The sequence below is a fragment of the Myxococcaceae bacterium JPH2 genome, from assembly GCA_016458225.1.
Taxonomy (GTDB): Bacteria; Myxococcota; Myxococcia; order Myxococcales; family Myxococcaceae; genus Citreicoccus.
On record JAEMGR010000026.1, the window covers coordinates 57672 to 114022 of the forward strand.

The following is a 56351-nucleotide window of genomic DNA, read 5'->3' on the forward strand; positions in this document are numbered from 1 at the left end:
GGGCCTCGTGGACCTGGGCGAGCGCCTGGGTGCAGTCGGCGCACTGCGCCACGTGCGCCTGCACCCGCGCGCGCTCGTCCGGAGGCAGCTCATCCGCGGCGAGCGCCCACAGCGCCTGCGTCTCATGGCGTCCCATGCGAGCCTCCGACGCGGCGGTTGTCGAGCTGGTGCTGCATGGCCTGGGTGAACTCCTGTCGGGCGTGGTGCAGGCGGCTGCGCACGGTGTTGACCGAGCTTCCCACGGCCAGGGCAATCTCATCCGGGCTCATGCCGCACAGCTCGTGGTAGACGAAGACGATGCGCTTCTTGGGCTTGAGGCGCTCCAGCGCGGCCTCCACCAATCGCTGGGCCTGATGGCGCTCCGCGGCGCGCTCGGGGCTCTCGCCGGGGGAGATGGACTCGGGAGGCTCGGCGAACGGGTCCTCGGGACGTCGCCGTTTCCAGCGCAGGTGGCTGAGCGCCACGTTGGCGCATACCCGATAGAAGAACGTCCGGAAGCGCGCCTCACCTCGGAAGCCCTTCACCGCCGTGAGCAGCCGCAGGTAGGCCTCCTGCAGCAGGTCCTCCACATCCACGCGATTGCCCACCAGGTGGCGCAGGGTGCGCGCCGCGTCCACCCGGGTGTGGGCGTAGAGCAGCTCGAACGCGGACGAGTCCCCCTCTTGAAGGCGGCGCACCCAGAGCTGGAGCTGGGCCTCGTCCGCGCTGGGCGGCGAGGTGGGGTCGTTTGGACCAGGGCGTGCCTCGGGCGCGCGGGTCGACAGCCGGGCGCGGGCTCCACGCAAGAACACCGGGGTTCCCCCCTCGGGGACGCGCCAGGTTGTGCTCCCGCTCAGAAGCACCCCGCCGTCCGTGTGAATGGTCCAGGTGGGCACACTACCTCCGAGTCCCTGGGTCTCCGGAGCGTGGAAAAGAGATCAAAAATAATTTTGATCAATTCAGGGACATCCCGCGTCGAAGTAGGGCGAAACCGGAGAACCTGCCCGGTGGCCGGACCGGACCCCTTCTTGCTCCCGGAGTCCCCCTTGATGCGGAACCCTTCCGCGCGCGGACCGTGGCTTGTGCCACTGCTCGCGCTGCTCTTTGCCCTTCCTGGCTGCATCGTCGATACCCGAGGCACCGACGATGAGTGGTGCCCGGACGACGGCTCGTCTTCCTCCACGTGCTTCGACTCTTCGGACTGTCGCGCCGGGCAGTACTGTCGCGCCGGCACGTGTCGCGAAATTCCGCCCAATGGGCAGACGTGCACGTTCTCCAAGGATTGTGGCTCGGGCAAGACGTGCATCAACGGCTACTGCAACCAGCCCTGCACCCGCAGCTCGGACTGCGGCGCCAACAGCTACTGCAAGGACAACTATTGCGAGTCGCTCCCCGTCATCTATGACGCGGGCACGCCCTCGCGCCCCGACGCGGGCACCAAGCCCGATGCCGGCACCAAGCCGGATGCGGGCACGTCGACGGACGCTGGCACTCCTCCCACGGATGCGGGCACTCCCACGTGTCGCCTGAACACGGATTGTGGCGCGGGCAACTACTGCATCAACAACCAGTGCTTCCAGGGCTGTGAGAAGGATTCGCAGTGCGCCGCCGCGGACATGTGTGTCTATGGCGTGTGCCGCCCGCGCCCGCCGGATCCGAACGCGTGCACGACCGGAGCGCAGTGCCCCGGAGGCAAGGACTGCGTCAACGGCCAGTGCCGCGCGCCGTGCGCCTCCACCACCGAGTGCCCGTCCGACTCGAAGTGCGAAATCGGATACTGCATGCCCATCCCGGCCAGCGGCACCTGCAAGGCCAACTGCGAGTGCCCCGCCGGCAATGTCTGCACCAACGGCATCTGCAAGTCGCCGACGCCTCAGCCCGAGGAGGGCACGAAGTGCGCGGCCAACTGCGATTGCCCCTCGGGGGCGGTGTGCACCAACGGCTACTGCCGCATGCCCCCGGCGCCGGATGCGGGCACGGGCGGAGGCACCAGCTGCGAGGCCAACTGCGATTGTCCGTCGGGACAGGTGTGCGCCAAGGGCTATTGCAAGCCCGCGTCGCAGCCCGTGCCGGATGCGGGCACCGGCACCGTGTGCCGCGTGAACTGCGAGTGCCCCGCTGGCAACGTCTGCTCCAACGGCTTCTGCGCCCCGGTCAACCAGGGCAGCGGCAAGGCGTGCGTGGCCAACTGCGAGTGCCCGGCGGGCGAGCACTGCCAGGACAAGGTCTGCTGGCTGTAGTGCTTCAGCGCGAGGGGGCCACCATGCGCCAGCAGCGGTGGATCTCCTTGCGCTGGAAGTCCTCGGGGATGGAGCCGGGCGTGAGTTCCTCCACGTGCTGCATGTCGCGCGTGGCGGACTCCTTCAGCTCGAAGCCGAGGTAGTTGGTGGAGAAGTAGAGGACACCTCCGGGAGCCAGCACGGCCCGGAGGTGTTCCAGCATCCGCACGTGGTCGCGCTGCACGTCGAACGAGCCCGCCATCCGCTTGGACGTGGAGAACGACGGCGGATCGCACACCACCAAATCGAACTGCTCCGAGCCCTCGCGCGCCTGGGCCTCCAGCCACGCCTTCGCGTCGGCGCGGATGAGCACGTGTCGCGCGTCCGCCAGCTTGTTGAGCGCGAGGTTCTCCTCCGCCCAGTCGAGGTACGTGTTGGACAGGTCCACCGTCACCGTGCTCCGCGCGCCACCCGCCGCGGCGTAGACAGTGAAGGCGCCCGTGTACGCGAACAGGTTCAGGACGCGCAGCCCCCGTGCCTCCGAGCGCACCCGCGCGCGCGTGTTGCGGTGGTCCATGAAGAGGCCGGTGTCCAGGTAGTCGCCCAGGTTCACCCAGAACTTCAGGCCCTGCTCCTCCACCGTGAAGCGCTCGCTGCCCTGGCCCACCCGGCCGTACTGCGAGCGGCCCCACGGCTGCGGCGTATGCGTCTTCACGCGGATCCGCTCGGCCGGAATGGCGAGCACCGCGGTGACGGCGGCGAGCACCTCCTCGCGCTGCGTCTCGGTGGTGCCGTCGCGCAGGGCCCGGCGGCGCGGGTACTCCACGACGTGCGCGTGGTCACCGTAGAGGTCCACCGCGTAGGGGTACTCGGGGACGTCGCGGTCGTAGACGCGGAAGGCGGTGAGGCCCTGGGCCTGGGCCCACTTGCGCAGCCGCTTGGCGTTCTTGCGCAGGCGGTTCTCGAACATCCCTCCCGATGAGGTTCCGGGGGTGGGCTCGCGGGGGTCGGTGGGCTGCGTCATGTCCTCGTGTCCTTCCTGTCCGGCCCCTCATTCCCGACTCGAAGACATCCGGCAAGCGCCGTGATGCTCCGCGCGCGACTTCCCATGGACGCCCAGGGGGCGAGCGAGGGAGAAATGTGGCCCATGAGCGTGCGCGTCGAGAAGCAGGGCCCCGTCACCACGGTCATCCTGGAGCGACCCGAGGTCCGCAACGCGGTGGACCGCGACACCGCGCACGCGCTGGCGGAGGCCTTCCGCGCGTTCGACGCGGACCCCGACGCGCGCGTGGGCGTGCTGCACGGCGAGGCGGGGACGTTCTGCGCGGGCGCGGACCTCAAGGCCGTGGCCGAGGGACGCCTGCTCCGCCTGGAGCCCGAGGGCGATGGCCCCATGGGTCCCTCGCGCATGCTCCTGGGCAAGCCCGTGGTGGCGTCCATCGCGGGGCACGCTGTCGCGGGGGGCCTGGAGCTGGCGCTCTGGTGCGACCTGCGCGTGGCGGAGGAGGACGCGGTGTTGGGCGTCTTCTGTCGGCGCTGGGGCGTGCCCCTCATCGACGGCGGCACGGTGCGGCTGCCCCGGCTCATCGGGCTGTCGCGTGCGCTGGACCTCATCCTCACGGGCCGGCCGGTGTCCGCCCAGGAGGCGCTCGGCATGGGCCTGGTCAACCGCGTGGTGCCGAAGGGGCAGGGGCGCGAGGCCGCCGAGGCTCTGGCGCAGCAGCTCGCGGGCTTCCCTCAGGCGTGCATGAACGCGGACCGCCGCTCGGCCTACACCCAGGCGGACCTGTCCCTGGAGGACGCGCTGCGGCACGAGTTCCAGGAGGGAGTGAAGGTCCTGGAGTCCGAGTCGCTGGCGGGCGCGACGCGCTTCGCCCGAGGGGCAGGGCGGCACGGCCGCTTCGAGTAGACACCCCTCGGGCGCGAGCGATGCGCGCGGACGACGAGTGTGTTAGTTCGCGACCCATGCGCTTCGACACGCTCGCGATTCATGCCGGCCAGGAGCCGGACCCCACCACTGGCGCCATCATGACGCCGGTCTACCTGACCTCCACCTACGTCCAGGACGGCCCCGGGGAGCACAAGGGCTACGAGTACAGCCGGACGCAGAACCCCACGCGCAAGGCGCTGCAGGACTGCCTGGCCGCGCTGGAGGGGGCGAAGTACGGCGCCGCGTTCGCCTCGGGGCTCGCGGGCACCGACATGATGATGCACATGCTGGAGGCGGGTGACCACGTCATCGTCTCCGACGATGTGTACGGCGGCACGTTCCGCATCTTCGACAAGGTCTTCAAGCGCTCGGGCCTGCAGTTCTCCTTCGTGGACCTGTCCAAGCCGGAGAACTTCGAGGCGGCCATCACCCCGAAGACGAAGATGGTCTGGGTGGAGTCGCCGACGAACCCGATGCTCAAGCTCATCGACCTGGGCCGCATCGCGGAGGTGGCGAAGAAGCGGGGCATCCTCGCCGTCGCGGACAACACGTTCATGACGCCCTACTTCCAGCGCCCGCTGGACCTGGGCTTCGACGTGGTCGTGCACTCGACCACCAAGTACCTCAACGGCCACAGCGACGTGGTGGGCGGCTTCGTCTGCACCAACCGCGATGACATCGCCGAGCGGATGTACTTCCTGCAGAACGCGGTGGGCGGCGTGTCCGGCGCGTTCGACAGCTTCCTCGTGCTGCGCGGCGTGAAGACGCTGCACGTGCGCATGGATCGCCACGCGCAGAACGCGATGAAGATTTCGCAGTTCCTCACCACGCACCCGAAGGTGAAGAAGGTCACCTACCCGGGCCTGGAGACGCACCCGCAGCACGCGCTCGCGCGCCAGCAGATGAAGGGCTTCGGCGGCATGCTGACGTTCGACATCCACGGCGGGCTGGAGGCCGCGCGCACCTTCCTGAAGACGGTGAAGGTGTTCGCGTGCGCCGAGTCGCTCGGTGGCGTGGAGTCGCTCATCGAGCACCCGGCCATCATGACGCACGCCTCGGTGCCCCGGGAGACGCGCGAGAAGCTGGGCATCGCGGATGGCTTCATCCGCCTGTCCGTCGGCATCGAGGACGCGCAGGACCTCATCGACGACCTGTCCCAGGCGCTCGCCGCGGTGAAGTAGTCCATGCGCTACTTCGAGGACTTCGAGGTCGGCGAGGTGAGCGAGTGCGGACCGCACGTCGTGACGCGCGAGGAGATCCTCGCGTTCGCGAAGCAGTTCGATCCGCAGCCGTTCCACGTGGATGACGAGGCGGCGCGCCAGAGCATCTTCGGTGGCATCATCGCCAGCGGCTGGCACACCGCCGCCATCTGCCACCGCCTGGTGGTGGAGGGGCTGTTGGGCAAGGCCGCCAGCATGGGCTCGCCGGGCGTGGACGAGCTGCGCTGGCTCAAGCCCGTGCGCCCGGGCGATGCGCTGTCGGTGCGCGTGGAGCTGCTCGAGGCGATTCCCTCGCGCAGCAAGCCGGACCGCGGCTCGTTCAAGTTCCGCTTCACGGTGAGCAACCAGAAGGGCGAGGTGGTGATGACGGAGATCGCCAACGCCCTGTTCGCGCGCCGCCCACCGGCCTGAAACACCGCGGGCCTCCAACTCCCAAGATGGGGAGCTTGGAGGCCCGGGGAACCGCTGGCGCAGCGAGCGTGACTACGCCGCCGTGCGGTGCAGGAAGTCGATGAGGTCGATCTTCGTCACGATGGCGATGGCCTTCTCGCCCTGCTTCACCACGGCCACGTTGTCCTTGGCGAAAATCTCGCGCAGGCGGGTGATGCTCGTCTCGGGGGCCACGGCGCCCTGGAGCGGCGCGACGATGGGCTCGATGGAGTCGGTGAACTTCACCTTGCCGGCCACCAGCGCGTTGAGCAGGTCCACCTCGTGCACCATGCCGGACACGCGACCGTCGTCCGACACCACGGGCATCTGGCTGATGCCGTGGCCGCGCATGGTCTCCACCACGTGGTCCACGCGCTCACCGCGGCGCGCCGTCTTCAGCTCGCGCGGCTTGTCCCCGATGATGTCGCGCACCGTGCCCGCGCCCTTCTCCTCGGCGAAGCCGTTGTCGCGCATCCACTCGTCCGAGTGGAACTTGCTGATGTAGCTGCTGCCCGCGTCCGGGAGGATGACGACGATGGTCTTCCCCTTGCCGACTTCCTTGGCCAGCTGCACCGCCACGTGCACCGCGGCGCCGGAGGAGCCACCCGCGAAGATGCCCTCCTCGCGCGCGAGCCGCCGGGCGGCGATGAAGCACTGGCGGTCATCCACCTGCCGCACGTCGTCCACGACCTTGAAGTCCATGGCGCCGCACAGCATGTCCTCGCCAATGCCCTCGACCTTGTAGACGTGCGGCTCGGTGAGCTTGCCCGTCTTGAAGTAGCCCTCGTAGACGGAGCCCTCGGGGTCCACGCCCACGTTCTTCAGGCCGGGGATCTTCTCCTTGAGGAACTTGCCCGCGCCGCTCATCGTGCCGCCGGTGCCCAGGCCCGACACGAAGTAGTCGAACTTGCCCTCGGTCTGCTCGTAAATCTCGCGGCCCGTCGTGTGGTAGTGGGCCTCGATGTTGTCCGGGTTGTGGTACTGGTTCAGCATGAACGCGCCCGGCGTCTCGCGGTGCAGCCGCTTGGCCGTCTCGTAGTAGCTGCGCGGATCCTCGGCCGGCACGTTCGTCGGCGTCACCACCACCTGCGCGCCGAGCGCCTTCAGGCGGTTGATCTTCTCCAGGGACATCTTGTCCGGCATGGTGAAGATGCACTTGTAGCCCTTGACCGCCGCGGCCAGCGCCACGCCCATGCCGGTGTTGCCGGACGTGTTCTCCACGATGGTGCCACCCGGCTTGAGCTTCCCCTCTTTCTCGGCCTTCTCGATGATGTAGAGCGCCATGCGGTCCTTGATGGACGCGCCCGGGTTCATGAACTCGCACTTGACGAGCACGGTCGCGTCGTTGGGTCCGACGAGCTTGTTGAGCTTGACCAGCGGCGTGTGGCCAATGGCGGAGAGAATGGTGTCGTGGATGTCCATCAGGGCTTCCGAAAAAGGGGGTTCGCGAGGGCTTATATGCTCCGGGCCTTCCAGGGGAAACATGCCCGTGGGGCTTGCCCTTCCTGACGCGTCCGGCCGCGCACGTCCGAGGGCGAGGGGAGGGCCTGTCCGCCCGGCCCTCGCCGGATGGCCCGTCGCGTAGGAGACAGCCGGCCAGGCCCATGGGGGCCGCGGAAACGGGGACTTTGACCCGGATCGCCCTGGCTCCCATACTCGGCGCCAACCTGCATTTCCTCCGTTTGGAGAACCTTCCCGTGATGGACATCGAGGCCGCCCTGCGCGACCAGGTGGGATTGGCCATGGGCCGTCCCGTGCCGCACGCCCCCGTCAAGAAGCTCAAGGGCGATGCGAGCAACCGCTCCTACTACCGCGTCGGACAGCCCCCGGAGAGCTGGGTGGTGATGGTGATGCCACTCGACGCGACGAAGAAGAGCGAGGAGGCCACCAAGGGTGAGCCGCCCAAGGAGCTGCCCTTCGTCAACGTGCACCGCTACTTGAAGGCGCTGGGCGTGCGCGTGCCGGAGATTGTCCGCTACGACGAGCCCGCCGGGATGATGGTGCTGGAGGACCTGAGCGACATCACCTTCGAGTCCGCGCTGGAGGGCGGCAAGCACCAGGAGGCGCTCTACACCCGCGCGGTGGACCTGCTGGCGCACCTGCGCTTCCAGGCCGAGCAGAAGCCCGACGCGGACTGCCTCGCCTTCACGCGCTCCTTCGACGAGGACCTGTACGACTGGGAGCTGCACCACTTCCGCGAGTGGGGCCTGGAGGCCTGGAGCGGCAAGAAGCCCACGGACGCGGAGCGCGCGCAGCTCGATGCGACGTTCCGGGACATCGCGCGGCAGCTCGCGGCGGCGCCCAAGGGCTTCACGCATCGCGACTACCAGAGCCGCAACATCATGGTGAAGGAGCGCGAGCTGGTCGTCATCGACTTCCAGGACGCGCTCCAGGGCCCGCGCCAGTACGACCTCGTGGCGCTGTTGCGCGACAGCTACGTGGAGCTGGACCGCGACTTCGTGGACGCGATGTTGGACCGCTACATCGCCACGTTCAGCGCGCTGAGCGGCGAGCGCATCGACGCGACATCGTTCAAGGCGTTCTTCGACCTGCTCACCATCCAGCGCAAGCTGAAGGACGCGGGCCGCTTCGAGTTCATTAACCGCGTGAAGGGCAACCCAGGCTTCCTGGTGTCCATCCCCGCGAGCCTGCGCTACGTGCGCGCCGCCTTCGCGCGGCGGCCCGAGTTGGCGGGACTCCAGGCGCTGATCGCGAAGTACGTTCCCGAACTGGCGCCCTGAGCGCACGCGTCCCCAGGGAGACTCGATGAAGGCGATGGTCCTCTGCGCGGGCCTGGGCACGCGCCTGCGCCCGCTCACTGAGCGTTGGCCCAAGCCGGCGCTGCCCTTCCTGGGGCAGCCGCTGTTGCGCTACCACCTGTCGGTGCTGAAGGCCGCGGGCGTGACGGCGGTGGGCATCAACACGCACCACCTGCCGGACACCATGGCGGCGGTGGCGCGTGCCGAGTGCGAGCGCGCGGGCCTTCCGCTGCACGTCGTCCACGAGCCCGTCATCCAGGGGACGGGCGGTGGCATTCGAGGCCTGCGGGACTTCCTCCGCGACGATGACTTCCTCGTCTTCAACGGGGACATCCTCTTCCCGGTGGACCTGCGGCCGGTGGTGGCCGCGCATCGCGCGTCGGGCGCGGTGGCGACCATGGTGCTCTTGCCCATGCCGGAAGGAGAGTCCTACGCGGCGGTGGAGCTGGACTCAGGAGGGCAGGTGCGCCGCATCGCGGGCTTCGGCCCTGGTGGCGAGGGCCTGTCTCCCTGGCACTTCACCGGCGTGCACGTGATGTCGCCGCGCGTCTTCGACTTCATGTCGGCTGCCGGTGCCGAGGACATCAACCGCGATGTGTACGTGCGGGTGATGCAGGCCGGGCTGCCCGTGCGAGGGGCCCAGGTGGAGGCGTACTGGTCCGACCTGGGCACGCCCTCGCGCTATCTGGCCACGGTGCGCGATGCGCTCTCGGGGCGTGTGCCGCTGGGCTCGCTGGGCGCGGACTCGCCGCTCGCGGGACTGAGGCCCACGGCGGGACAGGTCTGGGTGCATCCCGAGGCGCGTGTGGCCTCGTCCGCTGAACTCCAGGGCCCGGCCTTTATCGGCGCACGCGCGGTGGTGGATGCGGGCGCGCAGGTGGGCGCTTGCGTGGCGGTGGGCGAGGGCGCGCGAGTGGGGCAGGGCGCTCGGCTCACGCGGTGCGCGGTGTTCGAGGATACTGAGGTGGCTTCCGCGGAGGCGCTGACCGAGGTGCTTGCCTGGGGACCGCACCGCGTGCCCGCGCCATTGTCGGGCCCCTAGCCGTCGTCAGTGCTTCTTCTGCGGCTTCGGTGGCGACACGACCTGGGCATCGATGCCCGTGCCATCTGGCTTCCATCGCACGTCCACCGCCACGCCCGCGCCGAATGACACGCGCACGCGGTCGTTGGGGCTTGCCCAGGTCAGCGACACTTCCGCGGACTCACTGGGGTCGCCTGGGCGCTCGATGAGGCTGTTCTGGCCGAACATGATGAGGTTGCCGTAGGTTCCCCACGTGAGCACAGGGGTGCGCTTGGGGTGAGACGCCTCCAGCCGGACGAGGCTCAATGTCGTCGAGTCCGTGGCTCCGTTCAGGCCGCTGGTGTACTCGCCCATGGTGGGCTCTGTTTCCACGAGCACCACGCCCGGGGTGCCATCCTTGAATCGGAAGGGCAGGGACGTCCCCCCTGTGCTCCACAGGGCACGCGGCCCCGTGCCCGTGCTCGCGATGAGCAATGTTCCGGGCGGGTTCCCGCCACGCACGCTCACCCGAGTGAAGTCCGTGTCGCTCACGGGCTCGGCCTTGCCGAACTCCCAAAGGCCGTAAAGGTGCTGGTTGACGCGTGACAGTTCCACTCGGCACGCGCGGCGCTCGTAGTTCCGGGGAGCAACCTGCTGGGACTGGACGCCTCGCCACACGTCGCCCATGCGCATGAAGAACTTGGGCAGCGGCTCGAAGGCGTCGCGAATGCCCACGGGCAGGGCTCCGGGTGCGTCCAACTCGGGAATGGCCTCGATGCGTTTGGCCGCGAGCGGGTGCGCCAGCTTCACCACTTGAAACGTGGAGGGCTCGCCCCATTTGGGCGCGGGGTGTGTCGACCGCAGCACTTCTTTCGCGCTGGGACCGCCCGCGTCAATGGCATCCACGCGCACACGCAGGGCCTGAATCTCACCCCGAGGGATGAACACCAGCGCCCCCGGCTGGAGCCAGGCCTTCAGGTGATAGCCGCGCTCGGTCTTCGAGGCTTCATAGCGGATGTCCTGGGCGCCGAGCGCGGGGGCGAGTCGGGCGGCCGCGTAGGCCTCCGCGTCGTAGAGCACGGGCGCGCGCCCGTCGGGGAACAGCCCCAGGTGGGCCAGCCCGAAGAAGGCGCGGACCCGCCGGGAGGGCGTCTGTCCCAGCTCCGCGCTCGCGGCCTTCAGCTCTGGCTCACAGTCTCCTTCGGCGCCCTCGTTATTGACCCCCGGGTCCACCACCGTGCCCTGGATGAGCGCGTCGAGTGCGGCCGCGTCATCCTTGCCGTCCACGGTGACGAGCTCCCTGCCCCCGATGGGTAGCAGGAAGCGGGTCGGGCCGATGTCACTCAGGCGCTCCAGCGCGAACCAGACCTCCACATGGTCCGAATGCACCGGATCCGCGGAGACCGAGGGCGTGGTGTCCACCACCTCCACGTCGAGCAGCAACTGCTGCCCATCCGAGGAGAGGGTCGCCACGGAGGGCGAGCCCTTTTCTCCGCGCACGTTGAGGGGCGCGGAGAAGTCCGGCGCCGCCGCCAGCGTGCTCACCACCACGAGAGCCCACGACACCATGAGGTGCTCCAGGTCGACGGCGGTTAGGCGTACGGCTCAGGAAGCGTGGTAGCGGGCGAGCACGCAGGTGACGTTGTCGTTGCCGCCCGCGGCGTTGGCCAGGTCGATGAGCTGACCGCAGGCCTTCTCCAACTCGGGCGTGCGCGCGAGGATGTCCTGCATCTGCGCGTCCGTCACCATGCCGCTCAGGCCGTCCGAGCAGAGCAGGAAGACGTCGCCCTGCTGGGGCTCCACGCGCGACACGTCCACCTGCACCTGCTCCTTCATCCCCAGCGCCCGGACGATGACGTTCTTGTGGGGGAAGTTCTCGATCTCCTCCGGCGTGAGCTTCTTGGCCTTGAGGTAGTCGTTGAGGAGCGAGTGGTCCTCCGTCACCTGCTTGAGCGTGCCGGCGCGGAAGAAGTACACGCGGCTGTCGCCGACATGGCCCACGTAGGCCACGTCGCTGGCGAAGTGCAGGGACACGATGGTGGTGCCCATGCCCTTGTACTTCGAGTCCGCGCTGGCTCGCTCGAAGATGCGCGCGTTGGCGAGCTTGATGCCCGTGGACAGGCGATTCTCGTCGTAGCTGCGCGCCTTGTCCATCTTGAAGGGCCAGGTCGCGTCCTGGTCCTTGGACGTCATCCGGTAGAACTCACCCAGCTCGTCCACGGCGATGCGGCTGGCAATCTCTCCGGACGAGTGACCGCCCATGCCATCGGCCACACAGCAGAGGTTCTCCTCCGCGAGCACGAGGTAGTTGTCCTCGTTGTGGTTCCGCTTCATCCCGACGTGGGTGCTGCCAGCTACCTCGATGCGCATGCGCGGGGACTCTTCAAGGGGAGGGGCGTGAAGTGGCCGCGGAGGTTAACAAAGCGCTCCGAACAGGGTCAAAACCCAAGCGCGGCCAGGATGGGGTCAGCCAGCCCCCCCGCCCTCGGTCGAGGGGCGGACGGGCTCGAAACTCAACAAATCGCCTTCCTGGGTGCCGCTGGCGGTGAGGACACCCGCCGGAAGCTCCAGCACCGAGTGGGCCCGGAAGTACACCGAAGTGGCCCGCCAGGGAGGCAATGCCGCCATCTGCTTGACGACGCGCCCTTCCTTGTCCAGGAAGGCCACGTCGATGGCGATGCGCATGAAGAACGTATGGATGGAGTTGCAGGGGACGATGTGGAGCCCTTGGCCCACCGGGAGCTCCGTGCGCCCCATCAGTCCCTGGAAGCGCTGCACGAAGGACTCGGCCCGGTCGGCCTGGTCCGCGAGCAGTCGCTGCCGCGTCTCGTTGTTCACCCTCCAGCGCATGCAGCGCCTTCTACTCCATGATTGAGCCCCTGGCGCGTCCGCTTCACCTCGTTCTTGTCTCGCCCCAGATTCCCCCCAACACCGGCAACGTGGCCCGGCTGTGCGCGGTGACGGGCTGCCGCCTCATCCTGGTGGAGCCGCTGGGGTTCTCTATTGACGACCGGCACTTGAAGCGCGCCGGGCTTGACTACTGGGACAAGGTCTTCCTGCGGCTGTATCCCACCTATGACGCCTACGTGGCGGACTACCCGGAGGCTCGGCGCTGGCTGTTCTCGGCGCGGGCGGAGCGGACCCTGTACTCGGCGCGGTTCGAGCCGGGGGATCATCTGGTGTTCGGCTCGGAGGTCTCGGGGCTGCCCCCCGAGGTGGTGGAGGGCGTCACGGGGACCCCCCTGACGATTCCCATGCTGCCCGAGCGCCGGAGCCTGAACCTGTCCACCTCGGTGGGGATTGGGACGTACGAGGCCCTGCGGCAGATCCAACTCGGGGCAGCGGCCGGGCAGGCCTGACCGTCAAGTTGAGCGGCGGTCGGGAGGGACTACACTCCGGAAACGAATGCCCTCCTCGCAGGTCGCCGATGCGCTGTATGCCGCTCACAAGTCCCGCGCCACCGGGCTGCTGAAGCTGCATTCGGGCGGGCTGCACTCCTCGCTGCTCTTGCGCGAGGGGGACCTGGTGGGGGCGCGGCTCGGGTTTGGGTATCAGAGTCCGACGCAGGCGCTGCTCCAGCGCGGGATGCTCGGGGCCGAGGCCCTGGATGCGCTCTGGGCGCGAGGGGGCGCGGCGGCCCCGGACGAGGAGCTGCTGGAGGAGTACGGGCTCGAGCCCGACGTGGTGGTGGAGCAGCAGGTGTTGGCGCAGGTCCGTCGGCTGAGCGAGCTGGCGGAGGGCGCCGAGTTCGAGCCCCGCGCGGTGGAAGGCGAGTTTCGGCCCATCGCGGGGACGCGGGTGGTGCGCGCGGCGCTGGAGCCGATCCACGCGGAGTCGCCGAGGGCCCGCGTGTACCGCTGCGTGGACGTGGCGGCGTGCGAGCCTTGGACGGCGGATGCGTCTGAGCTGGAGTTGCTCGGGACGCTGGAGACGTTCCGGCGGCCGGAGGCGCTGACCGCGGCGCAGGAGGCCCTGCTCCACGTCCTGGAGCGAGAGGGGCGGCTCGAAGCGCTCTCCGTGGAGGAGTGGGACGCGCGCGAGCGGGCCCGGTTGGCGGAAGAGGCGCGGATCGCGGAGGCTCTGCGGCTGGCGGAGGAGGCGCGGATCGCGGAGGAGCGCCGGTTGGCCGAGGAGGCTCGGCTGGCCGAAGAGGCACGCGTCGCCGAAGCGCTTCGATTGGCTGAGGAGGCTCGGCTGGCCGAAGAGGCGCGGATTGCTGAAGAGCTTCGGTTGGCTGAAGAGGCTCGGCTGGCGGAAGAGGCGCGAATCGCTGAAGAGCTTCGGTTGGCTGAGGAGGCACGTCTCGCGGAAGAGGCGCGCATCGCCGAAGCGCTTCGGTTGGCTGAGGAGGCGCGAGTCGCCGAAGAGCTTCGGTTGGCCGAAGAGGCACGCCTCGCTGAAGAGGCTCGTCTCGCCGAAGAGCTTCGGTTGGCTGAAGAGGCTCGTCTCGCCGAAGAGGCGCGTCTCGCGGAAGAGGCTCGGCTCGCCGAAGAGGCGCGCATCGCCGAAGCGCTTCGGTTGGCTGAGGAGGCGCGAGTCGCCGAAGAGCTTCGGTTGGCCGAAGAGGCACGCATCGCTGAAGAGGCTCGTCTCGCCGAAGAGCTTCGGTTGGCTGAAGAGGCTCGTCTCGCCGAAGAGGCGCGTCTCGCGGAAGAGGCTCGGCTCGCCGAAGAGGCGCGCATCGCCGAAGCGCTTCGGTTGGCTGAGGAGCTTCGGTTGGCTGAGGCGGCTCGCCTCGCAGAAGAGGCGCGCGTCGCCGAAGAGCTTCGATTGGCCGAAGAGGCGCGTCGTGCAGAAGAGGCACGTGTCGCTGAAGCGCTTCGGTTGGCTGAGGAGGCTCGGCTGGCGGAAGAGGCGCAAATCGCTGAAGAGCTTCGGTTGGCTGAAGAGGCACGTATCGCCGAAGAGCTTCGGTTGGCTGAAGAGGCTCGGCTGGCGGAAGAGGCGCGACTCGCCGAAGAGCTTCGGTTGGCTGAAGAGGCTCGGCTGGCGGAAGAGGCGCGACTCGCCGAAGAGCTTCGGTTGGCTGAAGAGGCTCGTCTCGCCGAAGAGGCGCGTCTCGCGGAAGAGGCTCGGCTCGCCGAAGAGGCGCGCATCGCCGAAGCGCTTCGGTTGGCTGAGGAGCTTCGGTTGGCTGAGGCGGCTCGCCTCGCAGAAGAGGCGCGCGTCGCCGAAGAGCTTCGATTGGCCGAAGAGGCGCGTCGTGCAGAAGAGGCACGTGTCGCTGAAGCGCTTCGGTTGGCTGAGGAGGCTCGGCTGGCGGAAGAGGCGCAACTCGCTGAAGAGCTTCGGTTGGCTGAAGAGGCACGTCTCGCGGAAGAGGCTCGGCTCGCGCAAGAGGCACGCATCGCTGACGCGCTTCGGTTGGCTGAAGAGGCACGTCTCGCGGAAGAGGCTCGGCTCGCGCAAGAGGCACGCATCGCTGACGCGCTTCGGTTGGCTGAAGAGGCACGTCTCGCGGAAGAGGCTCGGCTCGCGCAAGAGGCACGCATCGCTGACGCGCTTCGGTTGGCTGAAGAGGCACGTCTCGCGGAAGAGGCTCGGCTCGCGCAAGAGGCACGCATCGCTGACGCGCTTCGGTTGGCTGAAGAGGCACGTCTCGCGGAAGAGGCTCGGCTCGCGCAAGAGGCACGCATCGCTGACGCGCTTCGGTTGGCTGAAGAGGCACGTCTCGCGGAAGAGGCTCGGCTCGCGCAAGAGGCACGCATCGCTGAAGCGCTTCGGTTGGCTGAAGAGGCTCGGCTCGCGGAAGAGGCACGCATCGCTGAAGCGCTTCGGTTGGCTGAGGACCGTCGGTTGGCTGAAGAGGCTCGGCTCGGCGAAGAGGCGCGCATCGCTGAAGCGGTTCGGTTGGCTGAGGACCGTCGGTTGGCTGAAGAGGCTCGGCTCGGCGAAGAGGCGCGCATCGCTGAAGCGGTTCGGTTGGCTGAGGACCGTCGGTTGGCTGAAGAGGCTCGGCTCGGCGAAGAGGCGCGCATCGCTGAAGCGGTTCGGTTGGCTGAGGACCGTCGGTTGGCTGAAGAGGCTCGGCTCGGCGAAGAGGCGCGCATCGCTGAAGCGGTTCGGTTGGCTGAGGACCGTCGGTTGGCTGAAGAGGCTCGGCTCGGCGAAGAGGCGCGCATCGCCGAAGCGCTTCGGTTGGCTGAAGAGGCTCGGCTCGCCGAAGAGGCGCGTCTCGCGGAAGAGGCGCGTCTCGCGGAAGAGGCTCGGCTCGCCGAAGAGGCGCGCATCGCCGAAGCGCTTCGGTTGGCTGAGGAACTTCGGTTGGCTGAAGAGGCTCGGCTCGCGGAAGAGGCTCGGCTCGCGGAAGAGGCTCGGCTCGCGGAAGAGGCTCGGCTCGCTGAAGAGGCCCGTCGCGCTGAGGAGGCCCGTCGCGCTGAGGAGGCCCGTCTCGCTGAAGAGGCCCGTCTCGCTGAAGAGGCCCGTCTCGCTGAAGCGGCTCGGCTCGCTGAAGAGGCGCGAGTCGCCGAAGCGCTTCGATTGGCCGAAGAGGCTCGGATCGTCGAGGCAGCTCGGGTCGAGGAAGAGCGTCGACTGGCTGAGGCGGCTCGGTTGGCGGAAGCGGCTCGCCTCGCGGAGGCTCAGCGGCACGCGGAGGAGGCCCGTCGCGCCGAAGCGGCTCGCCTCGCGGAGGCTCAGCGGCACGCGGAGGAGGCCCGTCGCGCCGAAGCTGCTCGCCGTGCCCACGAGGCCCAGCTCGCCGAGGAAGCACGCCGTGCCCACGAGGCACGCCTCGCGGAGGAAGCTCGTCTCGCCGAAGAGGCTCGCGTCGCGGAGCTGGCCCGTCGCGCCGAGGAGGCACGCCAGGCCGAGGCCCAGCGCCTCGCCGAGGCCGCCGTGCCTCGCAATCTCCCTCGTCGCGCGGAGCCGCCCCGCCGCACTCGCACCCCCGCGGTGCCCTCGGCTCCTCCGGTCCTCACCCCGGTCGCCGTGCCCTCGGCCCCCGTCGCCCAGGTGGAACCGGAGCCGCTGTCGCTCGGGCCCGAGGACATCATCTCCTTCGAGCCGCAGCCCCAGGCTCCCACTCAGGTCGCTCCCAGCCTCGACCTGCCTCTGGCCGAGAACGCCGACGCCATCCGGGTCGCCCGGGAGCGCGCGCAGGCCGCCCTCGTTCAGGACATGCAGGAGGCCCTCCGGCGCTCCGCCACGCAGCCGTTGGACCCCTGGCTCGCGGACGAACCCTCCGCCCACGCGGCCCCGCCTCCCGCCGAGTCGGACCTGCCTTTGTTGGAGGCCGAACCCGAGCCGGGACCCGAGAACTGGGGCGATGTCATCCCGGCCTCGCCGGCCCTGCCGGACACCGAGGCACCTCCGACCGCCCCCGTCGTCCCCGTCGAGACCGACCCCACCCCGGACCTCTGGGCCGTCAAGCCCCCGCGCTTCCCGTCCTCGTCTCCACCCCCGCTCCGTCTGGGGCCCCAGGCCTCGCGGGCAGGGGAGGAGGACCTCTGGCGCATCGTGGCGTTCGACAAGCCCGCCGAGCCCGCCGAGACGCTCACCGCCTCCTTCGAGGCCGCGCTCCAGCAGGTGGATGCCCACCTGGAGGCCCTCGTCCGCTCGGACGTTCGCCTGAGTGGAGGGGATGTCAACGAGCCCCCGGTCGAGGCCATTGTCGAGGCCACGTTCGAGGCCCTGGATCCCCTCGGCTTCTCCCCCTTCCCGGGTGACAACGCCAGTCCAACTGGCCAGACTGCCCCCGAGTCGTTCGAGGATGACCTGGACGACTGGGACTTCGACGAGGACGACGTGGCGGCAGATCCCTCCAATCCCGACGAGGCAGCGAAGCTCCGGCGCCAGCGCCTGCTCAAGCGCGCGATGGAGAACATGGGCGTGCTCGGCTCACGTCCCGCCGCGCCGACCGGTGCCGCGCCCGTCGCCGAGCCGGGCCCCGCCGCCGAGCCTCCCTCCGAAGCGCCGAAGGGCGACGAGCTCCGGCTCGCCCAGCAGATCGAGCAGCGCTACGCGGACATCCAGGGCAAGCGCGACCACTTCGCCGTGCTCGGCGTTCCCCAGGACGCCACGCGGGACCAGGTGAAGAGCGCGTTCCTCAGCCTCGCGAAGCTCTTCCACCCGGATCGCCTACCGCCGACCCTGCCGCAGCTCGCTCCGAAGATGACCTCCGTCTTCGAGTCCATCCGCGAGGCCTACGAGGTCCTCTACGACGACGCCAGGCGCAAGGCCTACGTCCAGCAGACGCAGGCGCCCCAGGCTTCAGCCAAGCCCGCGGGGCAGGGCGCGGGTCGGTCCGGTGGCGCGCGCACGGACAGCCCGCCCGATGACCTGTTCAAGATGGGCGAGGTCTATTTCCGCAAGCGGGACTTCGCCGCGGCCACGGACCATTACGAGCGCGCGTATGCGCAGGACCCTCGGCCGGTGTACCTGGCGGCGCGCGCCTGGGCCATCTACATGGACCCCAACCGCAAGGCGGACATGGCCAAGGCCAAGCAGTTGATGGCGGACGCCGTGAGGGCCGACCCCAACTGTGACCGGGCGCACTATCAGCTCGGGGTCATCGCCCGGGTCGAGGGGGACATGGACCGGGCCGAGCGCCACTTCCGGGACGCGGTGCGCTCCAACCCCAAGCATCTGGAAGCCAACCAGGAACTTCGCCTCATCGACATGCGGAAGAAGAATCCGCCGAAGAAGGGCCTGTTCCGGTGAAGTGCCCGTTTGCCCGGTGCCGGCCGGGCGCTCGGGTCGTCCCCGGCATTGACACACCTTGAAACCGGGTCCGATGCTCCGCCCGGTCTCCCCCGTCTTACTCCGGCCCTCCGCATTGAAAGGCAAGCAACGTGGCCAAGCAGCACCTGCTCCTGGTCGATGGTGACGCGAAGAGCCTTCGCGTGATGGAGGTCAGCCTGAAGAAGGCCGGCTTCTCCGTGACGACGGCCATTCACGGCAAGGATGCGCTCGAGAAGGTCCAGATCAGCCCTCCGGACCTGGTGCTCGCGGACACCAAGATGCCGGAGATGGACGGCTTCGAGCTGTGCAAGACGCTCAAGTCCGACGAGCGCTTCAAGTTCATCCCGTTCGTCTTCCTGACGAACCAGAAGTCGGTCGAGTTCAAGGTGCGCGGCCTGGAACTCGGCGGTGACGACTACCTCACCAAGCCGATCTACATCAAAGAGATCGTCACCCGCGTGAAGATGATCCTCCAGAAGGCGGAGAAGGAGAGGATCGAGAAGCGCGAGACGACGAAGGGCGGCTTCGCTGGCAGCCTCGCGGACATGGGCGTGGTGGACCTGGTCCAGACGTTCGAGATCGGCCGCAAGACGGGCGTCATCTCCATCCAGGGCGAGCGCGCGGGCACGGTCTACTTCAAGGAAGGCCGCGTCATCGACGCGGAGCTGGGACGGCTCAAGGGCGAGAACGCCTTCTACCGCCTGCTCAATACCTTCGAGGGCCAGTTCGAGGTGCAGTTCACCACGCTCGACCGCCCCGAGCGCATCGAGGTCTCCACGCAGGGCCTGCTCATGGAGGGCATGCGCCGGCTCGATGAGTGGGGCCGGATGCTCGAGCAGCTCCCGCCGCTGGAGACGGTGTTCGAGATTGACTACCACCAGCTCGCGGACCGCCTCTCGGAGATTCCCGACGAGGTCAACGGGCTCCTGCGCTTGTTCGACGGCAAGCGCGCGCTCAGCCGCGTGGTGGAGGACTCGGACTTCGAGGACCTGGCGGCGCTGGGCATCATCAGCAAGCTGTACTTCGAGGGGCTCATCCGCGAGCTGGGCAATGCACCGCAGGAGCCCGTGCACAGCGGCAAGCCCGGCATCGAACAGTGGCTGAACGCGGCCCCCGCGCCGAGCGCGCAAGCCGAGCAGGAAGTGGTCCCCGCCGTCACCGAGCCCGAGCCGGTGGTCGCCGCCGAGCTGACGCCCGTGGCCACGCCCGAGCCCGTCGCTCCGGTCGAGCCTCCCCCGTCGACGGTGCTGGCGCCGCCCGCGGGCGTGGAGGACGTGCCGCCCGCCCCCGCGCAGCCCGCGGAGGTCATCATCTTCCCAGCGCGCCCCAAGCGCTTCGAGGAGGAGCCGTCCGACGATGTGAACGCGGCGGTGCCTCCGCTCGCGCAGGAGGGCTCGGCGTTCCTCGTGGAGCCTCCTCCGGCGCACCTGGCGGTGGAGCAGGCGCGTCGCAGCCTGCTGCTGGATTGGAGCCGGGTGGACACCGAAGGGCTCAGCGCGCCCAGCACCTGGGGACCGGGCTCTTCGTGGGCGCCGGGCCCGCGTGCGCGCTCGTCGCAGCCTCCATCTGCGCCTGCTTCGTCGCCGCAGGGCGGTGATCCCGCGATGTCGCGAGCGCCCATCTTCGGGGGGGCGGCCATCGCGCCCAGTCCGCTCGCGAACGTGCCTCCGCCCACGCCGGCCCCGCCGTCGTCGGAGGTCACCTGGGTGAGCGGCAACCAGGTGCCGCCGCTGCCCGTGGAATCGGTGGTGGAGGCCGAGGAGATTCCGGCCACACCGCCGCAGCTCGCGCTGCCTCCATATCCGGGCCACGGCGTGCCCACGCCCTCCATCCCGATGGAGCCGGTGGACCTGGCCGCGCTGGAGCCCCACGCCGCGCCCCTGTCCCCCGAGCCCGTGACGCCTGCGTCGCCGCGGAGCGCACCGGAGCCCGTGAAGCCCCCCGTGACTCCGGCGCCGGTCGCGACTGCGCCGGACGCGGAGGATGCCGCCCTCGCCGCGGCCGTGAAGCCCAAGCGCACGGGGTTGTTCATCGCGGCGGGAGTCGTGCTTGTCGCCGTGGTGGCGGCCCTGGTCGCGATGCGCAGCGGCCCCACGCCGCAGCCCACGCCCACGCCGCCGGTCGAGCAGCCCCGTCCGACCCCGCCGAAGCAGGACGCTCCGCCCACGACGGCCGCGCCCACGACGCCCCCGCCTACGACGACTCCTCCCTCCACGACGACGGCTTCGCCGACGAGCGCTCCCACCGGGGCGGACGCTGGCCTCGCCACCGGCTCCCAGAAGCCCGAGGAGGAAGAGGACACGACGCCCCCGGCTCCCAACGTGGACCCGGAGGTCGCCTACGCCGAGGCCATCAAGGAGGGCCGCTCGGCCATCGTCTCGAAGCGCTTCAAGACGGCGCAGGGGAGCTTCCGCAAGGCGCTGGCGCTCAAGCCCGCCTCCATCGAGGCCAAGTCCGGGCTGGGCTACGCGCTGGTGAGCGGCAACTCCGCGTCCGAGTCGAGCTACCGCGAGGCGGCGAAGCTGCTGCAGGACGTGGTCCGCGAGGAGCCGAAGAACTCGCGCGCCTGGCTGTCGCTCGGCATGGCGCTCCAGTTCTCCGGAAAGAATCCCCAGGCAACCGAGGCCTACAAGAAGTACTTGTTCCTGGAACCGACGGGCGCGTCGGCCGGTGAAGTCCGCCAGATGCTCAAGTCCATGGGCAACTAGGCGGCCGGCCGCTCTCTCCCGTCATTCCTGGAGTCATCGTGCTCATCCTCGGTCTGGAAACCTCTTGCGACGAGACGGCGGCCGCTGTCGTCGAGGACGGCCGGCGCGCGCTGTCGGACGTCGTCTCCACCCAGGTGGACATCCACCGTCGGTGGGGCGGGGTGGTGCCCGAGCTGGCCAGCCGCAACCACATCGTGCAGGTCATGCCCGTGGTGCACGAGGCCCTCACGCGCGCCGGGAAGACGCTGTCGGACATCGACCTCATCTCGGTGACGTCGGGCCCAGGGCTCATCGGCGCGCTGCTGGTGGGGCTCCAGGTCGCCAAGGGTCTGAGCCTCGCCACGGGCAAGCCGTTCGTGGGCGCCAACCACCTGGAGGGCCACCTGCTGGCCATCCGGCTGCTGGAGGATGCGCCCGAGCCGCCGTTCCTCGGGCTCGTGGTGTCGGGCGGCCACTCCAGCCTCTACGAGGTGCAGGACTACGGGCGCTATCGGCTGGTGGGCAGCACGCGCGACGACGCCGCGGGCGAGGCCTACGACAAGACGGCGCGCATCCTGGGCCTGCCGTATCCGGGCGGACAGCCGATTGATGAACTCGCCCAGCGAGGCAACCCCGAGGCCATCCGCTTCCCGCGCGCGCTGCCCGGCGACAACTTCGACGTGTCGTTCTCCGGGCTGAAGACGGCGGTGCTGCACCACGTGCGCAAGCACGGCGTCCCGGAGGGGCAGGCGCTGTCGGACCTGTGCGCGTCCTTCCAGGAGGCGGTGGCGGACGTGCTGTCCAAGAAGCTCGTCGCGGCCGCGCGGCGGCTGGGCCATCAGCGCCTGGTGCTGTGTGGTGGCGTGGCGGCCAACTCCCGCCTCCGAGCGCTCTGCCAGCAGCGTGCCGAGGAGCGGGGCCTGCGCATGTACCTGCCCCCGGTGCGGTTGTGCACGGACAATGGCGCGATGATCGCCGTCGCGGGGTATGAGGCGTGGCGCCGCGGTCTGCGCGGCGACTTCCGCCTGGCGGCAGACCCCGCCTGGCGCATGTGAGAGAGAGCAGGGAACACCGAGTGGAATCGCCGCGAGAAATCCTCAAGCGCCATGGCCTGCGTCCCAAGCACAGCTGGGGCCAGAACTTCCTCGGGGACGAGGAGGCCCTCCAGGACATCGCGGACGCGCTCGCGTTGCGCGAGGGTGAGCCCGTGGTGGAGCTGGGCCCGGGCCTCGGTCACCTGACGCGCTTCCTCGCCGCCACGGGCGCGCGCGTCACCGCGGTGGAGCGCGACCGCGACATGATCTCCGTGCTGGAGAAGGAGGCCATCCCCGGCGTGAAGGTCGTGGCGGGCAACGCCGCGGACGTGGACTTCGCCCAGGTGGCCGGAGTGCCCGAGGTGGCGGTGGCCGGCAACCTGCCGTACCACCTCTCCAGCTCCATCCTCTTCCAGGTGCTGGCCCAGCGCACCCACGTGACTCGCGCGGTCTTCACCCTCCAGAAGGAAGTGGTGGAGCGCCTGGCCGCCAAGCCGGGCAACCGAGACTACGGGCTGCTCACCGTGCTGCTCGGTCTGCACTTCGAGGCGGAGCAGGTGCTCACGCTGGAGGCGTGGCGCTTCCACCCGCCGCCCAAGGTGGACTCGGCGGTGCTGCGCCTCACGCGCCTGGCCGCGCCGCGCGCGCCCATCACGGATGATGCTCGCTTCATTCGGTTGGTGAAGTCGGCCTTCGCGCATCGGCGCAAGACGCTGCTCAACTCCCTGAAGTCGGACTCGGAGCTTGCTTCACCCGAGCAGATTGTCGCCGCGCTGGCGACCGCGGGCGTGGATGGCACCCGCCGCGCGGAGACGCTGTCGCCCGAGGAGTTCGCGGCGATCGAGCGTGCGCTGGGGCCCGTGACGAAGTGAGCGGCGCGCGGTGCTGGGCTCAGCGCTTCGGGCCCAGCGTCGCGAGCAGGCCGCCTTGCTGCTCCAGGTACGCGCGGAACTCCGCCTCGGGCAGGCGCATGCGCGCGAGCACCGCGCTCAGCACCTCGTCCACGGTGCCCTCGGGGCGGCGCTTCAACTCGAAGGCCACCTTGAGCAGCGCCACGCCGTAGAGCGGATCCACCTCGGCGGGCGACGGTGCCTTGGGAGCGAGAGCTTCCTTGCGCTCCTCCAGTCGCACCACTGTCTTCACCCGCTGCCTGCCGCTCATCGAGCCGAGTACCCTTCGCGTGACGTGGAAATTGGCGCGCGACCGTAGGGGATGCGCTCCATCAGCGTCAAGGCCGCGCGAGCCGGTGAAAATTGCCGGTTGCGCGCGACCATGTTGTGTTATCCGCCCCTCGCTCGCGTGTCACCACCGGGGTCGGGAGGCCTCGGCCGATGGACTACCGCTACATCGTCGTCGAAGGCCCCATCGGCGTGGGGAAGACGAGTCTCGCCAACATCCTCACGGAGCGCCTCGGTGGACGGCGCATCCTCGAGGTGGTGGAGGAGAACCCCTTCCTGTCGAGCTTCTACGCGGACCGTCAGAAGTTCGCGTTCCAGACGCAGATCTTCTTCCTGCTCTCGCGCTTCCGTCAGCAGCAGGAGCTGTTTCAGCAGGACCTGTTCCGCTCGGTCACCATCAGCGACTACCTGTTCGCCAAGGACCGCATCTTCGCCAACCTCACGCTGGCGTCGGATGAGCTGGGCCTCTACGACCGCGTCTTCGAGGCGCTCGGGCCTCGGGTGACCAAGCCGGACCTCGTCATCTACCTCCAGGCCCGCCTGGACGTGCTCCTGCAGCGCATCAAGAAGCGCGGGCGCGAGTTCGAGCGGAAGTTCGACGCGGGCTACCTGGAGTCGTTGACCCACTCGTACAACGACTTCTTCTCCCACTACACGGAGACGCCGCTGCTGGTGGTGAACACGTCGGACATCGACTTCGTGAACCACGAGCCGGACCGCGAAGACCTGCTGAAGGCCATCGAGAACGCGCGCACGGGCACCCAGCACTATCTGCCGCAGCCGTCAAGGCGAGGCTGAGAACGAACGCCTGTCTGGATGCCTGCTCGACTCCGGGCCCCACGCGAGGCCCGAGGACGTTAGAGTGGGGGACGCGGCACCCATGCTTCCGGCGATCCCCGAAAGGGGACGGTGAGAAGCGGACGGTCCGCGAGCAGCGAAAACCACCCGCTACATCCACAGGAGGTGAACCATGAAGGACAAGGTCACCATCCATACGCTGAAGCGCTTCAAGCAGATCGGTCAGAAGATCTGCATGGTCACCGCTTACGACGCCACCTTCGCCCGCATCCTCGACGATGCCGGCGCGGACGTGCTGCTCGTCGGTGACTCGCTGGGCATGGTCATTCAGGGGCACGACTCCACGCTGCCCGTCACCATGGACCAGATGGTGTACCACTGCGCGGCCGTGTCCCGCGGTGCGCGCCGGGCCCACGTGGTGGGCGACCTCCCGTTCATGAGCTACCAGGTGTCGCCGCAGGAAGCGGTGCGCAACGCCGGGCGGCTGGTGTCCGAGGGCGGCGTGGGCAGCATCAAGCTGGAGGGCGGCGCCGAGTTCGCCGACACCGTGCGCGCCATCGTCCGGGCCAGCATCCCCGTCATGGGACACCTGGGGCTCACGCCGCAGTCCGTGCACCGCATGGGCGGCTATGTCGTCCAGGGCCGTGACGAGGACGCCGCGCGCAAGCTGCTGGAGGACGCGCTCGCGCTCGAAGAGGCTGGTGCGTATTCGCTGGTTCTGGAGGGCGTGCCGCTGGAGGTTGCGCGCACCATCACCCAGAGCCTGAAGATTCCGGTCATCGGCATCGGCGCGGGGCGCTACTGCGATGGCCAGGTGCTCGTTTGCTACGACCTGCTGGGCATGAACCCGGACTTCAAGCCCAAGTTCGTCAAGCGCTTCGCCAACCTGTACGGCGCCATCACCGAGGCCACGGGCACGTTCTTCTCCGAGGTGCGGCAGGGCACGTTCCCGGATGAGGATCACTCGTTCAAGGCGAACAAGAACATCCGCCTCGTCGCCAGCCTCCCCGGCAACACCGGGGTGGAAGACACCGCGGAGGCCTCCGGCGAGAAGGTCGGGCCCATCTACGGGGCGCCGGTCTAGCCATGGCTCCCCTCGTCCTGCGCACCGTGGCGGAGGTGAAGTCGTGGGCCGCCGCTCACCACCGCGAAGGCCGTCGCATCGCCCTGGTCCCCACCATGGGCTTCTTGCACGAGGGCCATCTGTCCCTGATGCGCGAGGGACGCCGGCGCGCGGACGTGGTGGCCACCTCCATCTTCGTCAACCCGACGCAGTTCGGTCCCAACGAGGACCTGAGCCGCTACCCGCGTGACTTCGATGGAGACCTGAGCCGCTGCGCCAGTGCAGGCGTGGAGGCCGTCTTCGCCCCGGAGCCCGGCGAGATGTATCCGCCGGGCTACCAGACCTACGTGGAAGTGACGGACGTCAGCCAGGGCCTGTGTGGCGCCCGTCGCCCGGGACACTTCCGCGGCGTGGCGACCATCGTCGCGCGGCTGTTCACCCTGTTCCGTCCCCAGGTGGCCCTGTTCGGCGAGAAGGACTACCAGCAGCTCCAGGTCATCAAGGCGCTCAACCGCGACCTGTACCTGGATGTGGACATCGTCGGGATGCCGACGGTGCGCGAGGCGGATGGGCTGGCCATGAGCAGCCGGAACGCCTACTTGTCCGCCGAGCAGCGGCAGCGGGCGCTGGCCCTGTCCCGGGGACTCCGGGCGGCTCAGGCCCTCTACGCTTCGGGGACGCATGAGGTCCCGGCGCTGGTGGAGGCCGTCCGTCGCGAGCTGCGGGCGGCGGACCTTCGAGAAGACTATGTGGAAGTGATGGACGCGGAGCGGCTGGTGCCCCTGTCCACGGTCGCGCCGGGCCAGGCGGCGCGCGTGCTGGTGGCCGCCTTCAGTGGTGCCACGCGGCTCATCGACAACATGCCCCTGGGCGGATAGGAGACGCGAGCACGGTATGGCGGGTGGAAAGTCGAAGGGGCTGGGCAGCGAGCCCGGAGTCAAAATCATCGCCGAGAACCGGCGTGCGCGCTTCGACTACACCGTGGATGAAAAGGTGGAGGCCGGGCTGGAGCTGACCGGGAGCGAGGTGAAGGCGCTCCGAGACGGGACGGCCAACCTGGCGGACGCCTATGCATTGCCGAAGGGCGCCGAGCTGTTCCTGCTCAACGCCCACATCGGCTCCTACAAGGCGGCCAGCGTCTTTGACCACCTGCCCACGCGAGGTCGCAAGGTGCTGATGCACCGCGCGGAGATCGATCGCTGGACAGCGAAGGTGCGCGAGCGCGGTTATTCCATCATCCCGCTTGTGCTGTACTTCAAGAAGGGGCGCGCCAAGGTGGAGCTGGGCCTGTGTCGTGGCAAGACGCACGATGACCGGCGGCAGGACATCAAGGAACGGGAGACGAAGCGGGAGTTGGATCGGGCCATGCGCCGACGGTGAGACACACGCCCGAAATACTTCCCGCCGAACAAGCCGGATGGACAAGAAGGTTCTCGACAAGAAGGAGCGGCTGCTGGCCGCGCTCGACCAGGGGATGGTGATGATCCGCCTGGATGCGCGCCGTCCCGGCGTGCTCGTGCCCCCGTCGCTGAGAGGCGAGGCCGACGTGCGGCTGAACCTCTCCTACCGCTTCGACCCGCCCGACCTCGCGGTGGGAGAGTGGGGCATTCGCTCCACGCTCAGCTTCGCGGGTTCTCGCTTCACCGTGGCGGTCCCCTGGTCCGCGCTGTTTGAAATCTCCAGCCACGTGACGCGCGAGTCGTGGCTGTACCCCGACGACCTCCCGCCCGAGCTCTTCGCCCAGCCGCCGATGACGGCCGCGCGGCCTCCGATGCCCGTGCCGGTGCCCGTGGCCTCCGAGCGCCCGCGCCCGTTCCTCCGCGACGTGTCGAGCGAGCGGAGCGACGAGCCGCCCGTGAGTCCAGTGAGCCCCGAAGGGCCTCGCGACGAGCCGCCCACGCCGCGTCGCGGTCACCTGCGCGTCGTGAAGTAGCCTGTCTTCAGCGCTGGAGCCGGACGTTGAGGTCCACCGGCTCCGCGCCCGTGAACGTCCCCTTCCACGTGCGGTAGCCCTTGAGCTTGAGCTGCACGGGGATGGGATGGTCCGGGTAGACGTTGTCCATCATCAGCGGCGTCGTGCCCACGGACACGCCATCCACCAGCACGGTGGCGCCGTCCGGCTCGCTGCGAATGGTCAGCATGGGGTTGCCGCCGCCGCGCATCGCTTTCTCCACCTGCAAGTGGAGGCGCTGCCACAGCCACGCGCCAGTTCCCGCGAGCAGGGCTGCGATGCAGAGCGCGACCACGAGCCCGCCCCAGCGGCGTCGCGTTCGCGCGGGTGCGGTCGGGTCCACGTCCCAGGTGCTCTCGGGGCGAGGCGCCCGGGCCTCCAGCTCCAGCGCGCCACCCGGCGTATCGAGCACGCTCCGGTCCGTTGACTCCGCCCGCGTCGCGCGGTGGTCCTCCGCGAGCAGCAGGGGCTCGTCGGCGGGCGGAGGGGGCAGGGGCGCGGTGGCCGCGGACTTCAGGGCGAACGCGGCGGAATGAGGGCGCGCGCCGCAGCGGGCACACGGGCCCTCTTCCGAGTCACGCGCGGCGCCGCAGTGTGAGCAGGGACGCAGCAGCGCTCCACTCGCGCTGAGCGCGGGGCCTCCCGGCACGGGCTCCCACGCGGGTTCGCCGTCATCCGCCAGGGGCGAGCTGCCCGGCGCGTCGTCGTGAGCTGCGTCCGAAGGAGACGAGGGCTGCCGGTTCCGAGGCGTCACGCGAGACACTCCGTGGCGTTTCAGCTCTGGGGCTGGGTGATGTCGCGCAGGTGCTGCCAGGGATAGATGCCGGTGTTGTGCTGGTCGCTGAAGACGAAGGCCAGCGCGTAGTTGCCCACCGGCTGGATTTGCAGCACGCGCAGGTCCGCCGGCACCTTCGCCGGGTCCAGCGTGCGTTTGTTCGTCCACTCGTCCACGCACGCGGCGCAGGGACACTGCTGGCGCAGCACCTGCGCGGTGGCGGTCGTCTGCACTCCGTCATCCCAGGTGAGCGTCAGGCGCTGGGCATCCGGCGACAGCCGGGCGTCCGTGGCGGTGACGGGCTTGGGGGCGGGCTTGATGCGGTCCCAGAAGCTGCTCAACGGTCCACCTTCCGAAGTCTCGACAGCGAGGAGACCTCCCTACCATTCTTCCGGCCCAGGTGGGGCGCAAGCCCTCGGGGGCGCTACGAGGCCAGCTTGACGGGCAGTCGGTGTCCCTCCAGCCGGACGCCCTTCTTCCCCAGCACCCGCCGCAGCGCGAGCACGACCTGCGGATCCAACTGGGCGCCGCTGAGGTTGTCGAGAATCTCCATGGCCTTCTCGAGCGGCATGGCCTTCTGGTACGGGCGCGTGGAGGTGCACGCGTCGAAGGTGTCCGCGCACGCCACGATGCGCGCGAGCAGCGGGATGTCCTCGCCCTTCATGCGGTCGGGATAGCCGGTGCCGTCCCAGCGCTCGTGGTGGTGCCGCACGCACGCGCGCACCGCGCCCAGGAAGCTCACCGGCCCGATGATGGCGTCCCCGATGGACGGGTGCTCGCGCATGATGGCCATCTCCTGGTCCGTCAGCCGCGACTGCTTGCAGAGGATGGACTCCACGATGCCAATCTTGCCGATGTCGTGGAGGATGCCGCCGTACTGGAGCTGGCGCAGCTCGCGCTCCGTCAGGCTCATCTCCCGGCCAATCTCCACCGCCACGTCGCCCACGCGCTGACTGTGGCCGCGCGTATACGCGTCCTTCGAGTCGATGGAGTTGGCCAGCGCGACGATGGTCTCCAGGTAGCCCTTCTCCAGGCTCTCGTAGAGGCCGCGGTTCTCCAGGTCGTAGGCCATGAGCTGCTTGCTCATGTAGTTGAACGTCTGGGCCAGCTCCCCCAGCTCGTTCTTCTGGCGGATGTCCACCTCCACGCCGAACTTGCCGTGCGCCAGCTCCAAGGCTCCGGCGATGAAGCCCTTCAAGGGACGCGTCAGGGTGCGCGAGAACACGGCCGCCAGCGCGAGCGCCACGCCCAGCGCGCCGCCCAGGCCCACCAGGATGCGGCGCTCCATGGTCTCCACCTGCCGGTACGCGTGCTCCACGGGCTGCTCGGACACGATGGCCCAGCCCGCCTCGGGCAGCACCGTGTACGCGGCCACCACCGCGTCGCGGCCCTCGCCGAAGTTGCCCACATGGAACAGCTCCGTGTCCGGCGAGCCCGCCAGTTGCTTCAGCAGGTGCGCCACCGGACTGCGGCGAGACACGTCATCGCCCACGCGCCCGAGGTCACCGCCGCCGGTGATGAGGTGCCCGTGTCGGTCCGCCAGGTACGCGAAGCCCGTGCTGCCCACGCGCTCCTGCGCCAGCATCTGTCGCAGGTTGGAGAGTGTGATGTCCGCGGCGATGTAGCCCTGGAGTGGCTCGCCCACCGGGAAGGCCAGCGTCACCACCGGCCCGCCGCCGCCCGCGGGCATCACCACGTCGGAGAAGCGCAGGTCCGTGGGCTCGGTGTCGAGCAGGGCGCGAGCGCGCTCCTCGTGCTCGGCCACGGCGCTGGGAGACACATCGTGCACCGCGAAGGCCTGCAGTCCGGGCAGCCGCTGCTTGTCCGCGCCGAACGCGGTGATGGCGAGCACCTCCGCGCGCTGGGTCAACACCGAGGCGATGTGCGAGCGCTGGGCGTCGCGAGGCAGCTCGAAGAACCCCCCCGGCACGCGGGCGAGCCCCATGACCAGCTGCGCGGGCTCATCGAGGAAGTTCTCGGCCTTCAGGCGCAGCTGCTTCACGCGCTCCTGGGCCAGCTCCTGCGCGTCGCGCACGAGCAGCTCGCGCGTGTCCGTGACCGAGAGGTAGCCCACCATCATCGTGGGCACGATGGCCGCCACCGACATCAAGAGGAGAATGGCTTTGAACAGGCGCACGGCGGGGCTCCTCGCAAAGGGCTACTTCTGCCAGCCCTGCTTCACCTTCACGTTGAGCTCGAGCGTGTTCGCGGCCAGCTCGAAATGCCGTGCCACTGAGGGCCCCGACCTCCCCCGCGCCGGACTCAGCGCCCGCACCGTCCAGCGGTAACGCCCGGCGGGCAGTCCAGGCAACACGAGTTGCAACGCCGTCACCGCCTGCTTCACCACGGGCGCCCCGCCGCGTCGGAGCGCGGGCTCCGCGAGGACCTCCACCTCGTACTCGTCCGCACCCTCCACGGCCGCCCAAGCCAACGTCACGGGCCCGAGCAGCCCTTGCTCCGGACGGAACGCGAGACGTCGGTTGTCGGCGGGCTGCGAGGGCTCGGGCGCCTCGGGCGGCTCGGGAACGCTGGTGCCCTGCCGCACGAGGACGCGCTCGCCCTGCGTCACCGCCCGGCTGGTGTTCTTCGCCTCCACGGTGACGGGCGGCCCTTGGCGATTGATGATGGTGGTGCTGCCCCCATCGCCTCCCACCTCGACGGTGAAGTTGGAGGGCTGGGGCGGGTTGAGCAGCGCCCACACCTCGTCCGCCATCCGGATGGCCTCGCTGTAGCGCGCGCGCTGGAAGTGGGCCTCGGCGTCCTTCAGGCGCGCCTCGGCCTGACTCCGCCGCGCTTCATCCTGTGTGCCCTGCACGGCGGTGCGCGATATCTCCAGCGCCTTGAGGGCCGTCTGCCGGTCGGCTCCGGGCACCTTCAGCGGGGTGCCTGCGGGCACCGAGTCCGAGGTGAGCTGGTTGAGGGCCTTGAGTTCGCTGGCGCTCCCTCCGTCCAGGGCGCGCGCGGCCACCTCGTCGAGCGTCTCATGCTCGCGGACCACCACCGTCGAGGTGGGCGCGGGGGCGGCTCCCAGCCAGGCGGTGAGCAAGAGGGCGGCCTTCATTGGAATTCAATCTTCCTCCCGGCGCGCACCGTGGCGGCCGGCGTGGTGACGGACAGGGACTGGGTCGCGGGTTGCTCCAGTGAGGCGTCGATTCGGCCTCGAAGGACGGTGACGTCCGTTCGGAGCTTGGTCTCGGCGATGCCAATCAGCGAGTCGCCCCCGAGGTGCACGGTGCTTCCGCTGGCGAACACGACCTGGGCGCCCGCGCCCGCTTCTGTTCGCACCTTGTCATTCTCGTACAGCGCCTGCCCGTCGCGGGCGGCGCTCCACTCGTCGGCGCTGGCCCGCTTGATTTGGACCTCGCCCTTGAGCTCACGCAGGTGCGCTCGCGCCACGGGGGCGGGCGCGGGCGCGGAGACGGACGCGGACGGCTTGTCCTCGGCGGTACAGCCGGGCGTCAGGGCCGGGAGCGCGAGCGCGAACAACATGGGGAGCCAGCGTCGTCCGTTCACGAGGGGAAAGTTCCGGAGGCCACAGTGTAGCCAGGACAGGCCGGGATGGGGGGCCGGACCGGACACCTTAGTCCAGCCGACGGTGCTGGAGGCACGGCAGGTTGCGTCGAATGCGCCCCAGCAGCTCCGGGTCCACCGGCGCCACGGCCAGCCCCTCGCCCTCCGAGGCCCGCGCGGTGACGAGCCCCCACGGGTCCACCACCATCGCGTGGCCGTAGGTCATCCGGTTGGCCGAGTGCTTGCCACCCTGCGCGGGCGCCAGCACGTACGCCTGGTTCTCGATGGCGCGCGCACGCAGGAGGACCTCCCAGTGGTCCTTTCCGGTCATGAGGGTGAACGCGGCGGGCACGGCCAGCAGGGTGGCCCCGTCGCGGGAGTGGCGGCGGTACAGCTCCGGGAAGCGCAGGTCGTAGCAGACACTCATGCCCAATCGACCCACCTCCGTGTCGGCGACCACGACCTCGGTGCCCGGCGCCACGGCGGCGGACTCCTGATAGGTGGCTCCATCACCCACATCCACGTCGAACAGGTGCATCTTCCGGTAGACCGCCAGCCGCTCGCCGCCCGGGCCGAACAGGACGCTGGTGTTGTAGAGCCGACCGCCGGGAGCGCCGGTCTCCAGCACGGAGCCCGCCAGGAGGGTGACCTTCCGGGCCCGGGCCAGCTCCGCCATGCGGCTGAGCGTGGGCCCGTCGAGGGACTCGGCGGCGCCCGGACGCTCAGGCTCGGGGCCCATCCAGGCGAAGTTCTCCGGCAGACCGACCAGGCGGGCTCCCAGGTCGACGGCTTGATTGACGAGGCGGGTGGCGGTCTCGAGGTTGTGGACCTTGTCCGCGGTGGACACCATCTGGGCGGCGGCGACGAGGTGCATGGGGACGTTATATCTCCCTGCACACGCGTAAACCCCCGGGAATCCTCGCGCGGCGATGGCGAGGTGCGGGAAGGCGAGGTGCGTCCTTCCTTTACACCCCGAGGGAGCGTGTGTTACGGACGCCCCCGACATTTTTCGACGCAGTTCCTTTCGAAAAGTGGGCCGCCGTGCCCGCTTTTTGCGTTTTTGGAGACACGCTTCCCGGTATGGAGTCGAAGAACCTCAAGCAGACGGTGGAGGAGCGAGCCCTCGCGGCGCTCGATCCCATCGTCGCGGCCGAAGGCCTGGAGCTGGTGGACCTGGAGTTTGTCCGCGAGCGCGAAGGCTGGGTGCTTCGTCTCTTCATCGACAAACCGGGCGGGCGGGTGGGTCTGGACGAGTGCAGCCAGGTGTCGCGCGCCGTGGATCCGGTGCTCGATGTGGAGGACTTCATCCCCCACGAGTACAGCCTGGAAGTGTCCAGCCCCGGGGTGAACCGGCCCTTGAGCAAGCCGGCGCACTTCGAGCGGGTGAAGGGCCAGAAGATCAAGGTGAAGACCTTCGGCCCCCTGGGCGAGCCTCCACGCAAGAACTTCACCGGCACGCTCACCGAGGTGGCGGCCGACGCCATCTCAGTGGACGTTGAAGGGGCGGGAAGCTTCCGCATCGCCTTCAAGGACATCGCCAAGGCCCATCTGGAGTTCGAGTTCTAGACGTCGACATACAGGGCGCCCCGTTCGTGCCGGGGCACCCGTGGACCCTTTCGGAGAAGACCATGCCCACGCAAGCCAACCCGGCCGTCAACCTCAACCTCGTCCTCGATCAGGTCGCCAAGGACAAGGGCATCGAGCGGTCCGTTCTCATCGCCACGCTGGAAGACGCGATGAAGACCGCGGCGAAGAAGCACTTCGGCCAGGACCGCAACCTCGAGGCCAAGTACGACGTCGAGAAGGGGGTGGTGGAGCTGTTCCAGGCCATCACCGTCGTCGAGGAGATCACGGATCCGGTTCAGGCGGTGAACCAGATCACCATGGCCGAGTCGCACAAGAAGGGCATGGAAGTGGAGCCCGGTGACGAGCTCGTCTTCCAGATCTTCTACCGGGACGAGGACGCCGCCGAGGCGAAGGCGCAGGACGACCAGTACGGGGACATCCTCCGGCTGAAGACGTTCCGCCGGGGCTTCGGTCGCATCGCCGCGCAGACGGCCAAGCAGGTCATCTTGCAGCGCACGCGCGACGCCGAGCGCGAGAACGTCTTCAACGAGTACCGCGACCGCAAGAACGAGATCGTCACGGGCATCGCCCGCCGGTTCGAGCGCGGCAACATCATCGTGGACCTGGGCCGCGCCGAGGCCGTGTTGCCGGTGCGCGAGCAGGTGCCGCGTGAGACGTACCGCCCGGGCGACCGCGTGCAGGCCTACGTGCTGGACGTGCTGCGCGAGTCCAAGGGACCGCAGATCGTCCTGAGCCGCGCCTCCGTGAACCTGCTCACCAAGCTCTTCGAGATGGAAGTCCCGGAGATCGCCGAGGGCATCGTCGTCATCGAGGCGGCGGCCCGCGAGCCGGGCGGCCGCGCGAAGATCGCCGTGTCCAGCCGCGACTCGGACGTGGATCCGGTGGGCGCGTGCGTGGGCATGAAGGGCAGCCGCGTGCAGGCGGTGGTGCAGGAGCTGCGCGGCGAGAAGATCGACATCGTCCCGTTCGACGAGGATCCGGCGCGCTTCGTGTGCTCGGCCCTGGCCCCCGCGGAGGTCAGCCGCGTCATCATCGACGAGGCCAACCACGCGATGGAGCTCATCGTCCCGGATGATCAGCTCAGCCTGGCCATCGGTCGGCGCGGGCAGAACGTGCGCCTGGCGGCGCAGCTCACGGGCTGGAAGCTGGACATCAACAGCGAGAGCCGCGTGCGCGAGATGCGCGAGTTCGCGAACCGCTCGCTGGGCTCGCTGCCGGGCGTCAACGAGATGCTCATCGAGACGCTCTACGCGCACGGCTTCCGCCAGGCCAAGGACGTGGCCGAGGCGAACGCCGAGGTGGTGGCGCAAATCCCGGGCATCGACCCGGCGCGCATCCCGGCCATGCAGGAGGCCGCGCGCAAGCGGATGGCCGAGGACCACGCGGAGCTGTCCCGCATGGACTACGAGCGGGAGCAGGCCCGTCTGGCCGAGGCTCGCCGCCACCCGGACGAACTGTCCCAGGCCGAGCGCATGGCGCGCGTGCGTGGCGTCGGCGAGAAGACCATCGAGCAGCTGATGCTGGCGGGCTACCGCACGGTGGAAGACATCGCCAACGAGAAGGATCTGGCCAAGCTGGGCGATGTGCCCGGCGTGGGCATCAAGAAGGCCCGTCAGCTCAAGAGCGCGGCGGAGAACTACCTCGTGGAGGAGGCCAAGCTGCGCGCCGAACTGAATGCCGAGCGGGGGACGATGGCTCCTCCCGCGGAGCAGTCGGGCGGCGCGGACGTCACCAAGTCACCGTAAGCTAGGAGGAAGGGGCGATGCGGCGAGCACCCGGCCGCTCTGCGGATTATAGAACGGAGTCCGTTGCGTCAGGCCCGATGCGCGCATGCGTCGGGTGCGGTTTGCGGCGACCCCAGGCGGAGCTGACCCGGTTCGTGGTAGGTCCCCAGGGCGTCGTGGTCGCGGACGGGAAACGGAGACTGCCCGGAAGAGGTGCGTACCTCTGCGGTGCCGGTTGTCTGACGGCGGCGCTGAAGCGGAAGGCGTTTGGACGTGCCTTTCGTGGAAAGGCGGGGCAGGTTGACCCGTCGCAGCTCGGGCGTGCATGGAAGCCTGGGTCAGAGGGTGGTGGTGGGGTGTCGGGGGGGAGTGGGTAATACGGACCACTCGCACACATTTTCGGGTTTGGACTAGGGTGCTGCGCCCCGGTATCGGCGGAGCAGAAGGCCAATCAAAGTATGTCGAAGAAGCGCGTCCACGAAATCGCCAAGGAGCTCAAGAGCCACGGGATTGAGCTCGACAACAAGGAGGTCGTCACCGAGCTCGCTGGGCTCGGTTACGACGTCAAGAGCCACTCGTCCTCGCTCGATGACGACCAAGCGACCGCTGCCGTCCAGAAGATCTTGGACAAGCGCAAGCCCAAGCAGGCCGCTCCTCCCGTGGCGGCCAAGGGCTTCGTCGTGCGCCGCAAGGTGGGTCCGCCCGCCGGGGCGTCCGCCGACTCCATGAGCGACGGGTCGCACGGCGCGGCCGAGTCCGCTCCGGAGGCGTACGAGCCCGCCATGGAGGCGCCCGCCGCTGTCGAGGCGGAGCCCGCCCATGTGGCCGCGCCGTCTGCGGCCGAGCCTCCTCCCTCCGTCGAGGCGCCTCGCGCCGCTGAGGCCTCGGCGTCCGAGGCTCCGGCTGCTGTCGCCGCGCCTCAAGTTCCTCCTTCCGCCGCTGAGGCGACCCCGGCCCCCGAGGCCCCGGTCGCTGCGGCAACTGCAGCAACTTCCCCGCCTCCCGCCCCCACGCCGCCCCCGGCCGTGGAGGCTCCTCGCGCAGCGGCGCCGCCTCCGGCCGCGCCTCTGCGCACGCCTGCCCAGGAGAGTACCCACTTGCCCCAACCCCCCTCGCGGTCACCCGTTCCACCCACCGTTCGGACGCCTTCCTCTTCCTCGTCGACGTCCGCGACGGTCATCTCCCGCGGATCCGGCTACGTGCCGCGCGTCGGTGGTCCTGGGGGCGGCCGTCCGGGTGGACCCGGTGGTCCTGGCGGTCGTCCGGGTGGTCCCGGCGGTCCGGGTGGACGCCCGGGTGGACCCGGTGGCCCTGGCGGTCGTCCGGGTGGTCCTGGTGGGCAGGGTGGACGCCCAGGCGCGCCCATGCAGGGACGTCCGGGCCAGGGGCCCGTGCGCCCCTCGAGCCCTCTGCAGGCGACGGGTTCTCCTTCGTCGCAGCCCGCGGTTCCGGGCGGTCCCACCATCATGGTGGGCGGCATCCCGCACGCCCCGGTGGCTCCGGGCGCCGCTCCGGCGCGCCCCACGGCCACGCAGGCCGTCGTCATCTCGCGTCCGCTCATCCAGGTTCGCCGGGTGACGCCGACCACGACCCAGGCCAAGCAGTACCCCATGGCTCCGGGTCGCACGGCGCTCGGCACCGAGAAGCGTGAGTACAAGGTCGTCCCGGATCACCTGGGCCGTGGCCGCGAACTGGTGGACGTCTCCAAGAACAAGGAGCGGGGCCAGCGCAAGCGCACGGGGGGTGAGACCACCAGCGTGTCGAAGCAGGAACTGTCCGACATGGTCTGGGGGCGGGTCGCCATCCCCATTCGCGGCAAGAAGAAGAAGCCGACGAAGAAGGGCGCCAAGACCCAGATCACCCAGATGGCCGAGGAGAAGAAGGTCATCAAGATCCAGGAGGGCATCAGCGTCTCCGACCTGGGGCAGCGCATGGGCGTGCGCACCGCGGACATCATCAAGAAGCTGATGGGCATGCAGAAGATGGCCACGGCGAATCAGGTCATCGACTCGGCCACCGCGGAGCTCATCGCCATCGAGTACGGCTGGAAGATCGAGCGCGTGGGCTTCGAAGTGGAGGACTACCTGCCCGAGGTGGTCGCCCGTCCCGAGGACGAGCGTCCGCGCCCGCCGGTCGTCACCATCATGGGCCACGTCGACCACGGAAAGACGAGCCTCCTGGACGCGATCCGGCAGGCCAACGTGGCGAGCGGCGAGGCCGGTGGCATCACCCAGCACATCGGCGCGTACAGCGTGACGACGGCGCGCGGTGACGTGACGTTCCTGGATACGCCGGGCCACGAGGCCTTCACGTCCATGCGCGCTCGCGGCGCGAACGTGACGGACATCGTGGTGCTGGTGGTGGCCGCCGACGACGGCGTGATGCCGCAGACGGTGGAGGCCATCAAGCACGCCAAGCAGGCCGAAGTGCCCATCGTCGTCGCCATCAACAAGATCGACGTGCCGGGCGCCAACCTGGACCGCGTGAAGAAGGACCTGGCCAACCACGAGCTGACGCCCGAGGAGTGGGGCGGCGACACCATCATGGTGCCCGTCTCGGCCAAGACGAAGCAGAACCTGGACCTGCTGCTGGAGAACTTGGCCCTGCAGGCCGAGGTGCTCGAGCTGACGGCCAACCCGACGCGTCCGTCGGTGGGCGCCATCGTCGAGGCGAAGCTGGAGCGCGGCCGGGGCCCGGTGGCCACGGTGCTGGTGCAGGAGGGCACGCTGAAGCTGGGCGACGCCATCGTCACCGGAACGCACTACGGCCGAGTCCGCGCGATGAACAACAGCCGTGGCGAGCAGGTGAAGGAAGTCAAGCCGGGCTACTGCGCGGAGGTCGTCGGTCTGTCCGGCGTGCCCACCGCGGGCGACGCCATCAACGTGGTGTCCGACGAGAAGGCGGCCAAGCAGATCGCCGAGCACCGCGGCATGAAGGAGCGTCAGTCCGAGCTCAGCAACGTCAGCCGCGAGTCGCTGGAGCAGCTGTTCGCCAAGACGAAGGCGGGCGGCGGTCCCAAGGAGCTGCGCGTCGTCATCAAGGCGGACGTGCAGGGCTCGGCGGAGGCGGTGCGCCAGGCGGTGGAGAAGCTGTCCACGCACAAGGTCCGGACGGAGATCATCCAGACCGGCGTGGGCGCCATCACCGAGACGGACGTCATGCGCGCGGGTGCCTCGAAGGGCCTCGTCGTGGGCTTCAACGTGAAGCCCGAGTCCGGCGCGGAGGCCGCGGCCAAGGCTCAAGAGGTGAAGCTCCAGACGTACTCCATCATCTACGAACTCATCGATGGGGTTCGGACGCGGATGGAGGAGCTCCTGGAGCCCATCCGCACCGAGCGCAAGCTGGGTCGCGCGGAGGTGCGCAACACCTTCAACGTGCCCCGCCTGGGAACGATCGCCGGTGCCGCCGTGTTGGATGGCGTCATCAAGCGTGGCTCGCTCGTGCGCCTCATGCGCGAGAACAAGCAGTTGTTCGCAGGGAAGATGGCCTCGTTGCGTCGCTTCAAGGATGACGTCAAGGAGGTCGCGCAGGGCTTCGAATGCGGTATCGGCATCGAGAACTTCAACGACCTCAAGCCCGGTGACATCATCGAGGCCTACGAGATCGAAGAGACTCGCCAGAGCCTCAACTAGCTGAGGCGCTGAGCACCCTCGACGCCCCCTGGGAAGGAACCCAACCTTCCCAGGGCTGACGATGCTGTGACGACCCTCTCTTGAGAGGGAGGTCGTCCAGCATGGGGGACATTCATGTTTGTAGGTGTCGCACGCCTCACCCTGCAGATTCCGGACAGCGCGTCGCTGAAGTCCAAGCGGCAGGTTCTCCGCCGGGTGATGGATCGCGTGAAGGCCCGTTTCAACGTGGCCGTGGCCGAGGTGGATGAGCAGGATCTCTGGCAGAAGGCCGCGGTCGGGCTCTCCGTGGTCGGCAATGACCGCCGCCACGTGGACGAGCAGATGGAGAAGATCATCCACTTCGTGGAAGAGATGTACGTGGCGCCCCTGATGGCTCGGGAGACGGAGATTGTCGCCTTTGGCGATCAGCTCTTCTCCGGGGCGGGCGCCCCTGAGCGTGTTCGCACGGAGCGCCTGTCGGCGGAGGACGCGGATGAACCCGCGTCTATCGAGGCGGCGAGCGCGCACACCGAAGCGGCGATCGCCCGGTTCCTGCGCGGCGACCGCTCGCTGGCGGAGGCCGAGGGGATGGGGACGTGGGAGGAGCGGCATGACGGGGCCTCGTCCGGCCCTGTGGTGCGCCCGGTGCCCGGTGGCGCTGAGATGACCCTGGACGAAGCGCGGGCCCGGGCCCGCTCGCTGCGCAACCCACGAGATTGGGAGAAGAAATGACGACGCATTCACGCCCTGAGCGCGTGGGGCAGGAAATCCAGGCGGCCGTGGCCGACCTGCTGGCGCGGGGCTCGCTGCGGGATCCCCGCATCGGCTACATCACCATCACCGGCGTGAAGGTCTCTCCGGACCTGCGCGTGGCCCGTGTGTACTACTCGATGCTTGGCACCGAGAAGGAGCGCTCCGACACGCAGGAGGGGTTGGATGCGGCGAAGGGCTTCGTGCGCCGTGAGGTGACGTCGGTGGTGAAGCTGCGCGTGTCGCCGGAAATCTTCTTCTCCTTCGATGCGTCCATTGGCGAGGGCGACAAGATCGATCGTCTCCTGCGCGAGGTCCGGGGCAAGGAAGGCTGGTAGTTCCTCGCTCGGCCCCCCATCATAGGTACGGCATGGACGGCGTCCTGGTCATCGACAAGCCGACTGGACCCACGTCATTCGACGTGGTCCGGCAGGTGCGCACCCTCCTGAAGGTGAAGAAGGCGGGCCACACGGGGACCCTGGACCCCATGGCCACCGGTGTGTTGCCGGTGTGCTTGGGAGACGCCACCAAGGTGGCGGGCTACATCACCGAGGGCGACAAGGCCTACGACGCCGTCGTGCGCCTGGGGCAGGAGACGGACACCCAGGACGCGCAGGGCAAGGTGCTGGCGACGGCGCCCGTCCCCGCGCTCACGGCGGCGCTGCTGGAGTCCGCGCTCACGTCCTTTCGGGGGACGTTCGAGCAGGTCCCGCCGATGTACTCGGCGGTGAAGGTGGCGGGCAAACGACTCTACGAGCTGGCTCGGGCCGGCGAGGAGATCGAGCGCGCCAGCCGCACCGTCACGGTGTACGAGCTGGTGCTGCGCGACTTCTCGGCGGATCGCCTGTGGCTGTCCGTGCGCTGCTCCAAGGGCTTCTTCGTGCGCACGCTGGCCGCGGACCTGGGGCGCGCGCTCGGATGTGGCGCGCATCTCGAGTCGCTGCGGCGGACCGGAAGCGGTCCCTTCACGCTGGCGCGGGCCCTGCCGCTCGCGGAGCTGGGCGCGCTGGCGGCGGCGGGCGCGGTGGCCGGGCGGCTCGTCTCCATGTCGGACGCGCTCACGGAGCTGCCGGCGGTGCGCGTGTCCGCGGAGGATGCGCGTCGCGTCTCGCATGGTGTGCCGGTGGAAGTGTCGCCGGTGCCCGGGCGGGTGCGCGTGCTCGGTCCCGAGGATGCGCTGCTCGCGGTGGGCGAGGTCGTCTCGGGCCGGCTGCGCTACCTGCGCGTGCTCGTCTGACGGAGCGCGCGGCCCGTGTTCCCCTCCCAGGAAGTGACCGTGGTGGTGGCCCCAGCGCTGCGCGGCGCCTTTGACGGCCGGCGCGAGCTGCGCCTGGGCGTGCCAGTGCCCTCGTCGGTGGGCGACGTGGTGGAGACCCTGCTGAAGCTCTATCCCAGCGCGCGCAAGCTCTTGCTGAGTGAGCGGGCGGGCGGGCCGGCGGTCTACCTGCACCTGGCGCTGGACGCGGGGGCCGGCGAGGCGTGGGCGCAGGAGGTGTCCGAGCCAGCCCAAGGCCGCACGCTGTACGTCTTCGCACTGTCGCGCCCGTCGCCTGGTGGGCGTGCGGGCGTCGATGGTTGACCCTACGGGGTGTGAAGCTTATAAGCCCCCCGCTCGTTAGAAGCACATGGCCGGGTCTGTACCCCTCCGCGGACCCAGGCGACGCGAGCAGTTACCCCGGAGCGGGCACGAGGTTGAAGTCCATGTCGTTGCATCACGAGCGCAAGACCGAGCTGGTGTCGAAGTTCCGTACCCACGAGACGGACACGGGCTCTCCCGAGGTGCAGGTGGCGCTGCTGTCCGAGCGCATCAACATGCTCACCGAGCACTTCAAGACCCACAAGAAGGACCACCACTCTCGGCGCGGTCTGCTGAAGCTGGTGGGCCAGCGCCGCCGGTTGCTGGACTACCTGAAGACGAAGGATGTGGCCCGATACAAGAAGCTCATCGAGGGCCTCGGCATCCGCAAGTAAGCACTTGAAGCACCCGGGGCGCTGGCACACACCAGCGCCCCGCGCGTTTTGAAGAGGAAGTAGACGTCGCAGCACGAGGGTGAGGGGCGGGCAAGGGAGTGGTGCCGGCGGGGTTTTTGGTTTCCGTTCGGACCGGCCGACCTGAAGTCTTGGGTGGGCGGGTGCGATCAGGGATCAAGAGTTCCGCGACATCCCTCCGGCGCTCCGCAACGGAGCCCTTCGCAGTACAGGCCGCGGTTGCCTGTCATGCGCCTGTCCCAGGCCCTGGCGACCGCTCAATCCATGAAGGCCCCTTCCGGGCGGCCCGGCCCCACCATGGGGTGGCCGTGTCTGGCGCGGGTCTTCGCCCCCAGCAGGACACAGAGGCGTGAAGGACATGCTGAAGAAGAGCGTCAAGATTGGCGAGAGCGAGCTGAGCATCGAGGTGGGTCGTCTGGCCAAGCAGGCCGACGGCGCCGTGGTGGTTCGCTATGGCGACACCATGCTGCTCGTCACGGCGGTGAGCGCGCGCGAGAAGAAGGACGTCGACTTCCTCCCGCTCACCGTGGAGTACCAGGAGAAGCTGTACTCGGCGGGCCGCATCCCCGGCAGCTACTTCAAGCGCGAGGGTCGGCTCACGGAGAAGGAGACGCTGGCCAGCCGTCTGGTGGACCGCTCGTGCCGCCCGCTGTTCCCGGATGGGTACGCGTACGAGACGCAGGTCATCGCGAGCGTCATCTCCGCGGATCCGGAGAACGAGGGCGACATCCACGGCATCACCGGCGCGTCCGCGGCGCTGTGGGTGTCGGACATCCCGTTCAACGGTCCCATCGCGGGCATCCGCGTGGGCCGCGTGGCGGGTCAGCTCGTCGCCAACCCCACGCTGAAGCAGCGTGAGCAGAGCGACCTGGACCTGGTGATGGCCGTCAGCCGCGAGGCCATCGTCATGGTGGAGGGTGGCGCCGAGGAGGTCAGCGAGGCGGACATGGTGGCCGCGCTCGAGTTCGGCTTCAAGTCGGCCCAGCCCGCGCTGGACCTGCAGGACGAGCTGCGCCGCGAGCTGAAGAAGACGGTGCGCGCGTTCGACAAGGGCGCGGCGGTGGATGACGCCCTGCGCGCCAAGGTGCGCGAGCTGGCGATGGACGGCATCAAGGCCGGCTACTCGGTGAACGAGAAGGGCGCGCGCTACGAGGCGCTGGGCAAGGCGAAGAAGGAGACCGTCGCCAAGCTGAAGGAGCAGATGGGCGACGCCTTCACGCCGCTCGTCGAGAAGCACGCCAAGTCGGTGGTCGAGGACCTGAAGTACGAGCACATGCGCGAGCTCACCGTGAACGGTGGCCGCATCGGTGGCCGCGGTCACGACGTGGTGCGCTCCATCACCTGTGAAGTGGGCGTGCTCCCGCGCACCCACGGCAGCGCGGTGTTCACCCGTGGCGAGACGCAGGCGCTCGTGGTGGCCACGCTCGGCACCAGCGAGGACGAGCAGCGGTTGGAGCTGCTGAGCGGCATGGCGTTCAAGCGCTTCATGCTGCACTACAACTTCCCGCCGTTCAGCGTGAACGAGACCAAGCCGCTGCGCGGCCCGGGCCGGCGTGAGATTGGCCACGGCGCCCTGGCGGAGCGCGCGCTGCGCAACATGGTCCCGAAGAGCGAGTCGTTCCCCTACACGGTTCGCCTCGTGTCGGACATCCTCGAGTCCAACGGCTCCTCGTCCATGGCCTCGGTGTGCGGTGGCACGCTGGCGCTGATGGACGCGGGCGTCCCCATCAAGTCGCCGGTGGCCGGCATCGCCATGGGTCTGGTGAAGGAGGGCGAGAAGGTCGCCATCCTGTCGGACATCCTCGGTGACGAGGACCACCTGGGCGACATGGACTTCAAGGTCTGTGGCACCACGAAGGGCATCACGTCCATCCAGATGGACATCAAGATCACCGGCCTCACCACGGAGATCATGAGCCGCGCGCTGGAGCAGGCGCGCCAGGGCCGCATCCACATCCTGGGCGAGATGCTCAAGACGCTGGCGGTGCCGCGCAAGGAGATCAGCCAGTACGCGCCGCGCATCACGACCATCCAGATTCGTCCCGAGTTCATCAAGAACGTCATCGGGCCGGGCGGCAAGGTCATCAAGGACATCATCGCCCGCACGGGTGCCGCGATTAACATCGAGGACAGCGGCCGGGTGGACATCGCGAGCGCCAACGGCGATTCCGTGAAGGCGGCCATCGCGATGATCCAGGCGCTCACGCGCGAGGCGGAGATCGGGAAGATCTACACGGGCACGGTGCGGAAGATCGCCGAGTTCGGCGCCTTCGTGGAGTTGTTCCCGGGCACCGACGGCCTCATCCACATCTCCGAGCTGTCCGACAAGCGCGTCAAGAGCGTGTCCGACGTGCTGAAGGAGGGCGACGAGGTGCTGGTGAAGGTCGTCAGCATCGACAAGACGGGCAAGATTCGTCTGTCGCGCAAGGAGGCCATGGCCGAGCGCGCTGCCACGCAGCAGCAGGGCGCCGAGGCCGTTGCCGCCGCCCCCGCGGCCACGCAGCCGGACGCGAAGGCCTAAGCCTCTCGCTTTCGCGCGGTGACTTCGCCCCTTTCCGCCACGATGCGGGAAGGGGCGTTTTCTTTTCCGAAGGTCCGCGCTTAGACCGGTGATGGGGGCTCGTGCGTAGATGCGAGCGCGCCATCTTGGAGGGCCTTCGTGTCGCCTCGACCTCCCGCCGCCTCCGCGCGGCCCACCAGCTTCTTGAGCGATGTGTCGCGGCTGCTGGGAGGCCTGCGCTGGGTGTTCATGCCCCTGGGGCTGCTGGCGCTGGTGGCGGTGGGCGTGCACGCGGCGGCGAACACGCTGGATGACCGACTGCTGTGGGCGGTGGATCGGGCCGACGCGGCGTTCGACCACTTCGTGGGCCGGTGGGATGCCACCGCGTTCCTGGTCGACTGGGTGTCGCTGGCGCGGCGCACGCGCATTGCTCGCGCGTTGGCGCTGGCGTGGGAGCTGTCCGCGGACCTGATGCTGGCGCTGCCCGCGCTGGGCTATCGCGAGCGCGCTCCGGCGACAGGGGCCGAGGCGTGGCGCGCGGCCCTGGGGCAGGAGGATTCGCCCTCGTGGCGGGCCCTGTGGACGCGCTGCCTTCGCCAGCCCACGCCCATGCGGTGGATCCGCCCGCTGGCCACGGCGGCGGTGGCGCTGGCGGGGGCGTGCGCGGTGGCGCGGCTCGTTCAGGGAACGGTGTACCTGTCGTGGCGCGAGCTGATGGGCGATGGGGCGGCGCACGTGGCCGCGCGAGGGCTCGCGCTCGGGGCGCTGGGGGGCGTGTTGGCTTCGCTGGGCTGGCGCGCGGTGCTGCGCAACCTCCAGCATGCGGATGCGGTCTGTGCGGCGGAGTCGGGCCGGCGCGCGTGGACGCGGGGCCTCTTGGGATGCGCGCTCGTGGTTCCCTTGGCGATCGCGGCCGTGGTGGATGCCTCGCCCGTGCTGTCCTTCCTGCGGTGACGAGGGGCCATGTTCCTGCGACGCTCGAAGGGACTGCTGGACTTCGCGATGGCCGCGCTCTGCATCTGGGCCGCGTACCACCACACGCCCGCGGGCGCGCTGGCTCGGCGAGCGGGGGCCTGGGCGCTGGGGGTCCCCACTTCGGCTCGGCCGCTGCTCGCGTACTACGACGGCGGCGCGGACTCCGACAGCCCCACCGTGGTGGGGGCTCCCGAGGGCGCGCTCGCGCACCCGTTGTCGGATGACGAGGCCCTGGCGTGGGGTGTTCACCTGTCGCTCGTGGGGATGGATCCGCGTGCCCGGGAGCGTGCCCTCGGGGCAGCCCAGGTGCTGGGGCTCTCGCCCTCGCTGCTGCTCGATGCTCGGGAAGGGCCTGGCGCCGCGCGGAGGCTGCTCGCGGCGTTGGCGGCGGACTTTCCCGACGAGGAGGCTCGGCTGACGGCGGCCTTCGCGGGGGCCGCGCCCGCGCGCTACGCGGTGGAGCGGGTGCGCGCGGAGGGGCAGTCGCCGACGCTGGAGCGCCTCTCTCGGCAGCTCCCACCTGGGTTCGAGAGCGCGTCCACGGGGGCTGCTCGGGCGCTGGCGCTCGCCACGGCCTTCGCGCTGGCGTGGCCCGTGCCGGAGGGGACTCCGGTGACGAGTCCCTTCGGCTATCGCGTCCACCCCGTGCTGGGCACTCGCAAGCTGCACACCGGAGTGGACCTGGGCGTGCGCTCGGGCACCTCGGTGGTGGCGGTGGCTGCGGGCGTGGTCCGCCGGGCGAGCGAGGACGCGGTGAACGGCCGCGTGCTCGTGGTGGACCATGGGCGGGGCGTGACGACGGCGTACTGTCACAACTCGGAGCTGCTCGTCCGGGTGGGCGAGCGCATCGAGCGAGGGCAGGTGATTGCTCACTCCGGCAGCACGGGGCGCTCCACGGGGCCTCATCTGCATTACCAACTGGAGCTGGCCGCGCAGCCGGTGGACCCCCTGCGCTTCCGGACCCATGTGCGCGTGGCGGGGGGCGGCACGGAGCTGTGAGGTCCCGTGATTCCGGTCGCGGACGACCTCGCGGGTGGAGCCAGGATGGCGCCCGTGGTAGTGCGCGCCCATGTCTTCCCCCCTCACGTTGAAGGTGCGCCGCGTCCGAGCGCACACGGACCCACTGCCCCTGCCACGCTACGAGTCGGCGCAGGCCGCGGGGCTCGACCTGCGGGCGGACATCGAGGGCGAGCTGGTGCTGGGGCCGCTGGAGCGGAAGGTGGTCCCCACCGGGCTGGCGCTCGCCCTCCCGCCCGGGTTCGAGGGGCAGGTCCGGCCGCGCTCCGGGCTGGCGTTGCGCCATGGCATCACCCTGCTCAACTCCCCTGGGACGGTGGACGCCGACTACCGCGGCGAGGTGCAGGTCATCCTGGTGAACCTGTCCCAAGAGGCTTTCACGGTGCGCCGGGGCGACCGGGTGGCCCAGCTGGTGGTGGCGCCCGTTACCCAGGTGGCGCTGCGCGAGGTGGAGGTCCTGGACGCCACGGAGCGGGGGGGGAACGGGTTCGGCTCCACGGGGCTCTGACGACCTGCGTCGCAACGTCGTTCCTTGATGGCGGGGGAGCGTGCAGAATATGAGGTTCTGGCCGTCCGCAGAGGCGGCCCGCCTGGCCCTGGAGTCCGACCCCTTTGCTCTGCTACCGCTGCGGCAGTCACGTCCCCGAGACGTCCGACACGTGTCCCACTTGCGGCCTCAAGTCCGACGCCGCCGCGCGCCAGGCCGCTGGCGTCGCGCGCAAGCGGGGAGGGGACAGCGCGCCCTACAAGCCGGGAGACGTCGTCGCCGGCCGTTACGCCATCCAGGAGCTGGTGGGCTCGGGGCCTTTGGGCTTCGTGTTCCGCGCGCAGGACCAGGCGATTGACGTGGAGGTGGCGCTCAAGGCCATCCAGTCACGGCTGGTGCAGCAGCCCGAGGAGCGCACGCAGTTCTCGCTGTCGCTGCGCGTGGGCAAGAAGCTCAACCACCCCAACCTCGCGCGCGTCTACGAAGAGGGCCTGGATGGGGACCGGCCGTTCTTCACCATGCAGTTGCTGGAGGGCACCACCCTTCGTCGGATGATGGAGCAGCGCGCGCAGCGCGGGCACCTCTTCTCGATGAAGGAAGTGGAGCCGCTGCTCGCGCAGATGGCGGCGGCGCTGGATGGGGCGCACCGCTTCGGGCCGCACTCGGACCTGAAGCCGGAGAACGTCCTCGTCCTGCCGGACATGGTGAAGGTGACGGACTACGGCCTGGGGTTGGCCGTGCCGCACCTGCCCTTCTCGCAGGCGCAGAAGGGGCACCGCGCGGACATCTACATCGCGCCCGAGTACATGAACGGCGGTGAGCTGGACACGCGCATGGACGTGTACTCGCTCGGCGTCATCGTGGGCGAGATGATCACCGGGCTGGTGCCGGACGGGAGCATCCCGGAGCTGCTGGTGAAGCACCCGGATTTGCCGCCGCACTTCGAGGCGCTCTATCGCCGCGCCCTCAACGGCAATCCGCTGGCGCGGCCCAAGACGGCGGGCGAGTTCCACGCCGAGTTCGTCAACGTGATGCAGCGCTCGCCCGGCGCCGCGACCCGCGTGCGCGCCGTGCCGAGCGCCGAGTCGCTGGCGCAGGCCGCTGCCGCCCGCGCCGCCAGCCGCCTGCCGCCGCCCGTGCCCACGGGCCTGTTGCCGTCGATGGAGAGCAGTGAGCCGTTCCCGGTCGCCGCGCCGCGCGTGCCCGCTCCACCTCCGGCGATGGAGGAGGAAGAGCCGCCTCCGGATGCCACGCAGCCGCTCGATGCGGCGACGCTGGCGATGATCCTCAACGCCCAGTCGAAGTCGAAGGGCCTCGGGGGCGACGCATCTCCGGCCGCCACGCTGCAGGACCTGCACTCCGTGGCGCGCGCTTCCGCGGAGCCCACGCTCGACGCTCGCTCCGCACGGCAGGGGGACTTCGACGCGCGGTCCTCTCCGCGAGCCGAGCCGTTGCAGGAGGCTCGCTCGGCGGCTCGCTCCGAGCCCGCGCCGGATCCGCGCTCCGCGCCGCGAGCGGCCCCAGCGCCCGACGCGCGCCCCGCGCCGCGAGGCGAGTCCGCACTCGACGGTCGTTCCTCGCCGTCGCTGGAAGCGCGTCCGTCCGCTCGGCCTGAGTCCGCATCCGACGGGCGGTCTTCGCCGCGAGCGGAGCCGCTGCCCGATGGACGCCAGGCGGCCCGTGCGGCTCCGGAGCCAGCGCGTCCGCCGCAGCCTCGTCCCGGGGACGTGGCCACGTTGCAGGACATGCGCTCGGTTCCTCGGGGCCCCGCGCGTACGTTGGACACGATGCAGAGCGCTTCGCGGGCGTCGCCCCGCGCGGAGTCTTCTCCCGCGACCTCGGGCATGCGCACGGCGCCGCGCAACATGGATTTGTCGCCGACGATGTCCGGGGCCCGTTCGGCGCCCAAGCTGCCACCGGGTTCCACGGGCGCGCTGCGCATGGCCCAGGTGGCACGGGCGGCTCGTGCGCGCTCGCGGGCCATCATGTGGCTCGTCATCCTCGGCGGCGCGGGCGTGGGTCTGGGCGCGGGCGGTGGCTGGCTCGTGCTGCATCGCCGAGCGCAGCAGGTCGAGGCCGCGTCCGTGGGGCCTGGGCCGGCGGTGCCCGCGCGGCCCGCGCCCACCGCGACGGGAGAGCCGGCGGGTGGCGTGCCGGTGGCGGTGGTGCCCTCGGAGCGGTGCCCGGTGGGGATGAAGTGGGTGAGCGGCGGGACGTTCAAGATGGGGACCCCGCCCGACGACAAGCTCGCGTTTGTCGACGAGCGGCCGCTCCAGAACGTGCAGGTGGCGTCCTTCTGCGTGGATGAATACGAATACCCCAACCGCGCTGGTGAGCCTCCCCACGTGCAGGTGAGCTGGGAAGAGGCGAAGTCGCTGTGCGAGAGCGAGGGCAAGCGGCTTTGCACGGAGGAGGAGTGGGAGAAGGCGTGCAAGGGCCCCGGGAACTCGCGCTTCCCGTACCGCACCGACAACGGCTCGACCTTCAACCCGGACGCCTGCAACACCGAGGACAAGGCCAAGAAGGACCGCGCTCTGGCGCCCTCTGGACAGTTCAAGCAGTGCAGGTCGGGATATGGCGTTGCGGACATGTCCGGCAACGTGGCGGAGTGGACGGCCACGCGTCATGGTGCGAACGCGGGCTTCACCCAGAAGGGCGGCTCCTTCGATGGGCCGGACTACGCCGTGCGGTGCTCCGCGCGAAAGAACGGAGTGCCCGAGGAGAAGTCGGACATGATCGGGTTGCGATGCTGCGCGGGCGTGGGCCCATGAGCCGACGGGCCCTCGCGTTCCTTGTCGCACTGCTGCCGGTGGCGGTCTTCGCGCAAGGGGCTTCCGGGCCGGCGCGTCCGCTCGTGGTGGCGGTGAAGTCCGCGAACCTGGCGCCGTATGCGTCGCTCGTCGCGGGGTTCTCGTCCGAGGCGCGAGCCGAGGTCTCGGAGGTGCTGCTGGAGGACAATGCCGCGTCCGCGGCGCGTGCCTTCAAGAAGCTGGCGCAGCAGAAGCCCGCGCTCGTGCTGGCGCTGGGGCCGCTGGCGGCCAACGCGGCCCGGCGCTCGCTGGGCGAGGACGTGCCAGTCCTCTTCGCCATGGTGCCGTACTACGAGAAGTACGGTCTGGAGGGCCCCAACCTCACCGGCATCTCGCTCACCAGTGACTTCGTTCCGGAACTCACCGCGCTCCAGGCCGCGGCGCCGCAGGCCCGCCGCGTGGGCATCGTGCATGACCCGCGCTATTCGGCGGCCACGGTGACGCGCGCGCAGGCGGCGGCCACGTCCCTGGGGATGACCGTCGTCCCGCTCGAGGTCGATTCGCAGGCGCGAGTCGACAAGGTGTTGGAGGGCGCGGCGGGCAAGGTGGACGGGCTGCTGATGGTGGCGGACAAGACGGTGGGCAACGCGTCCGTCGTCCAGTCGCTCATCGCGTTCTGTGGCGCGCGGCGGGTGCCGCTCATCGCGCTCACACCCAGCCAGGTGAAGGAGGGCGCCATGCTGGCGCTGTCTCCGAGTCCCCTGGCCATCGGTCAGCAAGCGGGACGGCTGGCCAATCGCATCATCCATGAGAAGGTCGATCCCGGAGCGCTGGCGGTGGCGCCACCCGAGGGGCTCGACCTGTCCATCAACCTCACCACCGTCAAGAAGTTGGGTCCGTCCTGTGACGCCACGCTGGAGTTGCTCCGGTTCGCGGCGCGCAAGGACTTTGCCGTGAAGGTCTACGAGTGATTCCCCGATACAGCCGCAAGGAGATGGCCTCTCTCTGGTCCGACGTCGCCCGTTACCGCCGTTGGCGGGACGTGGAGCTGGCCGCGCTGGAGGGCATGGTGGAGGCGGGCCTGGCTCCGCGCGAGGCGCTGGCGGACTGCCTGGCCCGCGCCGGTGACTTCACCCCCGAGGACGCGGCGCGCATCGAGGAGATCGAGCGGGTCACCAAGCACGATGTCATCGCCTTCCTGACGTTCATGGAGGAGCGGGTGGGGCCCAGCGCGCGCTGGCTGCACCTGGGCATGACGTCCTCGGACGTGCTGGACACGTCGCTGGGCATGACGATGCGCGACGCCATGGACCTCATCCTCACGGGGGTGGACCGGGTGATGGCGGCGGTGGAGAAGCGCGCGTTCGAGCACAAGAACACGCTGCAGATGGGCCGCAGCCACGGCATCCACGCGGAGCCCATCACCTTCGGGCACAAGCTGGCCATCTGGTACGACGAGCTGCGCCGCGGCCGCGAGCGCCTGCAGCACGCGCGGGCCACCATCGCGGTGGGCAAGATTTCCGGCGCGGTGGGCACGTTCGCGCACCTGCCTCCGACGGTGGAGGCGCACGCATGCCAGAAGCTGGGCCTGAAGCCCGCGCCCGCTTCCAGCCAGGTCATCCAGCGCGACCGTCACGCGGAGTTCTTCACCGCGCTGGCGCTGCTGGGGTCGAGCATCGAGAAGTTCGCGGTGGAGATCCGCCACCTGCAGCGCACCGAAGTGCGCGAGGCGGAGGAGGCGTTCACGCCGGGCCAGAAGGGCTCCAGCGCGATGCCGCACAAGCGCAACCCCATCCTCTCGGAGAACCTCACCGGACTGGCGCGGCTGCTGCGCGGCTTCGCGGTGAGCGCCATGGAAGACGTGGCGCTGTGGCATGAGCGGGACATCTCGCACTCGTCCGTCGAGCGCGTGATTGGGCCGGACGCCACCATCCTCATGGACTTCATGCTGCACCGCTTCGCGGGCCTCATGGAGAACATGCGCGTCTACCCGGAGCAGATGCAGAAGAACCTGGACCTGCTCGGCGGCGTGGTGAACTCGCAGCGGCTGTTGCTGGAGCTGGCGCGCAAGGGCATGGACCGGCAGGCCGCGTACGTCATCGTCCAGCGCAACGCGATGAAGATGTACGAGGAGGGCGTGGACTTCCGCCAGGCGCTCCTCGCGGACGCCGACCTGCGCAAGATGATGAGCGTCGAGGAGATCAGCGACTGCTTCTCCCCGGGCTACCACACGCGGCAGATGGATGAGATCTTCCGCCGCGTGTTCGGCCGGAGCGCCTAGAGGTAGCCCTTCGCGCGCAGGTTTTGCTCGATGCGCGCGTGCACGTCGCCCACGTTCAGGGTGAGCGACGTGCCAGTGATGCGCTCGTAGGCGGCCACGTACTTGGTGGCCAGCTCCACGCGCACGTCATCCGGGATGGCCGGCAGCGGGCCGTGGCCAGAGAAGTTCCGCTCGCGGATGAGCCACTGGCGGATGTTCTCCTTGTCCAGCATGCGCTGATCCTCGCCGCGCGCGAAGCGGGCCTCGTACTCGTCCGCGACCCAGTAGCGGCTGGAGTCGGGCGTGTGCATCTCGTCGATGACGTAGAGCGTGTCGCCCACCTTGCCGAACTCGTACTTCGTATCCACGAGGATGAGGCCGCGGGTGCGCGCCCACTTCTGGCCCTCCAGGAAGAGTCCCCGGGCCGCCTCGGTGATGCGGGCCCAGTCGCGGGCGCTGGCCAGGTTGCGCGCGAGGATCTCCTTCTCGGAGATGGGCTCGTCGTGCTTGCCGTACTCGGCCTTGGTGGACGGCGTGAGGATGGGCGTGGGGAACGCCTCGTCCTTGCGCATCCCCGCGGGGATGGGCAGGCCGTAGGCGGTGTGCGTGCCCTTCTCGTAGTCGCGCCACAGGCTGCCGGTGAGGTAGCCGCGCACGACGACCTCCACGGAGAAGGGCTCGCAGGCGCGGGCCACCGTGACGTTCGCGTCCGGCACGTCGAGGACGTGGTTGGGGCAGATGTGCTTCGTGCGCTCGAACCAGAACGCCGCCAGTCGGTTGAGCACCTCGCCCTTGAAGGGGATGGAGGTGAGCACGTGGTCGAACGCGGAGAGCCGATCGCTCGTCACCAGGACGAGCTGATCGCCTCGGCGGTACGTGTCGCGGACCTTGCCGCGGTACGGCTGGCCGAGTGCCGGCAAGTCCGTCTGCCGAAGCGTGTGCTGGAGCTGCGCGTGGAGTGCGGAGGTGTTCACGTCGATGCGCCTCGTGGCCGTCTCTTCCAGAGGAAGATGGGCCCGGTTCTGGAGGCGCGCGACTCTACTGGTTGCCGGTCGCCATGGAAGCGGGACCGTAGGCGGCAGCCAGGTAGAGGAAAGACGGATTGATACGCAGGATGCCATCCACGTAAGCGACCGCGTACGGCGCGCCCTGGGCTCGGTCCACCTGCACGGCGCCCGCGGGGTGGATGCCCCAGAGGGCAAGCAGCGTGCGCGCCACCAACTCGGCTGACTCCCGCTCGGACAGGCCCTGCAGGCTCTCGCGGCGATCCTCGGACCAGCGGTCTCCCGCACGGCCGTCGAAGACGAACTGGAGCGAGCCGCCCGCGTCCGGCGCCTGGAGCAGGTCCGTGCGCGCGTCGAAGCCCGGCGCCGCCACGAACTCGCCTTCCTGACTGATGGGGAACAGCACCAGGCCCTGCGCGGACTGCCCGGCCTCCGCCTCCGACTGGCGAGCGATGTCGCGGAACATCTCCAGGCGCGTGCCGGGCGACTCGAACTCCACCGCCTCCGGTGCGCTGGTCAGGGCTTGACGGGCGTTCATCGCGGGCCGCACAGGAGTGCCCGCGCCGCCACACGCGGTGAGGACGAACAGCGACAGGAGCAAGCCAGGGGCCCAGCGACTCATTCGCAGGAATATACCGATCACTCCCACGCGCCACCAGCTAAACTCGGAGGCATGCGTCCGGGTGAGTACCTGACCGTTGTTCTTCATCAGACGCGATCACCCGAGAACATGGGTGCCGTCGCCCGGGTCATGGCCAACTTCGGCTTCTCCCGGCTCATTTTGTCCGATCCCGTCATCACCTCGTTCCGCGGGGCCGAGCGGCTCGCCGTGAAGAGTGAGCACTTGCTCGAGGCGATGACCGTGGTGCGCGATCTGCCAGAGGCGCTCACTGACTGCGTGTACGCGGTGGGCACCACGTCTCGCACCCAACTCGAGGGGCGGTCGGCGCTGACCCCCGAAGAGGCGGTGCGGCGGCTGGCGGAGGAGAGTCGGCGGGGACGCGTGGCGCTCGTCTTCGGCGGCGAGCAGCGAGGCATGTCGGACGAGGAGCTGTCCAAGTGCGAGGACGTGCTCGCCATCCCCACGTGTGATGTGCAGCCGTCCATGAACCTGGCGCAGTCCGCGGCGGTGCTGATGTACCTCTGCCACCGTCAGGGGTTGGAGCTGCCCGCGGAGCCGGCGCCCGAGCCGGGCGCGCGCCTGGGCACGTTGAACGCGTTGGGCCAGCGCATGCGTGAGGTGCTGCTGCAGGCGGACTTCCTCAACCCGGAGGCGCCGCACCACGTGCTGAACGAGCTGAACCTGAGTCTGATGCGAGCGAAGCTGACCCAGCGCGAGGCGGAGTTGTGGCTCAACGCCTTCAAGCACCTGGGCCGCGCGGTGGCCCGGGACGCCGCCCGCTGAGGCGGGGACGTCCCGGCGCCGCGAGACGCGGGAACGACGGGGCCTGATTTAGGCCGCCGCCTCCTTCTTGTACGTCTCGTTGTAGTGCTTCTCGCACAGGCCGCCCTTCATCGTCTTGGTGCGGCACTCCGCCTTGGAGCAGACGCGGTAGCGCGAGTGGGGCAGCTCGCCCTGGCGCCACTTCTTGAAGTGGAAGAAGCAGTAGCTCTTGGCGCGGTAGGGGCGCTTGCAGCCCTCCACGGTGCACGCCTTCTTGCCGCTGCCCTTGGCGGTGCGCGGCCAGTGGGTGAGCTTCTTGGTCGTCTGGGTGGCCTCAGCCATTGTGCACTTCTCCTGCGAAACGTTGCGCGTGACCCGCGGCGCCACGTCGGAGGGACGCGTCGCCGAGTATGAAAAAGGCGCACTGTGTATCGCCCGAGGAACCGGAACGCAAGGAGGCTGGCAGCCCAGGAGCCGCCTCACCGGGCCGTCCGTCAGGGCTCGGGCGGATCATCCTCGGCGTCGTCGGGCGAGGCGCGGAACGCCTCTCCGCCTGGATGGAAGGCGCGGGCCCGGGGGACGGGGGACAACAGGTCCTCCAGCACGGAGCTGGAGCGCGTAGGGCGGCGGGGCGCGGGCGGCGCCGTCGCCATGGCCTGGGCGGGCGAGGGCTCCTCGGGCGGCATCTCCTCCAGCTTCACGCGCACCCGGAGCGGGTGGCCCAGCCGGCGCACCTGGAGCCGGACGCGGTGGCCCACGCCTCGGGCGGCCACCTGCCAGCGCATGGTGTGGGCGCGTGAGACGGTGCGCCGGTCCAGCCGAGTGATGACGTCACCCACGCGCAGGCCGGCGGCGGCCCCGGGCCCCCCCTCGATGACGTCCGTCACCACCACGCCCCGCCCCTGGGGCAGGTTGAACGCGGCGGCCACCTCGGGCGAGTAGTCCTGCACACTGATGCCCAGCCAACCTCGGCGCATGCGCCCCCGGGCCTTCAGGTGCGGAATCACCGTCTTGGCGATGTCGATGGGGATGGCGAAGCCGATGCCCTGGCCCGCCACGTTGACGGCGTTGGCCACCGCGACCACGTCCCCGTGGATGTCCAGCACCGGGCCCCCCGAGTTGCCCGGGTTGATGGAGGCGTCCATCTGGATGTAGTCGAAGTCGCCGTCGCGGCCGTTGGGCGTCACGTCCGTGCGGCCCAGGTAGCTCACCACGCCCACCGTCACCGAGTGCGCCAGCCCGAAGGGGTTGCCGATGACGACGATCCAATCAGCCACGCGCACGTGCGACGCGGAGGCGAGCTTCAGCACGGGCAGCTTGCGGGGCGCGGAGATTTTCAGGAGCGCGCAGTCCGTGCGCGGATCCTCGCCCACCACGCGCGCGGGGAACTCCTCGGGATAGCCCCGCGTGTCGAGCACGGAGATGAGGACCTCCGTGGCGCCCTCCACGACGTGCGCGCTGGTGAGGATGTATCCGTCCGGGTGGATGATGAAGCCCGAGCCGATGCCCTTCTGGGGCTCCTCACCGGACACGACGGACTCGGTGGTGGCCTGGCGTGTGGTGATGGACACCACGGCCGGCATCGCCCGCCTCGCCACGTCGCTGATGATGGAGCGCTGTCGATTCAGCGCGCGATGGGGGGCCTCCACCCACAGCGGGCGCGAAGCCCACGCGGGCGCGCCCACCGCGACGAGTAGCGCGGCCACTCCGATGAGGCCCTTGACTCGGGTCCAGCCCATACCGCCTCCACCCAGCCACCGACAGCGCGAAGCTAAGGAGCGGTGGGGAAGAGCGGAAGCGGCCAGGCGGGGCCAGTGGCGTGCTGCTTACTTCTTCTGAGCGATGATGCGGTTGATTGCCGCACGATCCTCGGCGGTGATGCGCTCACGCGGCGCCGCGGGCTCGGCCTTCTTGTGGGTGGAGACCGCATCCTTCGCGTCGTCGATGGCGTCCTCGAGCCCGCCCTTCATCTTGTCCATCGTCGAGGGGTTCACGGTGCGCTTCCACGCGCGCTCCATGTGCTCGAGCGGGGAGCGTCCGTCCACGCGGCCTTGAGCCAGGAAGACGCCCAGTCCCACCGCGCACGCCGTCCAGACGATGAACTTCAAGGCACCCATGTTTCACATCCTCCTACCTCGTCATACAGGAGCGGGTGCGGGTTGGCGAGTTTCCGACCGGGGGGCAGGGAGTCGCTGACAGGCCGGAGACAGCCCCCTAATGTCCGGGGCCTTGCAGCCGGAAGAACTCTTCAGGGCCGCCCAACAGCGGGCGGCGGGAATGAATGTGGGCCCGGGGACCGTGGCGCTGGAGCGCGTGCGGACCTCGGCCTCGGCGTTGTTCGCTCGCATCCCGGAGCCGCCCGTGTACCGCCGTGCCGAGGATCCCTCGCGCAAGGCGGCGCAGGCGCTGCTGCCGGACGTGGAGCGCGTGCTCGCCGAGGCGTTGGCCGTGGCGCGAGAGCCCGCGGTGTCTCCGCTGGTGGATCGCCTCATCGAGGCACTGCGCGCGCATGGCGAGGCGTTGGTGCACACGGCGGACGGGCGCCTGGAGGCGGCCGAGCTGGCGTGGCGGCGCGCGCAGGACCTGGAGCGCTCGGCGCATCCCACGCGGCAGATGGTGACGCAGCCGTCGCGGCCGCCGCCGGTGTTCGACAAGGAGTCGGGCCAGTCGCGGTTCGACCCGCGCCCCGCGCCGCAGGCGAGCGTGAAGCTGGTGTGCCCCAACACGGGCTGCAAGCGGATGGGGGACTACGCATTCCTGGCGAGCCACGCCTACCACCGCTTCATCTGCCCTGTGTGTCGCACGCCGTTCCTGGCGTACTTCGGGGAGCTGCGCGGACTCGAGGTGGAGGTGCGCAGCAGCTCCAAGCGCTACCGCTTCACGGTGGACGAGGTGGGCACAGGGGCCACCACGCGCATCGACTTCGAGGAGGCGAGCGGGCAGGAGTTCCCCGCGGCGCGGCGCGACCTGCTCGCGTTCCTCTACACGGAGCAGCGCGAGCTGAAGGTCGTGGTGAACCTCACCAACGGCAAGCTCATGTGGGTGAGCCCGGCGTCGTCGTGCTTCGTGGCGACGGCGGCATTCGGAGCGGGCGCGCCG

General features: G+C 69.6%; 53 protein-coding genes (2 of these 53 cut by a window edge). 34 read left to right on the forward strand and 19 right to left on the reverse strand.

Annotation, left to right across the window (positions count from 1 at the left end; all coding sequences use genetic code 11):
- Both JGU66_28755 and JGU66_28760 read right to left on the reverse strand, forming a co-directional pair.
- Positions 1–136 carry the 5' portion of a FecR domain-containing protein gene (locus JGU66_28755; GenBank protein MBJ6764775.1) on the reverse strand. The gene continues 1562 nt to the left of window position 1, outside the view, so only the first 136 of its 1698 coding nucleotides appear in the window; it begins with the start codon at positions 134–136; its stop codon lies off the left edge, out of view.
- Positions 123–791, reverse strand: a complete 669-nt coding sequence (locus JGU66_28760) for a sigma-70 family RNA polymerase sigma factor (protein MBJ6764776.1) — start codon at positions 789–791, stop codon at positions 123–125. The genes JGU66_28755 and JGU66_28760 overlap by 14 nt, the downstream gene beginning before the upstream one ends.
- A 237-nt stretch (positions 792–1028) precedes the next feature.
- Here JGU66_28760 and JGU66_28765 point away from each other — a divergent pair, with 237 nt between their 5' ends.
- On the forward strand, positions 1029–2219 hold the full coding sequence (locus JGU66_28765; protein ID MBJ6764777.1) for a hypothetical protein: 1191 nt from the start codon (positions 1029–1031) through the stop codon (positions 2217–2219).
- A 4-nt stretch (positions 2220–2223) separates the two neighbouring features.
- Here JGU66_28765 and JGU66_28770 read toward each other — a convergent pair whose 3' ends face one another.
- Positions 2224–3168: a class I SAM-dependent methyltransferase gene (locus JGU66_28770; GenBank protein ID MBJ6764778.1), complete on the reverse strand. Its 945-nt coding sequence runs from the start codon at positions 3166–3168 to the stop codon at positions 2224–2226.
- A gap of 177 nt (positions 3169–3345) precedes the next feature.
- On the opposite strand from JGU66_28770, the gene JGU66_28775 reads away from it, so the two are divergent.
- Genes JGU66_28775 through JGU66_28785 form a run of 3 tightly spaced genes read left to right on the forward strand, consistent with a single transcriptional unit; the run spans position 3346 to position 5759 of the window.
- A complete protein-coding gene (locus tag JGU66_28775; GenBank protein MBJ6764779.1) occupies positions 3346–4107 on the forward strand; it encodes a crotonase/enoyl-CoA hydratase family protein in 762 nt (253 codons plus the stop codon).
- A 56-nt stretch (positions 4108–4163) separates the two neighbouring features.
- The gene (locus JGU66_28780) at positions 4164–5309 is read left to right on the forward strand and encodes a cystathionine gamma-synthase (GenBank protein MBJ6764780.1); all 1146 of its coding nucleotides are present in this window, start codon (positions 4164–4166) and stop codon (positions 5307–5309) included.
- A gap of 3 nt (positions 5310–5312) precedes the next feature.
- Positions 5313–5759 (forward strand): MaoC family dehydratase, encoded by a 447-nt coding sequence (locus tag JGU66_28785; protein ID MBJ6764781.1) that lies wholly within the window; start codon positions 5313–5315, stop codon positions 5757–5759.
- Positions 5760–5831: 72 nt separating this feature from the next.
- Here the strand turns inward: JGU66_28785 and JGU66_28790 are convergent, their stop codons facing one another.
- Entirely contained in the window at positions 5832–7199 is a 1368-nt protein-coding gene (locus JGU66_28790; protein ID MBJ6764782.1) for a pyridoxal-phosphate dependent enzyme, read from the reverse strand.
- Positions 7200–7477: 278 nt separating this feature from the next.
- Here JGU66_28790 and JGU66_28795 point away from each other — a divergent pair, with 278 nt between their 5' ends.
- Together JGU66_28795 and JGU66_28800 are read left to right on the forward strand one after the other, a co-directional pair.
- Positions 7478–8518, forward strand: a complete 1041-nt coding sequence (locus JGU66_28795; GenBank protein ID MBJ6764783.1) for a phosphotransferase — start codon at positions 7478–7480, stop codon at positions 8516–8518.
- 25 nt (positions 8519–8543) lie between these two features.
- Entirely contained in the window at positions 8544–9578 is a 1035-nt protein-coding gene (locus JGU66_28800; protein MBJ6764784.1) for an NDP-sugar synthase, read from the forward strand.
- A gap of 6 nt (positions 9579–9584) precedes the next feature.
- Here JGU66_28800 and JGU66_28805 read toward each other — a convergent pair whose 3' ends face one another.
- The 3 genes from JGU66_28805 to JGU66_28815 all read right to left on the reverse strand — a co-directional run bounded on the left by JGU66_28805 (position 9585) and on the right by JGU66_28815 (position 12386).
- Complete coding sequence (locus JGU66_28805) at positions 9585–11105, reverse strand: hypothetical protein (GenBank protein MBJ6764785.1); 1521 nt, start codon at positions 11103–11105, stop codon at positions 9585–9587.
- Positions 11106–11141: 36 nt separating this feature from the next.
- Positions 11142–11906: a Stp1/IreP family PP2C-type Ser/Thr phosphatase gene (locus tag JGU66_28810; GenBank protein ID MBJ6764786.1), complete on the reverse strand. Its 765-nt coding sequence runs from the start codon at positions 11904–11906 to the stop codon at positions 11142–11144.
- A gap of 96 nt (positions 11907–12002) precedes the next feature.
- Positions 12003–12386: a DUF192 domain-containing protein gene (locus JGU66_28815; protein MBJ6764787.1), complete on the reverse strand. Its 384-nt coding sequence runs from the start codon at positions 12384–12386 to the stop codon at positions 12003–12005.
- Between the two features lie 17 nt (positions 12387–12403).
- On the opposite strand from JGU66_28815, the gene JGU66_28820 reads away from it, so the two are divergent.
- The 5 genes from JGU66_28820 to rsmA all read left to right on the forward strand — a co-directional run bounded on the left by JGU66_28820 (position 12404) and on the right by rsmA (position 22811).
- Complete coding sequence (locus JGU66_28820; GenBank protein ID MBJ6764788.1) at positions 12404–12895, forward strand: tRNA (cytidine(34)-2'-O)-methyltransferase; 492 nt, start codon at positions 12404–12406, stop codon at positions 12893–12895.
- Positions 12896–12941: 46 nt separating this feature from the next.
- On the forward strand, positions 12942–18197 hold the full coding sequence (locus tag JGU66_28825; protein ID MBJ6764789.1) for a DnaJ domain-containing protein: 5256 nt from the start codon (positions 12942–12944) through the stop codon (positions 18195–18197).
- 131 nt (positions 18198–18328) lie between these two features.
- Positions 18329–20926, forward strand: coding sequence for a response regulator (locus JGU66_28830; GenBank protein MBJ6764790.1), 2598 nt, complete (start codon positions 18329–18331; stop codon positions 20924–20926).
- A gap of 35 nt (positions 20927–20961) precedes the next feature.
- Positions 20962–21960, forward strand: coding sequence for a tRNA (adenosine(37)-N6)-threonylcarbamoyltransferase complex transferase subunit TsaD (gene tsaD / locus JGU66_28835; protein ID MBJ6764791.1), 999 nt, complete (start codon positions 20962–20964; stop codon positions 21958–21960).
- A gap of 20 nt (positions 21961–21980) precedes the next feature.
- Positions 21981–22811 carry a 16S rRNA (adenine(1518)-N(6)/adenine(1519)-N(6))-dimethyltransferase RsmA gene (rsmA, locus tag JGU66_28840; GenBank protein ID MBJ6764792.1) on the forward strand — a complete coding sequence of 277 codons (831 nt, stop codon included), beginning with the start codon at positions 21981–21983 and terminating at the stop codon, positions 22809–22811.
- Positions 22812–22830: 19 nt separating this feature from the next.
- Here rsmA and JGU66_28845 read toward each other — a convergent pair whose 3' ends face one another.
- The gene (locus tag JGU66_28845) at positions 22831–23100 is read right to left on the reverse strand and encodes a hypothetical protein (protein MBJ6764793.1); all 270 of its coding nucleotides are present in this window, start codon (positions 23098–23100) and stop codon (positions 22831–22833) included.
- A gap of 170 nt (positions 23101–23270) precedes the next feature.
- Here JGU66_28845 and JGU66_28850 point away from each other — a divergent pair, with 170 nt between their 5' ends.
- The 5 genes from JGU66_28850 to JGU66_28870 all read left to right on the forward strand — a co-directional run bounded on the left by JGU66_28850 (position 23271) and on the right by JGU66_28870 (position 26911).
- Entirely contained in the window at positions 23271–23915 is a 645-nt protein-coding gene (locus tag JGU66_28850; protein ID MBJ6764794.1) for a deoxynucleoside kinase, read from the forward strand.
- Positions 23916–24087: 172 nt separating this feature from the next.
- A complete protein-coding gene (gene panB / locus JGU66_28855; GenBank protein MBJ6764795.1) occupies positions 24088–24999 on the forward strand; it encodes a 3-methyl-2-oxobutanoate hydroxymethyltransferase in 912 nt (303 codons plus the stop codon).
- Between the two features lie 2 nt (positions 25000–25001).
- Positions 25002–25856, forward strand: coding sequence for a pantoate--beta-alanine ligase (locus JGU66_28860; protein ID MBJ6764796.1), 855 nt, complete (start codon positions 25002–25004; stop codon positions 25854–25856).
- 16 nt (positions 25857–25872) lie between these two features.
- Positions 25873–26358, forward strand: a complete 486-nt coding sequence (smpB, locus tag JGU66_28865) for an SsrA-binding protein SmpB (GenBank protein MBJ6764797.1) — start codon at positions 25873–25875, stop codon at positions 26356–26358.
- A gap of 37 nt (positions 26359–26395) precedes the next feature.
- Entirely contained in the window at positions 26396–26911 is a 516-nt protein-coding gene (locus JGU66_28870) for a stringent starvation protein B (protein ID MBJ6764798.1), read from the forward strand.
- 7 nt (positions 26912–26918) lie between these two features.
- On the opposite strand, the gene JGU66_28875 is transcribed toward JGU66_28870, so the two are convergent.
- From JGU66_28875 to JGU66_28900, 6 genes are all read right to left on the reverse strand, one after another.
- Positions 26919–27683, reverse strand: a complete 765-nt coding sequence (locus tag JGU66_28875) for a PEGA domain-containing protein (protein MBJ6764799.1) — start codon at positions 27681–27683, stop codon at positions 26919–26921.
- Positions 27684–27703: 20 nt separating this feature from the next.
- Positions 27704–28045 (reverse strand): DUF971 domain-containing protein, encoded by a 342-nt coding sequence (locus JGU66_28880; GenBank protein ID MBJ6764800.1) that lies wholly within the window; start codon positions 28043–28045, stop codon positions 27704–27706.
- Positions 28046–28128: 83 nt separating this feature from the next.
- On the reverse strand, positions 28129–29841 hold the full coding sequence (locus JGU66_28885) for an HD domain-containing protein (protein MBJ6764801.1): 1713 nt from the start codon (positions 29839–29841) through the stop codon (positions 28129–28131).
- Positions 29842–29862: 21 nt separating this feature from the next.
- Entirely contained in the window at positions 29863–30765 is a 903-nt protein-coding gene (locus tag JGU66_28890) for a peptidoglycan-binding protein LysM (protein ID MBJ6764802.1), read from the reverse strand.
- The gene (locus JGU66_28895) at positions 30762–31193 is read right to left on the reverse strand and encodes a FecR domain-containing protein (GenBank protein ID MBJ6764803.1); all 432 of its coding nucleotides are present in this window, start codon (positions 31191–31193) and stop codon (positions 30762–30764) included. The genes JGU66_28890 and JGU66_28895 overlap by 4 nt, the downstream gene beginning before the upstream one ends.
- 91 nt (positions 31194–31284) lie before the next feature.
- Complete coding sequence (locus JGU66_28900) at positions 31285–32088, reverse strand: carbon-nitrogen hydrolase family protein (protein MBJ6764804.1); 804 nt, start codon at positions 32086–32088, stop codon at positions 31285–31287.
- Between the two features lie 206 nt (positions 32089–32294).
- Between JGU66_28900 and JGU66_28905 the strand changes: the two genes are divergently transcribed.
- The 16 genes from JGU66_28905 (at position 32295) to JGU66_28980 (ending at position 50885) form a co-directional block, all read left to right on the forward strand.
- Entirely contained in the window at positions 32295–32780 is a 486-nt protein-coding gene (locus tag JGU66_28905; GenBank protein MBJ6764805.1) for a ribosome maturation factor RimP, read from the forward strand.
- 62 nt (positions 32781–32842) lie between these two features.
- Positions 32843–34546: a transcription termination/antitermination protein NusA gene (gene nusA, locus JGU66_28910; protein MBJ6764806.1), complete on the forward strand. Its 1704-nt coding sequence runs from the start codon at positions 32843–32845 to the stop codon at positions 34544–34546.
- A gap of 17 nt (positions 34547–34563) precedes the next feature.
- On the forward strand, positions 34564–34902 hold the full coding sequence (locus JGU66_28915; protein ID MBJ6764807.1) for a YlxR family protein: 339 nt from the start codon (positions 34564–34566) through the stop codon (positions 34900–34902).
- Positions 34903–34983: 81 nt separating this feature from the next.
- Complete coding sequence (infB, locus tag JGU66_28920) at positions 34984–38157, forward strand: translation initiation factor IF-2 (protein MBJ6764808.1); 3174 nt, start codon at positions 34984–34986, stop codon at positions 38155–38157.
- Between the two features lie 114 nt (positions 38158–38271).
- A complete protein-coding gene (locus tag JGU66_28925; protein MBJ6764809.1) occupies positions 38272–38868 on the forward strand; it encodes a DUF503 domain-containing protein in 597 nt (198 codons plus the stop codon).
- Positions 38865–39224 carry a 30S ribosome-binding factor RbfA gene (gene rbfA, locus JGU66_28930; GenBank protein MBJ6764810.1) on the forward strand — a complete coding sequence of 120 codons (360 nt, stop codon included), beginning with the start codon at positions 38865–38867 and terminating at the stop codon, positions 39222–39224. Before JGU66_28925 ends, rbfA begins: the two co-directional genes overlap by 4 nt.
- A gap of 32 nt (positions 39225–39256) precedes the next feature.
- Positions 39257–40123 (forward strand): tRNA pseudouridine(55) synthase TruB, encoded by an 867-nt coding sequence (gene truB, locus JGU66_28935; GenBank protein MBJ6764811.1) that lies wholly within the window; start codon positions 39257–39259, stop codon positions 40121–40123.
- 15 nt (positions 40124–40138) lie between these two features.
- The gene (locus JGU66_28940) at positions 40139–40465 is read left to right on the forward strand and encodes a MoaD/ThiS family protein (GenBank protein ID MBJ6764812.1); all 327 of its coding nucleotides are present in this window, start codon (positions 40139–40141) and stop codon (positions 40463–40465) included.
- A gap of 122 nt (positions 40466–40587) precedes the next feature.
- On the forward strand, positions 40588–40857 hold the full coding sequence (rpsO, locus tag JGU66_28945; protein MBJ6764813.1) for a 30S ribosomal protein S15: 270 nt from the start codon (positions 40588–40590) through the stop codon (positions 40855–40857).
- Between the two features lie 376 nt (positions 40858–41233).
- A complete protein-coding gene (pnp, locus tag JGU66_28950; GenBank protein MBJ6764814.1) occupies positions 41234–43396 on the forward strand; it encodes a polyribonucleotide nucleotidyltransferase in 2163 nt (720 codons plus the stop codon).
- Positions 43397–43534: 138 nt separating this feature from the next.
- On the forward strand, positions 43535–44329 hold the full coding sequence (locus tag JGU66_28955; protein ID MBJ6764815.1) for a hypothetical protein: 795 nt from the start codon (positions 43535–43537) through the stop codon (positions 44327–44329).
- Between the two features lie 9 nt (positions 44330–44338).
- On the forward strand, positions 44339–45349 hold the full coding sequence (locus tag JGU66_28960; protein MBJ6764816.1) for a M23 family metallopeptidase: 1011 nt from the start codon (positions 44339–44341) through the stop codon (positions 45347–45349).
- A 70-nt stretch (positions 45350–45419) separates the two neighbouring features.
- Positions 45420–45875, forward strand: coding sequence for a dUTP diphosphatase (dut, locus tag JGU66_28965; protein ID MBJ6764817.1), 456 nt, complete (start codon positions 45420–45422; stop codon positions 45873–45875).
- A 104-nt stretch (positions 45876–45979) separates the two neighbouring features.
- Positions 45980–48625: an SUMF1/EgtB/PvdO family nonheme iron enzyme gene (locus JGU66_28970; protein ID MBJ6764818.1), complete on the forward strand. Its 2646-nt coding sequence runs from the start codon at positions 45980–45982 to the stop codon at positions 48623–48625.
- Positions 48622–49575 (forward strand): ABC transporter substrate-binding protein, encoded by a 954-nt coding sequence (locus tag JGU66_28975; protein MBJ6764819.1) that lies wholly within the window; start codon positions 48622–48624, stop codon positions 49573–49575. The genes JGU66_28970 and JGU66_28975 overlap by 4 nt, the downstream gene beginning before the upstream one ends.
- Positions 49572–50885, forward strand: a complete 1314-nt coding sequence (locus tag JGU66_28980) for an adenylosuccinate lyase (protein MBJ6764820.1) — start codon at positions 49572–49574, stop codon at positions 50883–50885. Before JGU66_28975 ends, JGU66_28980 begins: the two co-directional genes overlap by 4 nt.
- On the opposite strand, the gene JGU66_28985 is transcribed toward JGU66_28980, so the two are convergent.
- Positions 50882–51838, reverse strand: coding sequence for a phosphoribosylaminoimidazolesuccinocarboxamide synthase (locus JGU66_28985; protein MBJ6764821.1), 957 nt, complete (start codon positions 51836–51838; stop codon positions 50882–50884). The genes JGU66_28980 and JGU66_28985 overlap by 4 nt on opposite strands.
- Positions 51839–51902: 64 nt before the next feature.
- Positions 51903–52490, reverse strand: a complete 588-nt coding sequence (locus tag JGU66_28990) for a hypothetical protein (GenBank protein MBJ6764822.1) — start codon at positions 52488–52490, stop codon at positions 51903–51905.
- 51 nt (positions 52491–52541) lie between these two features.
- Between JGU66_28990 and JGU66_28995 the strand changes: the two genes are divergently transcribed.
- Entirely contained in the window at positions 52542–53273 is a 732-nt protein-coding gene (locus JGU66_28995; protein MBJ6764823.1) for an RNA methyltransferase, read from the forward strand.
- A gap of 48 nt (positions 53274–53321) precedes the next feature.
- On the opposite strand, the gene JGU66_29000 is transcribed toward JGU66_28995, so the two are convergent.
- From JGU66_29000 to JGU66_29010, 3 genes are all read right to left on the reverse strand, one after another.
- The gene (locus JGU66_29000) at positions 53322–53594 is read right to left on the reverse strand and encodes a vegetative protein (protein MBJ6764824.1); all 273 of its coding nucleotides are present in this window, start codon (positions 53592–53594) and stop codon (positions 53322–53324) included.
- A gap of 152 nt (positions 53595–53746) precedes the next feature.
- On the reverse strand, positions 53747–54991 hold the full coding sequence (locus tag JGU66_29005; GenBank protein MBJ6764825.1) for a trypsin-like peptidase domain-containing protein: 1245 nt from the start codon (positions 54989–54991) through the stop codon (positions 53747–53749).
- 87 nt (positions 54992–55078) lie between these two features.
- Complete coding sequence (locus tag JGU66_29010; GenBank protein MBJ6764826.1) at positions 55079–55369, reverse strand: hypothetical protein; 291 nt, start codon at positions 55367–55369, stop codon at positions 55079–55081.
- Between the two features lie 100 nt (positions 55370–55469).
- Between JGU66_29010 and JGU66_29015 the strand changes: the two genes are divergently transcribed.
- On the forward strand, positions 55470–56351 hold the 5' portion of the coding sequence (locus tag JGU66_29015; GenBank protein MBJ6764827.1) for a hypothetical protein. It continues 195 nt past the right edge of the window; 882 of the gene's 1077 nt are visible here — the first part of the coding sequence; it begins with the start codon at positions 55470–55472; its stop codon lies off the right edge, out of view.

Coding starts and splice junctions, on each gene's coding strand:
- JGU66_28790 (MBJ6764782.1), bottom strand. CDS start 7,199: ATGGACATCCACGACACCATTCTCTCCGCCATTGGCCACACGCCGCTG.
- JGU66_28960 (MBJ6764816.1), top strand. CDS start 44,339: ATGTTCCTGCGACGCTCGAAGGGACTGCTGGACTTCGCGATGGCCGCG.
- JGU66_29005 (MBJ6764825.1), bottom strand. CDS start 54,991: ATGGGCTGGACCCGAGTCAAGGGCCTCATCGGAGTGGCCGCGCTACTC.
- rbfA (MBJ6764810.1), top strand. CDS start 38,865: ATGACGACGCATTCACGCCCTGAGCGCGTGGGGCAGGAAATCCAGGCG.
- JGU66_28900 (MBJ6764804.1), bottom strand. CDS start 32,088: ATGCACCTCGTCGCCGCCGCCCAGATGGTGTCCACCGCGGACAAGGTC.
- infB (MBJ6764808.1), top strand. CDS start 34,984: ATGTCGAAGAAGCGCGTCCACGAAATCGCCAAGGAGCTCAAGAGCCAC.
- JGU66_28895 (MBJ6764803.1), bottom strand. CDS start 31,193: ATGTTGTTCGCGCTCGCGCTCCCGGCCCTGACGCCCGGCTGTACCGCC.
- JGU66_28825 (MBJ6764789.1), top strand. CDS start 12,942: ATGCCCTCCTCGCAGGTCGCCGATGCGCTGTATGCCGCTCACAAGTCC.
- JGU66_28850 (MBJ6764794.1), top strand. CDS start 23,271: ATGGACTACCGCTACATCGTCGTCGAAGGCCCCATCGGCGTGGGGAAG.
- JGU66_28765 (MBJ6764777.1), top strand. CDS start 1,029: ATGCGGAACCCTTCCGCGCGCGGACCGTGGCTTGTGCCACTGCTCGCG.
- nusA (MBJ6764806.1), top strand. CDS start 32,843: ATGCCCACGCAAGCCAACCCGGCCGTCAACCTCAACCTCGTCCTCGAT.
- JGU66_28870 (MBJ6764798.1), top strand. CDS start 26,396: ATGGACAAGAAGGTTCTCGACAAGAAGGAGCGGCTGCTGGCCGCGCTC.
- JGU66_28890 (MBJ6764802.1), bottom strand. CDS start 30,765: ATGAAGGCCGCCCTCTTGCTCACCGCCTGGCTGGGAGCCGCCCCCGCG.
- JGU66_28995 (MBJ6764823.1), top strand. CDS start 52,542: ATGCGTCCGGGTGAGTACCTGACCGTTGTTCTTCATCAGACGCGATCA.
- JGU66_28975 (MBJ6764819.1), top strand. CDS start 48,622: ATGAGCCGACGGGCCCTCGCGTTCCTTGTCGCACTGCTGCCGGTGGCG.
- JGU66_29010 (MBJ6764826.1), bottom strand. CDS start 55,369: ATGGGTGCCTTGAAGTTCATCGTCTGGACGGCGTGCGCGGTGGGACTG.
- JGU66_28780 (MBJ6764780.1), top strand. CDS start 4,164: ATGCGCTTCGACACGCTCGCGATTCATGCCGGCCAGGAGCCGGACCCC.
- JGU66_29000 (MBJ6764824.1), bottom strand. CDS start 53,594: ATGGCTGAGGCCACCCAGACGACCAAGAAGCTCACCCACTGGCCGCGC.
- JGU66_28905 (MBJ6764805.1), top strand. CDS start 32,295: ATGGAGTCGAAGAACCTCAAGCAGACGGTGGAGGAGCGAGCCCTCGCG.
- dut (MBJ6764817.1), top strand. CDS start 45,420: ATGTCTTCCCCCCTCACGTTGAAGGTGCGCCGCGTCCGAGCGCACACG.
- JGU66_28820 (MBJ6764788.1), top strand. CDS start 12,404: ATGATTGAGCCCCTGGCGCGTCCGCTTCACCTCGTTCTTGTCTCGCCC.
- JGU66_28860 (MBJ6764796.1), top strand. CDS start 25,002: ATGGCTCCCCTCGTCCTGCGCACCGTGGCGGAGGTGAAGTCGTGGGCC.
- smpB (MBJ6764797.1), top strand. CDS start 25,873: ATGGCGGGTGGAAAGTCGAAGGGGCTGGGCAGCGAGCCCGGAGTCAAA.
- JGU66_28990 (MBJ6764822.1), bottom strand. CDS start 52,490: ATGAGTCGCTGGGCCCCTGGCTTGCTCCTGTCGCTGTTCGTCCTCACC.
- JGU66_28775 (MBJ6764779.1), top strand. CDS start 3,346: ATGAGCGTGCGCGTCGAGAAGCAGGGCCCCGTCACCACGGTCATCCTG.
- JGU66_28795 (MBJ6764783.1), top strand. CDS start 7,478: ATGGACATCGAGGCCGCCCTGCGCGACCAGGTGGGATTGGCCATGGGC.
- JGU66_28925 (MBJ6764809.1), top strand. CDS start 38,272: ATGTTTGTAGGTGTCGCACGCCTCACCCTGCAGATTCCGGACAGCGCG.
- JGU66_28785 (MBJ6764781.1), top strand. CDS start 5,313: ATGCGCTACTTCGAGGACTTCGAGGTCGGCGAGGTGAGCGAGTGCGGA.
- JGU66_28915 (MBJ6764807.1), top strand. CDS start 34,564: ATGCGGCGAGCACCCGGCCGCTCTGCGGATTATAGAACGGAGTCCGTT.
- JGU66_28845 (MBJ6764793.1), bottom strand. CDS start 23,100: ATGAGCGGCAGGCAGCGGGTGAAGACAGTGGTGCGACTGGAGGAGCGC.
- panB (MBJ6764795.1), top strand. CDS start 24,088: ATGAAGGACAAGGTCACCATCCATACGCTGAAGCGCTTCAAGCAGATC.
- JGU66_28770 (MBJ6764778.1), bottom strand. CDS start 3,168: ATGTTCGAGAACCGCCTGCGCAAGAACGCCAAGCGGCTGCGCAAGTGG.
- JGU66_28810 (MBJ6764786.1), bottom strand. CDS start 11,906: ATGCGCATCGAGGTAGCTGGCAGCACCCACGTCGGGATGAAGCGGAAC.
- rpsO (MBJ6764813.1), top strand. CDS start 40,588: ATGTCGTTGCATCACGAGCGCAAGACCGAGCTGGTGTCGAAGTTCCGT.
- pnp (MBJ6764814.1), top strand. CDS start 41,234: ATGCTGAAGAAGAGCGTCAAGATTGGCGAGAGCGAGCTGAGCATCGAG.
- truB (MBJ6764811.1), top strand. CDS start 39,257: ATGGACGGCGTCCTGGTCATCGACAAGCCGACTGGACCCACGTCATTC.
- JGU66_28800 (MBJ6764784.1), top strand. CDS start 8,544: ATGAAGGCGATGGTCCTCTGCGCGGGCCTGGGCACGCGCCTGCGCCCG.
- JGU66_28815 (MBJ6764787.1), bottom strand. CDS start 12,386: ATGCGCTGGAGGGTGAACAACGAGACGCGGCAGCGACTGCTCGCGGAC.
- JGU66_28805 (MBJ6764785.1), bottom strand. CDS start 11,105: ATGGTGTCGTGGGCTCTCGTGGTGGTGAGCACGCTGGCGGCGGCGCCG.